30 protein-coding genes are annotated in these 41071 nt (G+C 50.8%); 20 read left to right on the top strand and 10 right to left on the bottom strand.

The window, feature by feature from the left end:
* Positions 1-358: 358 nt before the first annotated feature.
* Positions 359-1759, bottom strand: coding sequence for a DUF819 family protein (locus tag MRY86_RS24210; RefSeq protein ID WP_293564789.1), 1401 nt, complete (start codon positions 1757-1759; stop codon positions 359-361).
* Between the two features lie 81 nt (positions 1760-1840).
* On the opposite strand from MRY86_RS24210, the gene MRY86_RS24205 reads away from it, so the two are divergent.
* Positions 1841-2311, top strand: a complete 471-nt coding sequence (locus MRY86_RS24205) for a nucleoside deaminase (protein WP_293564787.1) — start codon at positions 1841-1843, stop codon at positions 2309-2311.
* Positions 2311-2811 carry a signal peptidase II gene (gene lspA, locus MRY86_RS24200; protein ID WP_293564785.1) on the top strand — a complete coding sequence of 167 codons (501 nt, stop codon included), beginning with the start codon at positions 2311-2313 and terminating at the stop codon, positions 2809-2811. Before MRY86_RS24205 ends, lspA begins: the two co-directional genes overlap by 1 nt.
* Before the next feature lie 13 nt (positions 2812-2824).
* Here lspA and MRY86_RS24195 read toward each other — a convergent pair whose 3' ends face one another.
* Positions 2825-3454 (bottom strand): trimeric intracellular cation channel family protein, encoded by a 630-nt coding sequence (locus tag MRY86_RS24195; RefSeq protein WP_293564783.1) that lies wholly within the window; start codon positions 3452-3454, stop codon positions 2825-2827.
* 147 nt (positions 3455-3601) lie between these two features.
* Here MRY86_RS24195 and MRY86_RS24190 point away from each other — a divergent pair, with 147 nt between their 5' ends.
* From MRY86_RS24190 to MRY86_RS24180, 3 genes are all read left to right on the top strand, one after another.
* On the top strand, positions 3602-4525 hold the full coding sequence (locus MRY86_RS24190) for a universal stress protein (RefSeq protein WP_293564781.1): 924 nt from the start codon (positions 3602-3604) through the stop codon (positions 4523-4525).
* A 153-nt stretch (positions 4526-4678) separates the two neighbouring features.
* On the top strand, positions 4679-5059 hold the full coding sequence (locus tag MRY86_RS24185; RefSeq protein WP_293564779.1) for a hypothetical protein: 381 nt from the start codon (positions 4679-4681) through the stop codon (positions 5057-5059).
* Positions 5056-5472, top strand: a complete 417-nt coding sequence (locus MRY86_RS24180; protein WP_293564777.1) for a CBS domain-containing protein — start codon at positions 5056-5058, stop codon at positions 5470-5472. Before MRY86_RS24185 ends, MRY86_RS24180 begins: the two co-directional genes overlap by 4 nt.
* Positions 5473-5548: 76 nt before the next feature.
* Here MRY86_RS24180 and MRY86_RS24175 read toward each other — a convergent pair whose 3' ends face one another.
* From MRY86_RS24175 to alaS, 5 genes are all read right to left on the bottom strand, one after another.
* Positions 5549-8251 carry an FtsX-like permease family protein gene (locus MRY86_RS24175; protein WP_293564776.1) on the bottom strand — a complete coding sequence of 901 codons (2703 nt, stop codon included), beginning with the start codon at positions 8249-8251 and terminating at the stop codon, positions 5549-5551.
* Positions 8252-8340: 89 nt separating this feature from the next.
* Positions 8341-8688, bottom strand: coding sequence for a helix-turn-helix transcriptional regulator (locus MRY86_RS24170; protein WP_293564774.1), 348 nt, complete (start codon positions 8686-8688; stop codon positions 8341-8343).
* A 5-nt stretch (positions 8689-8693) separates the two neighbouring features.
* The gene (locus MRY86_RS24165) at positions 8694-9416 is read right to left on the bottom strand and encodes an ABC transporter ATP-binding protein (RefSeq protein ID WP_293564772.1); all 723 of its coding nucleotides are present in this window, start codon (positions 9414-9416) and stop codon (positions 8694-8696) included.
* Position 9417: 1 nt separating this feature from the next.
* Positions 9418-10665, bottom strand: a complete 1248-nt coding sequence (locus MRY86_RS24160; protein WP_293564770.1) for an HlyD family efflux transporter periplasmic adaptor subunit — start codon at positions 10663-10665, stop codon at positions 9418-9420.
* Positions 10666-10890: 225 nt separating this feature from the next.
* The gene (alaS, locus tag MRY86_RS24155; RefSeq protein WP_293564768.1) at positions 10891-13515 is read right to left on the bottom strand and encodes an alanine--tRNA ligase; all 2625 of its coding nucleotides are present in this window, start codon (positions 13513-13515) and stop codon (positions 10891-10893) included.
* A gap of 558 nt (positions 13516-14073) precedes the next feature.
* Here alaS and MRY86_RS24150 point away from each other — a divergent pair.
* The 15 genes from MRY86_RS24150 (at position 14074) to MRY86_RS24080 (ending at position 35061) form a co-directional block, all read left to right on the top strand.
* The gene (locus MRY86_RS24150; protein WP_293564766.1) at positions 14074-15051 is read left to right on the top strand and encodes a M23 family metallopeptidase; all 978 of its coding nucleotides are present in this window, start codon (positions 14074-14076) and stop codon (positions 15049-15051) included.
* A gap of 21 nt (positions 15052-15072) precedes the next feature.
* The gene (locus MRY86_RS24145) at positions 15073-16284 is read left to right on the top strand and encodes a CapA family protein (protein WP_293564764.1); all 1212 of its coding nucleotides are present in this window, start codon (positions 15073-15075) and stop codon (positions 16282-16284) included.
* An 8-nt stretch (positions 16285-16292) separates the two neighbouring features.
* Positions 16293-17102 carry an alpha/beta hydrolase gene (locus MRY86_RS24140; RefSeq protein ID WP_293564762.1) on the top strand — a complete coding sequence of 270 codons (810 nt, stop codon included), beginning with the start codon at positions 16293-16295 and terminating at the stop codon, positions 17100-17102.
* Between the two features lie 179 nt (positions 17103-17281).
* Positions 17282-18322, top strand: a complete 1041-nt coding sequence (locus tag MRY86_RS24135) for a Fic family protein (RefSeq protein WP_293564760.1) — start codon at positions 17282-17284, stop codon at positions 18320-18322.
* Between the two features lie 54 nt (positions 18323-18376).
* Positions 18377-19441, top strand: coding sequence for a DUF3667 domain-containing protein (locus tag MRY86_RS24130; protein ID WP_293564758.1), 1065 nt, complete (start codon positions 18377-18379; stop codon positions 19439-19441).
* 40 nt (positions 19442-19481) lie between these two features.
* On the top strand, positions 19482-20927 hold the full coding sequence (gene gatB, locus MRY86_RS24125; RefSeq protein ID WP_293564756.1) for an Asp-tRNA(Asn)/Glu-tRNA(Gln) amidotransferase subunit GatB: 1446 nt from the start codon (positions 19482-19484) through the stop codon (positions 20925-20927).
* A gap of 45 nt (positions 20928-20972) precedes the next feature.
* Complete coding sequence (locus MRY86_RS24120) at positions 20973-21329, top strand: MerR family transcriptional regulator (protein ID WP_293564754.1); 357 nt, start codon at positions 20973-20975, stop codon at positions 21327-21329.
* 26 nt (positions 21330-21355) lie between these two features.
* A complete protein-coding gene (locus MRY86_RS24115) occupies positions 21356-22900 on the top strand; it encodes an MFS transporter (RefSeq protein ID WP_293564752.1) in 1545 nt (514 codons plus the stop codon).
* A gap of 187 nt (positions 22901-23087) precedes the next feature.
* Positions 23088-27284: a hybrid sensor histidine kinase/response regulator transcription factor gene (locus tag MRY86_RS24110; RefSeq protein ID WP_293564750.1), complete on the top strand. Its 4197-nt coding sequence runs from the start codon at positions 23088-23090 to the stop codon at positions 27282-27284.
* A 239-nt stretch (positions 27285-27523) separates the two neighbouring features.
* Positions 27524-28174 carry a hypothetical protein gene (locus tag MRY86_RS24105; protein ID WP_293564748.1) on the top strand — a complete coding sequence of 217 codons (651 nt, stop codon included), beginning with the start codon at positions 27524-27526 and terminating at the stop codon, positions 28172-28174.
* 227 nt (positions 28175-28401) lie between these two features.
* Positions 28402-28893: a T9SS type A sorting domain-containing protein gene (locus MRY86_RS24100; RefSeq protein ID WP_293564746.1), complete on the top strand. Its 492-nt coding sequence runs from the start codon at positions 28402-28404 to the stop codon at positions 28891-28893.
* A 12-nt stretch (positions 28894-28905) separates the two neighbouring features.
* Complete coding sequence (locus MRY86_RS24095) at positions 28906-30333, top strand: tail fiber domain-containing protein (RefSeq protein WP_293564744.1); 1428 nt, start codon at positions 28906-28908, stop codon at positions 30331-30333.
* 396 nt (positions 30334-30729) lie between these two features.
* Complete coding sequence (locus MRY86_RS24090; RefSeq protein WP_293564743.1) at positions 30730-33207, top strand: hypothetical protein; 2478 nt, start codon at positions 30730-30732, stop codon at positions 33205-33207.
* A 21-nt stretch (positions 33208-33228) separates the two neighbouring features.
* Positions 33229-33777 carry a sigma-70 family RNA polymerase sigma factor gene (locus MRY86_RS24085; RefSeq protein ID WP_293564741.1) on the top strand — a complete coding sequence of 183 codons (549 nt, stop codon included), beginning with the start codon at positions 33229-33231 and terminating at the stop codon, positions 33775-33777.
* A 12-nt stretch (positions 33778-33789) separates the two neighbouring features.
* Positions 33790-35061, top strand: a complete 1272-nt coding sequence (locus tag MRY86_RS24080; protein ID WP_293564739.1) for a hypothetical protein — start codon at positions 33790-33792, stop codon at positions 35059-35061.
* A 4-nt stretch (positions 35062-35065) separates the two neighbouring features.
* Here MRY86_RS24080 and MRY86_RS24075 read toward each other — a convergent pair whose 3' ends face one another.
* The 3 genes from MRY86_RS24075 to MRY86_RS24065 all read right to left on the bottom strand — a co-directional run.
* Positions 35066-36019 (bottom strand): YncE family protein, encoded by a 954-nt coding sequence (locus MRY86_RS24075; protein ID WP_293564737.1) that lies wholly within the window; start codon positions 36017-36019, stop codon positions 35066-35068.
* A 349-nt stretch (positions 36020-36368) separates the two neighbouring features.
* On the bottom strand, positions 36369-37688 hold the full coding sequence (locus MRY86_RS24070) for a DEAD/DEAH box helicase (RefSeq protein ID WP_293564735.1): 1320 nt from the start codon (positions 37686-37688) through the stop codon (positions 36369-36371).
* Positions 37689-37841: 153 nt separating this feature from the next.
* Positions 37842-41071: ADP-ribosyltransferase (locus MRY86_RS24065; RefSeq protein ID WP_293564733.1), on the bottom strand; the 3230-nt coding region annotated here is incomplete at its 5' end.

The raw sequence follows: 41071 nt of genomic DNA, 5'->3' as shown, positions 1-41071 counted from the left end.
TTCGAACCTGCACGGAGTGGTTTTGCCCGGAGGCTAATCCCATAATCTCCACCCCCGAGACGGGAGGGCGCGGCTGCCAGTTTCGCCACCTCACAGTGTTTTTGAAAATTTGCAACACTTTTGCTGCTTTCGATAATACAAATTTAAGCCAAGCTCTGTTTTATTGCAAATTTTACAATAAAAAATAAAAATAAATAGAACGGGACTAAAACAAGACAGGCTTTATTAGCAATTTGCCAATAAAGCCTGTGATATGCAGTTGTTTTTTGAAAATTTCAAAAGAAGAGGTCAAGCTTTGGCATTTTATAACATAGAAGTGTCTTTTTGTTGCATAAAATGTAAAGCTGGACGGTTGTGGCTAGCCTACGGCTACGGATTGCATCAAAAAGGCACAGATCAAAGCTCCGTAAGTACCCAACGCATAACCCAGCACCGCCATTAGTACGCCCACAGGGGCAAGAGCCGGGCTGAAGGCAGAAGCTACAATTGGCGCAGAAGCGGCACCGCCCACGTTCGCCTGACTGCCCACCGCTACGAAGAAGAAAGGTGCCCGTATGATTTTAGCCGTAATCAGCAGGGTAGTCACGTGGATGAGCATCCAAACGATACCGATGGCAAACAGCCCCAGGTTTTGAAGTACTTCGCCCAGGTTCATTTTCATACCTATAGTTGCTACCAGGATGTAGATGAACACACTGCCCCAGCGCGAAGCACCCACGCCCTCCAGTTTCCTGGCTTTGGAAAAGGATAACCCCAGGCCCAGTGTGGTAGCGATGACAATCAGCCAGAAGAAACCGGACATGAGGGAGTTCAGCCGGGCAGCTTCCAGCGCCGCTTTAAACTGACTAACCCAGGGGACGATCACATCTGAGCCCCAGTGTGCCAGTGAGACCCCCCCGAAGCTTACTGCGAGCAACACAAAGGTCTCCGTAGTGGAAGGAATTTTAGCCACACTCGCCTGATAGTCAGAAACCCGCTGCTTAAGGTCGGTAATAGCGCTGTTGTCTGCTTTGAGCCGTCGGTCAAGCTTATCTGAAATGCTGGCCCCGTAGAGCAGGAAGCCCATCCATATGTTGGCCACTACCACATCCACCACAATCATGGAGGCAAAGAGGTTGTCCTTTACATCAAAGATCTCTTTCATGGCGGTTTGGTTGGCACCGCCGCCGATCCAGCTGCCGGCTACGGTAGACAGGCCCCTCCAAAGTTCGTCATTGGTAACAGGGATAAGCTCAGGGAAAACATTCACGATGAGCAGCAGGGCAATAGGGCCGCCGAGGATAATACCAAAGGTAGCAGCAACAAACATGATAAGTGCCTTCGGCCCGAGGTTCAGGATGCCCTTAAAGTCAATACCCAGGCACAACAGCACCAAACTGGCAGGTAGCAGGTATCGGGAAGCCACAAAGTAAAGCTGTGATTTAACCACGAACTTTTTCAGGTCTTCCTTCGGAATATTTTGATCGGTAATAACCTGTTTGAGGGTGCTCCAGCTTGCATGGTCTGTGAGGTTGGGGGCAATACCACTATCACGGAAGTGCTCTGCCATAGCCCCAAGATCATACCAGGAAGGGGCAATCAGCCCAAGCGGCCAGTGCAACAGGGCTGGAAGGAAGTAGCACAGCAAAAGTGGCGGCACGTAAGTATAGAATTTCTTCCAGCCTGATTTTTCGCTGGCGGAAGTTACAAAAACCAGGGCCAGCACACTGATGAGCAGCCCGAGAATCACCGCATCGTTGGTAAAGAAAGGTTGAGTCATTTTTAGTTGGATGTTCGTTGGCCTAAATATACCAATTTCCATCTCCCTGCGTAAATTGTATCTTGCAGGCAAAAATCCGGTATGGAGGATCAGGACTTTATGAGCGTCGCCATAGAACTGGCCAAGGCAGGAGTGGAGCAGGGCCTGGGTGGTCCCTTTGGTGCGGTGGTGGTTAAAGACGGCGTTATCATCGGACGGGGGCAAAACCGGGTGCTGGCTGATGCAGACCCCACTGCCCACGCTGAGGTGGTGGCGATCCGTAATGCCTGTGCGCACCTGGGCAGCTTTCAGCTCGACGGCTGTACGCTGTACACCTCCTGCGAGCCCTGCCCCATGTGCCTGGGAGCGATCTATTGGGCCCGCCCGGACCGTATGCTCTATGCCTGTACACGGCACGATGCAAGTGCAGTAGGCTTTGATGACGGAATGATTTACGAAGAGCTTAACCGGCCAATGGAAGAGCGCCGTATTCCCACACAGCAGTGCATGCGCAATGAAAGCCTGGAAGCTATGGAGCTTTGGGCCCGCAAAACTGATAAAACCGAATATTAATGATGAACTTCACTGTAAATGGCAAACGGATAGCGCTCGTGCTGGGCGTAGTGATTGCCAATATCGTGTTCGATCAGGTTACCAAAAGCATGGCTCGGGAGCAACTTATGGGCGCCGGGCAGATTTCCTACCTGGGCGATTTCTTCCGCCTCTCCTTTGTAGAGAACCGCGGGGCTTTTCTCAGCCTTGGCGCTGATATGTCAGAGCAATTGCGCTATTGGGGCCTGAAAGTCCTGCCTGTTCTGCTTCTGATCGGGCTGCTGGGATATACACTGTTCTCGCCAAACCTGAGCAAGCTGCAAATCCTGGCCTTTGCCTTTATCCTGGGCGGCGGCATTAGCAATGTGTACGACCGGCTCCTTTACAATCAGGTTGTCGATTTTATGAATATGGGCTTCCCCAGTCTGCGCACCGGTATTTTTAATTTTGCCGATGTCTCCATTATGGTGGGGCTGGGGCTGATGCTGCCGGAATTGTTCAGGAGGTCGCCGGAAAAGTAGAAAATTTTTCTTTTCAGCGCTCTTCAGAGGGGGTAGACGCCCGCCCCGCTTCCGGCAAGCCCCAGTGATAGCGGACCGCTACGATGCGCAGGGCAATGATGAACAACACCGTGCTCATCACGCTGTAGTCGTAAGGCAGACCGGTTTGCCGGAGGATGAGGAAAAGTACGGCACCCGCCACACAAGCCGTGGCGTAAATCTCACTTCTGAAAATCAGCGGCTCCACATTGCAAAGCGTATCACGGATGACCCCGCCAAATACCGCAGATACCGTGCCCATCATCACGGCGATGACCGGCGATATGCCGAAGTCGAGGGTCTTGGTCAGCCCCAAAATGGTAAACAAGCCAATCCCGATCGTATCGAAGAGAAACATCGTGCGCCGAAGCTTGTAGATATAAGGCTGAAAAAGATAACCGAAGGAAGCCCCGCAACCGATGGCGATGAGGTAGTTGAGGTCCTGCATCCATCCCACCGGCGTTGCCCCGATAAGCATGTCCCGCACACTGCCGCCACCTACCGCAGTGATAAAAGCGATGACAAACCCGCCGAACAAGTCAAATCGCTTATTGGCTGCCGTCAGCATTCCGCTAATGGCAAAGACAAAAGTCCCCACGATATCCAATGCGTAAATCAGGTCCATGCTATATGCCTTTGCGGCAAATGTACAGCCATTTGATAAAAGTCATCCTGTGGCTTTGATTATTATCATCGCAATTGAAGTGGTCAGGCTCTACATTTGGGGTAGAGATAATACCTAACCATTATGATGTCCTTAAGCCAAGCCACAATGAGTACAAGCAAAAGCCAAAAAATAGAACCTTTCCAGATTCGGCAGGGGATGCTTGCCCTGGAGCTGGGAAGTACGGACAATAAAACCCTGGAGTACCTTGACTTTCTGACAGGTCAGGTGCCTACCGGGGCGATTTATTTCCTGCATGTGCTGCCTCGGTTTGATGTGCTGAATTCTATGCTGGGCCGCGAAGCGGAGGGCATGATCAGCAATTACGAGATCAACGATGAGGTAGTCACCAAAATGGACCGGGAGATTCGTGCCCGGATGAGCACGCACGAAGGCATGCATGTGGAATTTGACGTCAAGGAGGGCTCCCCACTAGAGCAACTGCTGGAAGATGCCAAGGATGTGAACGCAGACTTGGTCATCATTGGGCAGAAAAGCGGGGTAAGCCGGCACGGGATTTTGGCCAAGAACCTGGCCCGCCGCGCACCTGGCAACACCCTGATCGTACCTGACCGTTCCAAGGTACAGCTCAAGCGTATCCTGGTACCGATTGACTTCTCGCAGCATTCCATCAACGCTATGCGCAATGCGCTGGCGCTGAACGCAAGCCTGGAAACACCCGCTGAAATTGTTGCGGTCAACATCTACGAGATGCCTAACCTCAGCGTGTACAAAATTCAGCGTACCCGGGCACAGTTCGAAAAAATGCTGCGGAAAGACCACGAAGAAGCCTTCGAAGCTTTTCTGAACACGCATTTCCCGGACCACAAAGACCAAATCCGCATCGAACTTATCATGCAGGAAGCACCGGGCATCGCCCAGTACCTGATGGAGTTTGCTACGGCAGAGGAGGCAGATATGATCGTCATGGGTGCCAAAGGGCACTCCAAGGTCGAACTGCTCCTGCTTGGCAGCGTCACAGAAAAGCTGCTGGCCATCAATGAACACATTCCGACCCTCGTGGTCAAGTAAGATACCATACCCTAACCAGGTATTAAGAATCTATTTAGTGAGGTTAGTTTTTCGGGAGGCCGCCAAAATCTGATTTTGGCGGCCCTTTCCCTCAGCCTCAGCCAAATTTAACCAAATCAGGCACAGCCCGGCTGTGCAGCAAAAGTCAATGCTATGATTATTTCTGATAGCAAAACCATACGGGATATTCAAGCCGAATTCCACCGGACCTTTCCAGGACTGAAGATCGAATTCTATAAACAGGCCCACGAGTCTGGTCAGGGCTCGCCGGTCAAAGAGCGGATTGATGCGGACCTGAAGCTTAAGTTTGTGCGGGAGGTACATAATAAAGAAGATTTGGAAATCGACCCGTCTTTGACCGTGGCTTCCTTTGAGCAGCTCATGGCGGACCGTTTCGGCCTCAACGTACAGGTCTTCCGCAAATCCGGCAACCTGTGGATGCAAACCACCTCTACAGACCACTGGGCACTGCGGGAACAAAACCGTAAAGGTGCCTCCTCTGAAAGCCACTACAACGAAAAGCACAACGTATGATCACATCAACGGTCGCAGTAAGCGATATTATGACGAAGCATGTCCTTTTTGCCAAGCCCGGGCAGGCGTTTGCCGAAGTGGCCCGACTCTTTGCAGAAATGGATATCCACCACCTCCCTGTCACCGATGCGAATGACAAGCTGATTGGTATCATCAGCGCTAATGATGTGATGCGTGGTTTTAGCCGCCGGCTTTTCAACAGCCCCGACGGCTCCATTCCCCTCGATCAGTCTTTAACGGTTGCTGACCTGATGACAAGCAACCCGGTCTATTTAACGCCGGCCAATTCTATTCAAAAAGCCGCAGAACTGTTTGCACGCCACCGCATTCAGTGCCTCCCGGTAGTGGAAGGCACCCGGGTGGTGGGCATCATCACGACACGCGACCTGGTGAAACACTTCGCCGACATCTAAGATTAAATTGGCTTTTGCGACTAGGATGAGGGGCGGCCGCCATTGATTGGTGGCTGCCCTTTTCTATAGCGATTTCCTACTGTTCCTCACGGAGCGCTTTCACCGGAGCGGATTGCAAGACCCGGACCACCATGAAGCTAACGGCTATGACGGAAACCAGCAAGGTAATCAAGCCGGCCAAAAGGAAAACAGCCGGCTGTACGGTGATCCGATAGGCAAAGCCCGACAACCATTCCTGAACGCCCAAATAGGCTAGCGGGGCAGCTACCAGCAACGCTATGCCGATCAGAAGCACATACTCCCGGTTGAAACGCAACAGTATATCCCGGTGGCTGGCACCCAGAATTTTGCGGATGCCAATCTCTTTGCGTTTCAGTGTCGTTAAAAAAGCCGTAAGCGCTATAAGCCCAATAATGGCAACCAGAAATGCAGTCAGGCTGAAGTAAATACTCAGCTTAGCAATTCGTTGTTCCTTTTGGTACAGCTCCTCAATGTTTTGCGATAGAAAACTGTGCACAAAGGCTTTATCCAGGTTGAGCGCTTCGTAACGCGTTTTTACCGCTTCAATAATGGCTGAAGGGGAAAGCCCCTGATACCCGATGGAGGCCCAGCGGACATAGCCCGGATCCTTATATACTGTGAGAAACATCGGGGTTACCCTTTCGCGCAAGGAGAACATATTGATATCCTTAAAAGTGCCTGCAATGGAGAAGGGGAAGCCTACCTCGCCGGTTTCTTCATCGGTATATTCCGGTTCTTCGATGATGGTTTGCCCAATCAGGGCTTCCCGGCTTAGCCCAAACTGATTCATAAGCTTTTGGGCCAGGGTTTCATTGATCAGGACGACCGATTTTGGTGCCTGCTCCGGATCGTTGATGTATTCAGGCACGGAGGTTTCTATATTGAGAATATCGACCGCGCTGTAATCCAGTGATATATCGTAGGCATCGTCAAATACCTGGTCCGTACCCGCCAGTTTGTAAGTCGTTTGGTTGAAGGGGTTGCGGCCCAGCGGGCTGCCGGAGCCTACATCAGTGACTTCAGGAATTTTCAACAGTTCATTTCTGAAAACCTCAAACCGGCTGCTGTCTTCTGATAGATTGACATACAGCACCTGGTTTTTGTCAAAACCGAGGTCTGCCCGTTGAATAAACTGTAGCTGCTGATTGACCAGCAGGGTAAGGCTGCAGAGCCCGATGAGCAGTACGAACTGAAAGGTAATGATGGCTTTGCGCGTAGAAAGGCCAGCGGCGGCAGTCCGGGCGGCATTGCCCCGAAAGAGGTGTATAATTCGCTGCCGGGCCAGAAAAACGGCCGGGTACAAACTGGAAAACAACCCAACGATAAGGCTCAGTCCCACCAGCACAATCAATAGCCAGGGTTGGTCCAGCACAGTAGCTGTTAAGGCTGTTCCCATAAAAGTATCAAAGCGAGGAAGGAGCCACCACAGGCCAAGCAGTACCACAGGAAGCGTCAGGAAACTGAGAAAGATGGCTTCCAGCAGGAACTGATTGGAGACCTGCCCCACGCTGGCTCCAAATAGCTTACGCATCCCGATCTCCCGGGAGCGCCCGGCATTCATCGCAATGGATAAATTGGTGTAATTGCTTACCGTCAGCAACAGTATGATGGCTGAGATGACTCCAATGATGTACAGGTACCGTTTATCCCCCGGTGGCTTTAGCTCGTATAGCATATCCGAGTTGAGGTGAATGGAGGTAAGGGGTTGCAGGATAGTCCCGCCAAATAGCTCGCTATCCGCTAAATTGGTATTGATGTTGCCCATATTGTCGTCAATCCGTTGCCGGACCGCATCAACGGATACTCCGGCTGCGAGTTCGAGGTAGGTACGGGAGCCCCAGTAGGCTATTTTGTCCCGGTGCAGGGCTATGCTGAAGTCAAAATGGGCATTGGGAGGGAGGTCTTCAATGACTCCCACGATGGTGTAATCTTCCTCTGTGGTGCTTAAGGTCTGCCCGAGCAGTTCCTCCTCTTTCCAGTCCTTGCCAAAGAAACGTTCGGCCTGTTTTTCCGTGAGGAGAGCGGTGTTCAAATCCTGGCTGAATGCCTCAGCGCTTCCGAGCACAAAGGGCCACTGGAAAAAATCGAAAAAGGCTTGTGGGGTATTGGTATGGAGGAGGTCTTCCGTAGGCAGTTCTTTGCCATTGATGCGAAGGAGTTCAGGCTGGCCAAAGGTGAAAAAGTGGCAGGCGCTGCGTACCCCCTGAACCTCCCGCAGCCCGTTGATCTGCTTCATCTGCACTTCGGGAGCGGCCCCGTAGTAGCCGTTAAAGCTGATTACACTGTAGTCCTGCGACCGGAAGGTGCGGCCCATGCGGTACTTTTGTGCTACGCCCGGTACAAATTGGTCGTAACTGGTTTCGTAATCCAGGTACAGTAACGCCAGCGCCGTGGTCAGAATACCGATAGACAGGCAAACGTAATTGATAGTGTTGTAGAACCCTTTTCGGCGTAGGTTCCGGCTGGCAATTTTCAGGTAATTGGGCAGTATGAAAGCAAAAGTACTTTTCCAGAAAGCGTACCAGGGACGGCTCTGGGCTGAGGACTCAAAAGCCCGGTAGTCGGGGCCATCCGGTGGAAGCACGCGCTTTTTTGCTGCTTCGAAGGCTGGCTCAGGTGCAAGCCCCCGGATTAAATACTCTTCGTACCGGTCGTGCAGGTTTGCTTCCAGCTCTTCTGCCAGTCCGGGTTCTACACGGCCACTCTGCTGCAGCTGCTTACGCCAGGCCTGCAGTGCCTTTTCAATATCAAATGCCATAAAATATATCGTTATCAGCTGCCAGGTTTACTAATGGATACCAGCAGCTCTTTTGAAACCAATTACCTGTCAATTAAAATTTATGGAAATTAAGCCGGTGTATATCCCTCTGTGCCCATGCCCCAGAGCTTGATAAAAACCTGGTTGACGTTGAGCCACTGCCGGCGCTCTTCTTCCAGCCGTTCTTTGCCTGCCGCTGTGATGCGGTAGTATTTCCGGCGGCGGCCGCTTTCGGTTTTTACCCACTGAGACTGCACCAGCCCTTCCTTTTCCATACGCGACAGTACCGGATAGAGCATCGCATCCGTCCATTCGAGCTCGCCTTCGGATAGGCGCTCTACTTCCTTAATGATTTTGTAGCCATAGTTCTCCCCATAGGATAAAATGGACAGCACGAGAGGTTTTGTGGAGGCGGCTACGAGTACTTTGGTGGCCATAGTATTTATTTTTTATTGTTTTGGAGATATGCTTCCTCTGATAGTAAGGTTTTGCCATCGAAGAGCTCAATAATGCGCTGCGCATGGCTGGCGTCCTCTTTGGAGTGGGTGACCATAACGATGGTAGCCCCCTGCTGATGAAAGTGGGCCAGCTTGTCCATCACCGCCCGGCTGTTTTCGGAGTCCAGGTTGCCCGTTGGCTCATCGGCCAGTATAATGGCAGGCTCGGTAACAATAGCCCGGGCAATGGCAACGCGCTGCTGCTGCCCGCCTGATAGCTGTTGCGGGAAATGGTCGCGGCGGTGCATCATGTCCAGGCTGGCCAAAGCCTGTTCTGTTCGCTCACGCCGTTCTTTAGATGGCACTTTAAGGTAAATCAGCGGGAGCTCGATGTTTTCAAAAGCCGTCAACTCATCAATGAGGTTGAAGCTCTGGAAAATAAAGCCCATGTTGCCTTTTCGGAGGTTGGCTTTTTCCCGGGCGGACTGCCTTGAGGTGTCGTGCCCGTTGAACCAGTATTGCCCTTTGGATGGCGTATCGATCATACCCATTAAGTTGAGCAGGGTAGATTTGCCACTGCCGGAGGGGCCCATTATGGCTACAAACTCGCCGGGGAGTATATCCAGGTCCACCCCATGAACAGCAGCGGTTTCGATTTGATCGGTGTAGTGGTACTTGTGCACCCCGCGCATCCGGACGACGGGCGGGCGTTGGTGATGTTCTGACATGTTAATTCAAATTGAGGGTTTCGTAATCTTCAAAGCGGTCATAGCCCGAACGGATGATTTTATCACCCGCTTCCAGGCCGCTGAGCACTTCAAAGTAATCAGGGTTGCGCCGCCCTAGCTCGATCGTGCGTTTTTGGGCTTTGCCCTCTTTCAGGACATACACCCAACTACCACCGGTACTGGCATAGAAGTTTCCGTTGGGTAATAAGGTCCGTTCGGATGGCGTGCCAAAAAACAGGCGTAGCCGGAGCGACTGACCGCGGATCAGAGCGGCGGTTTTCGCACGAGGGGCATTGATGCCTGCCTCAATGCGAAATCGCCCTTCTGTAACAGTCGGATATATCTTTTCGACCTGGAGTTCCAGCGTGTCACCGTTGAGGATAACTTCGCCTTTCTGGCCGTTTGTGATCTTGTTCAGGTAAAACTCATCTGCCTGGGCAACAACTTTGGGCTGTTCGAGGCTGTAGACCTGCCCAAGCCGTTCCCCACTTTCCACCGCCTGCCCGGTTTGTATTTGGAAATCTGTCAGCTGCCCGCCCGCCGGCGCCTGAACCCAGAGACGGTCGAGTATGCTGCGAACGGCGGTTAAGTTGTCTATGATTCGCTGCTCCGATGCCGCCATTTGCTTCAATTGGGTAAGACGGGCAAGCGAGTCGCTGCGGAACGCACTGGAGAGAATATTTTGTCGCTGCTGCAAATAGTAATAACGATTGGCCACCGGCTCGAAATCCTGTATCGCAATAACACTATCTTTCAGCAATTGCTGGTTGCGCTCAAAAGCTTTTTGCTGGAGCGCCAGCTGATAGCGGACTTCCGCCAGCCGCTCCTGTTGGCTAAGGTTATTTTGATTGAGCAGCAGAGCTGTTTGCTGTTGATTATTGAGCTGTTCAATCAGCTGAGATTCCCGCTGTAGCACTTCAAGCTGCAGGTCAGCATTAGCCAGGCGCATGAGCGTATCTCCCTTTTTCACCGGCGTGCCATTTTCTGCGTATAGGCGTTCTACGCTCCCGGCAACTTTACTGTCGACATAAAACAACTCTCGGGGCTCTACCTGCCCGGTCAGGTTGATATACTCGAAAAACGGTGCACGAACCACTGTTCCAATGCTTAATGCTTCCCGTTCGAGAGAAATCGAGGATTGATAATCCCAGTTTGCAGCCGCATAGACAGCAGCTGCGAAGCCTGCCACACCGGCAGTTAGCCAGATGTACTTGCGGAAGCTTTTATTGTTTGTACGCTGTTTATCCATAACTTGATACCTAATGTTGTTAGGTTTGTATACCTAACGGTGTTAGGGTTTTTATGGTTGCGAGATTCCTCGTTTTTTTTCGTTACGATAAAAAAAGAGAAAATGGTTAGGGGGGGCAATGGATCACAATCCGGCTATACAAGCAAAGGGGGCTGCTTCGTTGGAAGCAGCCCCCTCATTCTTCAAAGTTTGGAATAATACTATTGCTTTAGCTTCTGAATGTCACTAAGCGATTTTGTTTTTGGCCTCGGCCAATGCCTTATCCAGCCCGGAAGCATCTTTACCGCCCGCAGAAGCAAAGAACGGCTGTCCACCGCCGCCGCCTTTGATGGCTTTGGCCAGCTCCCGGATCATATTTCCGGCATGCAGGCCGTGGCTTTCCGTCAATGATTTGCTGATGACGATAGTGAGCTGTGGCTTGCCATTGGCTACTGCTCCAAAGATGATGAAGGCATTGCCCAGCTCCTCCTCCAGTTGGTAGGCAAGGGTTTTTATCGCATTGGCATCATCGAGTGGCAGTTTGGCGCTGAGGAAGTTGACTTCGCCAATGGTTTCCACCTTTTCCTTCAGCCCACCTTTGAGGGCATTGGCTTGTTCCGTGCGCAGGCGTTCCACCTCTTTTTTGAGTGCTTTGTTTTCGTCCTGAAGGGCGGCCACACTTTTGGCGACATCCTTTGGGCTTTTCAGCAGTTGGCGCACGTCCTGCAGGGCGTCGAGTTCCTTTTGGATGTAGGTCGCCGCGTGGTCGGCTGTAACCGCTTCGATACGGCGTACTCCGGCAGCAACGGCGCTTTCAGACAATATTTTGAAGAGGCCGATCTCACCAGTGGCAGCTACATGCGTACCCCCGCACAGCTCGCGGGAGAAGTCGCGGTCGAAGGTGATGATGCGGACGTTCTCTCCATACTTTTCACCGAATAGCATTAACGCACCGGAGGCCTTGGCTTCCTCGATAGGCACCTCGCGTTCTTCTTCCAGCTGAATGTTGCGGCGTATTTGTGCATTAACGCGGTCTTCCACCTGCTGTACTTCCCCGGCTGTCATGCTTTGGAAATGGGAAAAGTCGAAGCGCAGGCGTTTGTCGTCTACGTTCTGCCCTTTCTGCAGTGCATGCTCGCCCAGGATTTCGTGCAGGGCAGCGTGCATAAGGTGTACGGCGGAGTGGTTGCTCGCGGTAGCCTGCCGCCTGACCGTATTCACCTCGGCACGTACCGGCGCTTCTATATTTTCCGGGAAGGCCTTAACGATGTGAATGATCAGCTCGTTTTCCTTTTGGGTATCAATAACCGGCACCTTCTCTTCCCCGAAGAAGAGCAGGCCGGTATCCCCTGCCTGTCCGCCGCTCTCTGCGTAGAAAGGGGTACGGTTCAGGACCACCTGGAATTGTTTTTTCTGCTTGATATCGACAGTTCGGTATTTGAGAACGTGAGCGCCCTCTACTGTCAGGTGGTCGTAGCCTACAAACTCCACTTCTTCGCCATCGCGGACGATATGCCAGTCGCCTACTTTTTTGTGGGCATCAGCGCGGGCGCGGGCTTTTTGGGCTGCGAGTGCGGCTTCAAAGCCAGCTTCATCCACTTTCAGCATCCGCTCTTCGGCCATCAGGCGGGTGAGGTCGATGGGGAAACCATAAGTGTCGTAAAGGCTGAAGGCATCTTCTCCCTGAATGACGCCGTCTTTGGGTTCAATGCTTTCGAAGCGGCTAATGCCTTTTTCGAGGGTATTCAGGAAGGTCTTTTCTTCTGCTTCAATGATCTTGGCGATCTGCCCCTGCTGCGCTTTGAGTTCAGGGAAGAAATTGCCCATTTCGGCCACCATTACCGGCAGCAGCTGATGGATCATTGGGGCATTCACGTCGAGGAAGGAATAGTAATACCGAACTGCCCGGCGGAGGATACGGCGGATGACATAGCCTGCACCGGTATTGCTTGGCAACTGCCCGTCGGCAATGGTGAAGGCCACAGCACGAAGGTGATCGGCTACGACCCGCATCGCCATGTCTGATTTGGCGTCCGGAGAAAAGCTGCCACCATATTTTTTGCCGGTCAGTGCTTCGATTTTGCGGATGATGGGGGTGAAAACATCCGTATCGTAGGTAACTGTTTTACCCTGCAGCACCATGCACAAGCGCTCAAAGCCCATACCGGTATCCACATGCGAGGCTTTCAGTTTTTCCAGTGAGCTATCGGCCTTACGGTTGAACTGAATGAAGACGTTGTTCCAGATTTCGATGACTTCCGGGTGGTCCATGTTTACCAGATCGCGGCCGGGCACTTCTGCCTTGCGGGCATCGCTGCGCAGGTCGATGTGGATTTCAGAGCAAGGTCCGCAGGGGCCGGTATCGCCCATCTCCCAGAAGTTATCCTTTTTATTGCCGTAGAGAATATGGTCTTCCGGCAGGTATTCGAGCCAGAAAGTCTTTGCCTCCTCATCGGCGGGCAGCCCCTCTTCCTCATCGCCGCCAAAGACAGTGGCGTAGAGATTTTCTTTGGGGATACTATAGACTTCGGTTAGCAATTCCCACGACCAGGCGATCGCTTCCTTCTTGAAATAATCGCCAAAGGACCAGTTGCCCAGCATTTCGAACATCGTATGGTGGGTGCCATCGCGGCCCACATCTTCGAGGTCGTTGTGCTTACCGGATACCCGCATGCACTTTTGGGTATCCGCAATCCGCGGCACTTCGGGCGTTTGGTTGCCCAGGAAGTAGTCCTTGAACTGATTCATCCCGGCATTGGTAAACATCAGGGTCGGGTCATCCTTGCTGACGATAGGGGCCGAAGGGACGATTTTATGCCCTTTTGATTCAAAAAAATCCAAAAAAGCCTGTCTGATCTCTTGTGCGGTCATGTATTTCTTGCTTTTGAAGGGGCGAAGATAGCAGTAAGTCTGCAGTTTTGGAAAGCTCCGAACGGCTATTTATTGCAGGAAAAGGAAATGTTAAATATTCTTAAATAGTAAGGATTTCCTAAGTTGTTTGCGCATATTTGTGAATCGGTAATACCGAATCCTACCCATGAACAGGATGAACAATCCTCTGATTACCCAATTTGCTATATACACTCAACCCCATTTACCCTTCGATACATGCTATTGTGCATGCATTGAGTTTCATTATTTCGTAAACACATGGGTCAAGGGTTCGTTTTTTGATTACAAAAAGTGCAAAAAGTAGTTACCTACGCTTTGTAATGCCAAAAGTGGCAGTTACATTTGGCGCTGACCGGTAGAAGCTGAACCGGTAACTGAGAACGAACACAAGCTACGTAAAGCCGCTTTTGGAGGGAACACAAAGTGTGCTTGCGGGGGGAACCTAAATTTCAGTAACTATTTACTCAAAAAAAGTGCCGGCATGGCACTGGAATTGACAACTGACTTTTGGTTTCATTTGGCTAAGACATAACACGCATGGGAAAAGAAAAATTTGTTTACAACACGCAGACGCTCCGATACGAAAAAGTGGAGGAGACGACGACGCAGAAAGTGTTGAGATGGCTTGGGTTTACTTGTGCAGTCGTAGTTGCTGCATTTTTCCTCAAAGTTGCAGCTGATAAGTGGCTGCCTTCCCCACAGGAACGGGCGCTCCGGCAGGAGATTAAGTTCATGGAGGAAAATTACAAGGAACTACAGGAAGAATTGGGACAGCTTCGTACTGTCCTTAATGGTGTACAGGAGCGCGATGCTTACGCGCACCGCATGGTCTTCGGAATGGACCCCATCGATGAAGGGGTTTGGGAAGGCGGTGTTGGTGGCCACGATAAATACGAGAATCTTCGTCAGTTTTCTATCGGAGATCTGATGGCTGAAGTTTCTCAGGATGTGGACATGCTGAAGCGTCAGCTCGACCTGCAGTCCCGCTCCCTCGATACCATCCTTAATATGGCTAAGGAGAAGGAAAAAATGCTTGCCGCTATTCCTTCTATCAAGCCTGTCCGTTCGGATAAGCTGGCACGCAAGGTTGGCTTGCTTTCCGGCTTTGGACGGCGCATTCACCCGATCTACAAAATACCTAAGATGCACTACGGCATCGACTTTACAGCACCAAAGGGTACCCCAATTCAGGCCACAGGTGCAGGTAAGGTAATCAAAGCCGGACGCGGGTCCGGTTATGGTAACCGGGTGATTATTGATCATGGCTACGGATATCAAACCCTCTATGCGCACATGAAACGCATTGATGTCAAGGAGGGCGATACTGTGGTACGCGGTGATCAGATCGGTCTGGTCGGTAACACTGGAGCTTCCACTGCGCCTCACTGCCACTACGAAGTGATGGTGAACGGCGCAAAAGTCAACCCCATCCACTATTGCATGGACGGTTTGAGCCCTGAGGAGTATCAGGAGCTGGTCCGCGCGGCGGAAATGCCCAACCAATCATTTGATTAAACAATCAGGAAAATATACTTAATGGCACGATTATCATCTGGCCGCAAAAAAGGCTTCCGTTCAGGAGGTCTTTTTTGCTTTGCACCACATCAGATTATGACCCTTCTCGCCTTTTTGATGCTGAGCAGCTGTCAGGCAGAAGCGAATGCAAATGTAGAAAGCAGGGCTACCCGGGCGAAGGTGGTCCAGGACACGGTACCGGCAGGCACGATACTGGCAGATACCGCACAGGCTTTGCAGGCACCCGTTGCTCCATCTACGTATACTTTTGTTGGGGTAGGGGATATGATGCTCGGTACCAATTATCCGTCAGCCTCCTATCTGCCTCCACAGGGCGGCACTACGATGCTGGCGCACGTGGAAGATTTGCTCAAGGATGCGGATGTCACTTTTGGGAACCTGGAGGGCACTATCCTGGATGAGGGTGGTACGGCCAAGCGCTGCAATAACCCGAAAGCCTGCTACGTCTTCCGCTCCCCGGAAAGCTACGCGAAGCACTTTCAAAAGGCAGGTTTCGACTTCCTCAGCATTGCCAATAACCACTCCGGCGACTTTGGGCTGACGGGGCGTAAGCGCACCAAGGCGGTATTAGCTGAGGTGGGCATTGCCTATGCTGGCCTGGCTGGCTCAGACGAGTATGCCATCATTGAGCGGAACGGGCTAAAGGTGGGCATGGCGGCCTTTGCGCCCAACTCAGGCACCGTGAGTATTCACAACTACGCCAAAGCCCGGGAAATCGTGGGCAAACTCGAAGCCGAATGCGATGTGGTCATTGTTTCCTTCCACGGGGGAGCGGAAGGCGCCAAGCATCAGCATGTGCCACGCGCCCGCGAGACCTACTACGGTGAGAACCGCGGCAACGTATACGAATTTGCCCACGCTATGGTGGATGCCGGTGCGGATATCATTTTCGGGCACGGACCTCATGTGACCCGTGCGATGGAGCTTTACAATGACCGACTGATTTGCTACAGCCTGGGTAATTTTTGTACCTATGGCCGCTTCAACCTTCGGGGAGAAGCCGGGATTGCCCCTCTGGTGCAAGTCGAGGTGGATGCGGAAGGGAAGTTTGTGGGCGGCCAAGTTACGCCGGTCTACCAAAGCTACAACCACGGCCCTAAAGTGGACGCCCAAAACCGGGCGATCAAGACCCTGCTCCGCCTCAACGCCGCGGACTTCCCCGAGTCGCCTCTGATCCTAGGAGAAGACGGCACCCTGAGCAAAAAACAATAATGCCCGGTATGGAATACCTGCCCCTGTCTGATGGCAGCCGGCTGGCCTATGACTGGCAGCCCGATGGAGACGGTGCCCCGCTGGTCTTCCTCAACGGTATTTTGATGAACCTGCGATCCTGGAAGGGGCAATCGGGCCCGCTTGCTAAAATTTACCCCTGCCTGTTGCATGACTTGCGGGGGCAATTGTACAGCAGCAAAGTATTTCAGGAAAAATGGGCAATGGAAGATCATCTTTCCGATTTAAAAGCTTTGCTGGATGCCCTGGAGATTGAGCGTTGCCACCTGATTGGTACTTCTTACGGAGGCGAAGTAGGGCTGCTTTTCGCGGAAGCCTACCCGGAAAGGGTGCAGTCCCTTTCTGTCATTGCATCCGTGCCCTGGTCGGATGCCCTGCTTAAGCGTCAGGTCCGGCTTTGGCGCGACCTGGCTGAGGTGGACCGCGGATTGCTCTACGATGCTGTGGCAACCTGTTCTTACAGTGGGGTTTTTCTGGAGCGTACCGGCACCTTCTTCGATAGCCGGAAGGCGGAGTTCGCTAAGTTGCCGGACGACTTTTTTACCAGCTTTATGAACTTGTGCGATGCTTTTCTGGGCTTTAACATGTCGCCGGAGACGCTCGCAGGGATTTCCTGCCCGACTTTGCTCATCGGAGCCGGTAGCGATGTGCTTAAGACGCCGGCGTACAGCCGCATCATGGAAGCGCATATCCCCAATGCCACCTACACGGAAATTCCCGGGGCAGGGCATGCCGTTGTCATTGAGCAGCCCAAAACCGTGACCGGATATTTGAAGGCCTTCATCGAAAAGCATGCCTGATTCTGGCAGGGATTGCCTATTTTTATTGTGGGTTAAGCCTCCGGGCGAATATCTATCGTTCCCCGTGCTGGCTGTCAACGCTAGTAGGCGACCACTTTGTTGGGTGCCAGATCGTATCAAAATCGAATATTTTCGTATCAAATCGTATCAGGCATGTGAGGTGATCGTATCTTTATGGCATGAAAGAGAGTGTATATAATTTCCAATTAACTCTAGACTGGAATCTTTTAAGAGTGATCAGCCAAATTGATAGATTTGATGCATCCTGGTCATCCATTGAGAAAAAAGAAGGCCAAAGCTTAAAACAATTAAAATCTATTGCAACCATTAGAAGTGTCGGAGCATCTACAAGAATCGAAGGTTCAAAAATGACGGATGAACAAGTTGAATTCTTGCTGAGCAATATAGACATTTCTAAAATTGAAGATAGAGATTCACAAGAAGTAGTGGGATATTTCAATGTCCTTGACATCATTAGTGACTCATATGAACAGATAGAAATCTCTGAAACAAATATTAAAAATCTACATAATCAACTTCTGAAGTATAGCAAAAAAGATGAATGGCATAAAGGTGATTATAAACAACATACGAATGCTGTTGAGGCAAGATTTCCAGATGGAACTAATCAAATCATTTTTAAGACCACTGAACCTGGATTTCCTACAGAAGATGCGATGAGAAAATTAATGGAATGGTACAAACAGGAAAAGGAAGTCCATCCGATAATCAAAACAGCTGCTTTTGTTTATGATTTTGTGAGTATCCACCCTTTTCAAGATGGTAATGGAAGACTGAGTAGATTGTTGACTACGCTTCTATTACTGCAAACTGGATACAACTGGATTCAATACGTAAGTTTTGAACATAAAATCGAAAATCGGAAGAAAAGTTATTACAAATGTTTGAGAAGCTGTCAAGCTCAGAGGCCGAATGAAGATATTACTGAGTGGATAGACTTTTTCTTGGAATCGTTAATCAATGTTCAAAATAAGCTTGCAAAAAAATTAGAGGTTTCAGGTATCGAAAACAAATTATCACCAAAAGATAAAGCTATTTATATTTACATTTCTGAAAATGCTGGATGTAAATCTGGGGAAATTGCAGATAAATTGAACATTCCCAACCCAACAGTAAAAAGAATTCTATCTGATTTAGTGTCAAAAGAGCTAATTGAAAAATATGGAAAAGGAGCTGGAACAAATTATTCAATAAAATAAAACAAATCCGGCACGTTACGTAGCCGGGGCCGTTAAGTGTATAACCACCTTGCCATGTCTCAACGATACTGCCCCAACTGTTACTACCCGCTACCGGAGCACGGCGAGTACTGTAGCCATTGCAGTCAGAAATATACCGATGGTAAGGTGACCTTTTGGGTGTTGGTTAGTGATTTCTTCGAGTCGGTTCTCAATATTGATTCCAAAATTTTCAAGACCCTGGGGGCGCTTTTTATCCCTGGCAAGCTTACCGAAGCCTACTTCCGGGGGCAGCAGAAACGTTATGTGCCGCCCACCCGCTTGTTTTTTGTAATGGCAGTGATCCACTTTGCAGTGCTGGGCTACCTGGCATTTGGGCAGCTGGAAGAGCAAATGGACGATATGGCCAATGAGACCCGGTACGAAGCTTTTTACAGCGACTTCCGTACAGACCTCGATACCGTGCGGGCAAATGTGGAGGCGCAGTACAATCAAATACCACAGCTCGCTACAGTTTTAGATTCATTGGAGGCTAAGCTGGAAGACCCACGAAAAGACAGCTTTAATTTGGTATATTTTACCGATAGTAATGAATTCGGCACTTTCGAATCTGTAAGCCTGCCCGTTTCCAAGCAGGATTTAATAGAAATGCCGCTCGACAGCCTGCCGGATGCCTACGGGGTGGAAGGTTTCTGGCACCGGTTACAGGTTCGGCAAATTGCCAAGCTCAACCGGGAAGGCGGCGATTTTACCCGTTTTGCACTGGGTAAGCTGATCTGGATGGTGGTGCTGATGATGCCTGCCCTCGCTCTGATCCTGAAGCTGCTCTACATCCGGCGGGGACACTACTATGTGGAGCACCTGGTCTTTAGTTTTCACTACCATGCTTTTGCCTTCCTTCTCGTATCGGTATTATTGATGCTGGCCTATTGGTTTCCGGGCTATTTTGACTCCGGTGAAATGGCTATTCCACTGGGTATGCTGGGGATCGTTTTGTACCTGTACAAAGCCATGCGGCGGTTTTACCGGCAGGGCAGGATCAAGACTTTTATTAAGTTTTGTATTATCAATTTCGCTTACCTGACGTTATTTACTTTCTTCTCGATTCTCACTGCAGTGCTGACCACTTTGACGTTCTGAGCTTACCGTCGTACATTTACGGCAAGTCAATCTTTAGCATATGCCTTATGATCAGTACGAGACCGTCATCGGTCTGGAAGTCCACGTACAACTGGATACCGCAAGCAAAGCTTTCTGCGGGGATGCCACGGCCTTTGGTGCGCCTGCGAATACACACATCAGCCCGATTTCCCTGGGGCACCCCGGTACCCTGCCCCGCCTGAATAAAAAGCAGGTGGAATACGCCATCAAGCTAGGACTGGCGCTGGGCTCCAAGATCAATATGGTCAATGCCTTTGACCGCAAGAATTACTTTTATGCCGATTTGCCGAAAGGCTATCAGATCACGCAGGACCGCAAGCCCATTTGTATAGGTGGGCAATTGAAGATTGCGACGGAAGCCGGAGAGAAGGCCATCCGCATCCACCACATCCACATGGAGGAAGATGCCGGCAAGTCCATACACGAAACCGATGGGCCCTATTCTCAGATTGACCTCAACCGGGCCGGCGTGCCTTTGCTGGAAATTGTCTCGGAGCCTGATCTTCGTTCCGCAGAAGAAGTGGACGCCTACATGACCGCGATGCGTCAGCTGGTGCGCTATCTTGGGGTATCGGATGGAAATATGGAGCAGGGCTCTCTGCGCTGTGATGTGAATGTCTCGGTGCGCCCGAAGGGGCAGCAGGCTTTCGGGGAGCGCTGTGAGATTAAGAACCTCAACTCCATGCGCTACGCCCGCCGTGCCATTCAATACGAAGTGAAGCGGCAGATTGACCTGATCGAAAGCGGAGGCGAAGTGCGGCAGGAAACCCTGAATTTTGATCCGGATACGGGGCGGACCTCCCCCCTGAGGGACAAGGAAAATGCGCACGACTATCGCTACTTCCCGGAGCCTGACCTGCCACCCATCGTCGTGGATGCCGATGACCTGAGGCGCTATCATCACGAGCTGCCTGCTTTGCCCTGGCAGCTGCGGGAACGCCTGTCTGAGAAGTACGGGCTTCCGGCTTACGATGTCAACCTGCTCACGGAGGAACAACAGCCGGCCCTCTTTTTCCTCGAACTGGCGCAGCACACCGATTTGTACAAGGCTGCTGCCAATCTGATGATCAACAAGGTATTGCCTTACTGCAATGAAGCCGGTATTGAACTGTCGGCTTTCCCACCTGGTGTTGATCAACTGGCCCGCCTGCTGGCACTGATTGAAGAAGGGAAGGTGTCGAATACCGCTGCTTATCAGCAATTGTTCCCGGCTTTGGTTGAAGCGCCCGGAAAAGACCCGCTGGAACTGGCCCAAAGCCTAAATCTCATCCAAAACTCAGACTCCGGTGCTCTTGAAGGTATTATCGATCAGGTGATTACTGAGAATCCGGACGAGGCAGCCCGCTATCGAAAAGGCAAAAAGGCATTGATTGGCTTCTTTATGGGAGAGGTGATGAAAGCTTCCCGTGGCAAGGCCGATCCCAAATTGACGAATCAGTTGCTGCGGGAAAAACTGAGCAAGTAAAGCTTTTTTCTTACCTTGAAACGGTGACTTTGTTAAACAACTTTCATGAAAAAGCTGCCCATTTTTGATGATCCGGACAACCTGAAACGCTACTACACCATCGGTGAAGTGGCGGAGCTGTTTGAGGTAACAAAGTCATTGATCCGGTTCTGGGAAGGAGAGTTTGATTTCCTGAAGCCGCACAAGAACAGCAAAGGCGAGCGCCGTTTTACGCCCCAAAACCTGGAGCAGTTGCAGCTGATCTATGAGCTGGTTAAGGAGCGGGGCTTCACCATTGATGGCGCCCGGCAGGAAATCCGCCGCCACCTGAAGTGGGAGGAAGAAAAAGCAGGGATGATCAAGCGGCTAAAACGAGTGCACAAGGGGCTGAAAGGCATACTGGAGTCTCTGCCTGAGTCATAAAACAGCAACCAACGAACAAAAAACATATGGCATCAACGACCACACCCGGCCAGGCGGCCAAGGGCCTTTCCAAACCCCGCCTAACCTTCTGGCAAATCTGGAACATGAGCTTCGGCTTCCTGGGCATCCAATTCGGATTTGCGCTTCAGAATGCGAATACGAGCCGGATTTTTGAAACGCTCGGCGCTGATGTAGAGCAGATTCCCATCCTCTGGATTGCGGCACCGCTTACCGGGCTATTGGTACAGCCTATTGTAGGGTACTTCAGCGACCGCACCTGGCATCCGACCTTGGGCCGCCGCCGGCCTTACTTCCTTGTTGGTGCTATTCTGGCCTCCATTGCCTTATGCTTTATGCCCAATTCGCCAACCCTGTGGGCGGCAGCCGGTATGCTGTGGATCATGGACGCTTCCATCAACATCAGCATGGAGCCTTTCCGGGCGTTTGTGGGGGACAATCTGCCTTCGGAGCAGCGCACCACCGGTTTCGCGATGCAAAGCTTTTTCATCGGGACTGGTGCGGTCATTGCCTCCATGCTGCCCTGGATGCTGACCAATTGGTTCGGAGTGAGTAACATCGCCGCTGAGGGTGAAATTGCCGATTCCGTAAAGTGGTCCTTCTACCTGGGCGCCATGGTCTTCCTGTTATCCGTGCTGTGGACGGTCTTCCGTTCCCATGAATACCCGCCGGAGCAATTGAAACAGTTTGACGATACCGGAGAAGACGAAGTGCCTATCGAAGCGCTTTCGTCGGGCGAACTGCAGCAGCGGGGCGGTATGATGAACCGGGCGGGCGGCATAGCAGCGGGCCTGGGTCTTATTTCGGTTATCGGTTTACTACAGGCGGAGTTGAATAAGGAACTTTATGTCCTTGCGGCCATGCTGGTTGCCGTGGGCTTGCTCTGGCTGGCCGCCGGTGGAATGATGCGCAAGGGCAATTATCAGAACGGCTTCGTGACCATCATGAGCGACCTGCTGCGGATGCCCACCGCTATGAAACAATTGGCGGTCGTGCAGTTTTTCTCCTGGTTTGCCCTGTTCTCCATGTGGATTTACACCACTTCGGCAGTGACCCGCCACATTTACGGTGCTACCGATGCCACCTCCGTCGCTTACAACGAAGGGGCAGACTGGGTGAGTTTGCTGTTTGCGGTCTACAACGGTATTGCTGCGGTAGTGGCTATTGGGCTGCCCTGGCTTGCCAAACGCACTAGCCGGCGCTTCACGCATATGGTCTGCCTGGTGATTGGCGGGCTCAGTCTCATTTCCATCTACTTTCTGGGCAATCCGGACCTGCTCCTGCTGCCGATGATCGGTATTGGTATTGCCTGGGCCAGCATTTTGTCGATGCCCTATGCCATGCTGGCTGGTGCCTTGCCTGCCGACAAGATGGGCTACTACATGGGCGTTTTCAATTTCTTCATTGTCATTCCGCAGATTGTGGCGGCAACCATCCTCGGGTTTATCGTGGGCTTCTTCTTTGATGGGCTGGCGATTTATGCCCTGATTGTCGGTGGGGCGAGTATGATTTTGGCGGGGGTACTGTCGCTGCGGGTGGAGGATGAGGAGTAGGAGGTGTTCATCTGCCTTTGCTTCCTGTGATACAGGTCAGAATGGGTATTTAGAGATGCTAACATAGCATCTCTAAAGCTTCTTGTCCAGATAATAAGACTTTCGGTAAACCAACCTTTCCAATTTAAGTAAAAATAGGGCTAAAGGACTTTGTATCTTTGATGTGGATTGGAGTTAAAACACCTTTATGGATTCCACATCATTCAAAACGAGAAACCCCTGTTTATCCATCAAGCTTTGGGTAGCACTCGTTTTGTTGTTTGTTCAAAAGCAAGCATGGGCTCAGGTACCTTACTCATCAGGAACGAAAGCCCGGGTTTCCATAGAGCACTTTACGCCGGCAAATGGCCTGGCGGCTGATAAAGTCATTTCTATTGCCCAGGATACCACGGGGTATATCTGGATTGGCACTCAGGAGGGGCTCCATCGTTACGATGGCTACGCTTTACGCCTGTATCAGCATGATCCGGAGGACAGTCGTTCGCTCTCCGATAATACCGTAGAAAAAATTTATGTAGATCGCGCCGGTACCCTATGGGTTGGCACCTGGAATGGCCTAAATCGCTACGACCCCCGAACAGATTCCTTTCATCATTATCATCATGATCCTGAAGACACGACGAGCCTTTCTGGCCTTATGGTGATAGATATGCAGGAGGATGCTCAGGGGCGGCTATGGGTAGCGATGGGCATGGGGCTGGGTGGTTTGAGCCGCTATGACCCTGAAACGGATGCTTTTGTAAGGTATCTTCCCCGGGCGAAGGACCCTTACAGCCTGGCTGCCAACAATCCCAGCCGGCTTTATCTTGATAAATCTGGCAACCTCTGGATTGGGATGGGCTCTCCTTTTGACCGTGAACTTAATTATGGAGGGCTGAACCGGTATGACCCGGATCATGATGGCTTTATACGGTATTTGCACGACCCGGATGATCCATACAGCCTGGCGTACAATGAGATCATCAGCTTGTATGAAGATCAGGAAGGCGTATTTTGGGTAGCTACCTGGGGAGGAGGCGTACAATTTCTGGACCGGGAAACAGATCGTTTTTATCCGGTGGAGGATCATCCGAACGGACGTCGCCTTTTTGAACAGTCACTGCGTAATGGACGAAATGGCTCGGATCCCGGTGGGGTGCGCTTTCTTCATGAAGATACCCATGGGAACCTTTGGATCGGAAATTTTCTGGGCGGGCTGGATTGCTATAACCTCAAGACCGGGGCTATGACTCATTTTAAACAGGGTGCAGCAGCAAATGGCGGCCTCACTGACCTCGCTGTCTGGTCTTTGTTCGAAGATGCCCAAAAGGGGCTTTGGGTAAGTACCTGGAATGGCCTAAATCATATCCGTCCCCAGCCTGAGGCTTTTGAGGTTATTGGGCATGGTGATAACGGGCAGCCTAAATTGCATGATCTGCATGTAGAGGCGCTCTTGCTGGATGAACAGGGCCAAGTCTGGGCGGGCACCTGGGCCGGGCTGGAGCGTCTCAACAGTGCTAAGGGGGAGCGCCAACTGTTTGAACTCGGGCAGAAGTTACCGGACAAGGGTGGGCTGTCCTCAATGGGGCTCTCGCTGCATAAGCCAGGCCCTGGTGAGCTCTGGGTGGGTACCAATGAACGCGGTCTTGTTCAGGTAGACCTTGAGAAGGAGCGTTCTCTTATCCTCGCCAGGCCTGACCCCCAGGATGGTTTTCCAGTTAATGTCATCCATGAGGATGAGGCAGGGACGATTTGGGTAGGTACCCCGAAAGGGCTTTTTTACTGGGATGCGCAATCAGACCTCACCACAGATCTTCCCCGGAAATTGTCCGCGCCCTTTCAGGAGGTACTGGACATTGTACCTGACCAGGAGAATAGGGTCTGGCTGGGGACGCCCAGCGGATTATTCCGGCTTAATGTTCAATCCCGTAAGACAGAAGCAGTGCTAACCGGCTATAATATTGAGACTATTTTGAATCTTGGGCCTGATGAGCTATGGCTGGGCTCCAATAGTCTGGGGCTGATAAAGTTCAATCCTGTCACTCAAGACTATACGGTATTCACCAGGGAAGACGGACTGCCGGGGAGCCTGATCCGAAGCCTTATCACCGATCAGGAGGGCCGGTTGTGGATAGCGACGAATAAAGGCATTGCCTGGATGGAGAAAGGGAACACTGTTATCCGGGCGTTTAAGCCTAATCAGGCACCGCCCATCTACACGTTCTATCCACAGGCTACACTTGCTTTGCCCAACGGCAAACTTTTATTTGGAGGGAATGGGGGTATTCTTCAGGTTGATCCCAGCCGGATTTTTGTTGACTCCGTGGCGCCCCGGCCCGTTATCCACAGTTTAGAGATATTTGATCAGATGTTTGAGGTGCGTCCGGGTGCCAATGCCAATCAATACCAGCTCAAAGGCAGGGAGGCTGTCTTTTCTCACGATGAGAATGATCTTACGTTTGAATTTGCCGGGCTGCACTTTGAGCGTCCGGCGGACAATAGCTTTCGGTATAAACTTACGCCCTATGAAGAAGACTGGCGCACGGTGGGCACACAACGCACCGCCATTTATCCCAACCTGCCCCCCGGGCGGTATACCTTCCAGGTACAGGCCGCCAATCCGGATGGGGTATGGAGTACTGAGGCTGCCCGAATGGAGGTTGTCATCCAAGCACCCTGGTGGCGAACTCTCTGGGCCTTCATCGCCTATGGGTTATTGATCGTGGGAACCATTTTTGCGATAGATCGGTTGCAGCGTCGCCGCCTGATCCGCGCAGAACGTGCCCGGGCCCATCTGCGTGAGGTCAACCTGCGGGCTGAGGCCGCCGAGGCTCAGACATTGCAGCTTCAGGAACTGGACGAAGCCAAGGCCCGGCTATATACCAATATTACCCATGAGTTTCGCACCCCGCTGACGGTGATCCTTGGAATGGTTGACCAGATCAGGGGCCACGGTAAGGAGCGTGACCTGATCCGCCGCAACAGCCAGAACCTCCTCCGCCTCATCAACCAACTGTTGGAGCTTTCCAAATTCGAATCAGGTAAACTCCGCTTGAATCTGTTACAGGGCGACGTCATACGCTATCTTCAATACCTGACCGAATCATTTTATTCTCAAGCCCGGGAAAAAGATATCCGTCTCCTGTTTTACCCGGAAATTGAGGAATTGGTTATGGATTATGACGAGGTCAAAGTCCAGCATGTCGTGTATAACCTGGTGTCAAATGCGCTGAAGTTCACACCGGCAAATGGGAAGATAGTGCTACACGCCAGGTGCCAGATCGACGAACAGGGGAGACAACTGGTACTTAAAGTACAGGATACTGGTATAGGGATAAAGGAAGTAGATCTGCCTCATATTTTTGATCGCTTTTACCAGGTTGATGGATCTGCTACCCGGAAGGAGGAAGGTACAGGGATTGGGCTATCTCTTACCCGGGAATTGGTGGAGTTGATGGGCGGAAAGATTACTGTAGCCAGCCAAGCGGGTAAGGGAACTACATTCACAGTTCGGTTGCCTGTTGGTAACGATGCCCCTCTGCTATCCTCCACACCAGAAATAGAAGGCGCAACAGCCCATAGCCCTGTCGAAGAACTTAACCTCGCCCTGGCTTCATCAAATGAAGAAAAGGAAACTGACAAGCCTATACTTCTCCTCATCGAAGACAACGCCGATGTAACCACCTACATCGTAGGGCTATTGGAAAAAGATTACGTGGTACATACAGCACGTAATGGTCAATTGGGTATCAAAAAAGGTTATCAGTTAATACCCGATATCGTTATCAGCGATGTGATGATGCCTGAAAAGGACGGCTACGAAGTGTGCGAAACCCTTAAAATGGACGAGCGCACCAGCCATATTCCTATCATTTTGCTGACTGCTAAAGCAGCAACCTCGGATCGCATTACCGGGCTCCGTAAAGGCGCAGATGCCTATCTGATGAAACCGTTTAATAAAGAGGAGCTGTATGTGCGGTTGGAAAAGCTGCTGGAACTGCGGCTCGCACTGCAGCGGCGGTATGCGGGGGAGCATTTTGAACGACTTTCAAAACCTGTCCAGTCTGATACTGTTGCTGAACCCAGCCTTGACGATTTATTCCTGCAGAAACTCCATCGGGTGGTCCTTGACAACCTGGACGACCCTAACCTCGGGGCGGAGCAACTCAGCCAGGCTGCTCTCCTCAGCCTCTCGCAGCTCTACCGCAAGATGAAGGCCCTGACAGGCGAACCGCCCAATGCATTTATCCGAAAAATACGTCTGCACCAGGCGATGGAGTTGATAAAAACCACCGACCGGAACATCTCTGAAATTGCCTATGAGGTGGGCTTCAACGATCCGAACTATTTCTCGCGGGCGTTCAGCAGGGAGTTTGGCCAAGCGCCAAGCGATTGTCGTAAGTAATTGTTTTTCATTTGTTTGTGTTTTTTATTCTCATCTGTTTGCAAAACCAGTGCTAATCTTTTTTTGCTATTTGTGAATCCTGTCCAGCCTTTGTGGGATTGGGTGCGGGTGTTTTTTGGGGCCTGTCTGCACCTTTACAAAATACCAAAGGGGCTTATTTGAGCCATCTGATGACCACCGTTAATTCCTAATTACATGGTATGGCATAGGCCCTGTCTTCACCTTTAAAACAATCACAAATGAAAGAGCAAACGCAAATGAAAGAGCAAACGCAAGCGAAAGTAGAAGCACATCAGAACGAGAAAGCTCACCTAATCGGTCTTCCTACCCACGAGGGCAAGCACATGGTGTCTGTCCTCTTTATGGTAACGGCTCCGGAGGTTAAGGTTCAGGATAAGCACGTTGAAATCACGAGTGACTCCAATGTAGTCGTATTTTCCGACCGGCCTCACAGAATTGCAAAACCATACCCCGGCGGAGTGAATGCTTTTGCTGCTTTTTTCTCGAAATCTGATTTTACTAAAAATCCACCTAATGTCACTTTTGCCGGCAACCTGAATTCAGATGGGAAAGAGTACTACACCATATTCGAACTAGGCGATCCCATACTGGCATCCAAGAGTGTTTTATTCCCCATCATCCAGACCATTGGGGAGGAAAAAGCAATTCCGGATGGCACTTACTCTAATGTGAGTATGGTAGTCGACGACGTTTGGAGTGCTATTTTTAGTGGGCTCGAGACGGCAGTGGTAGCTATAGGCACAGCTGTAGCCTGTACGGTGGGTGAAGTGGTCACAGTGGGAACAGATACTGCCCTGTGTGTGGCGGGCGTAGCGGGAACAGTTGCTGCGGGAGCTAACACAGGGGTGCAAGCCAGCAAGAAGGATTAAGGCTTTTTTCATTTCTGCTAACCCTGTTTAGCCTTTACGAGAGTTGGGGGTATGGACTGCCCCCAACTTTGACAAATCTGAAAAATCACATCCAGGGCCAAAGCCTGTGCGCAGACATTGATAGTGTTGGCATCACGTCGTTCATCATAGGCCCTAAGTCTGAATTGGCTGCGACTTCAATTGCAAAAGATTGATTTCCATTCCAATATCCATTAAAACCCAAATTTATGGTACTTAAAAATCACTATTCGACAATGGTGTTCCTTCTGCTTTGCTTTGGGACAATCCATTCTCAGGAATCCATACACCATGCTTCTGGCGGTGAAGCGATTGGGAGTGGCGGGACGGTAAGTTACACCGTTGGCCTACCGATCTACACGACATACAGTGGGGCAGAAGGAGAGATCGCCCAGGGGGTTCAGCACGCCTTTGAAATCCTGATGGTTACCGGAACAGAAGAAAACGGCATTATCCTGGAAATGGATGTTTTTCCTAACCCAACCACAAGTGTGCTCCATCTTCGGGTTGCGAATTACGGCCAACAGGATTTGATTTGCCAATTGTATGATACCCATGGCCGCTTGTTGGATCGCAGACCAGTGATCAGCAATATGACCAGCATCCCCACAGAGCAGCTGGCCGCCGCCACTTATTATCTGCAAGTCACGGATGCAGCAGGGCAAGCACTTAAAACCTTTCAAATAATCAAACGCTACTAAACCTCACGGATCATGAAAAAGATTACCATAACCCTATTTTCTCTTCTTTTTTCGCTTTGCCTGATGGCTCAGGCCCCTCAAAAGATAAGCTATCAGGCCGTCGTCCGGGATGCCAATGGGCAGCTAATTACCAATAGTACGGTAGGTATGCGGATCAGCATAATTAAAGATGATCCGGACGGGCCGGCTGAATATGTTGAAACGCACACGCCCACTACAAATGCCAATGGTTTAGCAACCCTTGAAATTGGTGAGGGAACAGCCGTTAGCGGAACGTTTTTCTTCATTGAGTGGAGAAGCGGGAGCCATTATGTGAAAACAGAAACAGACCCCAATGGCGGTACTAACTATACGATTTCAGGTACCAGTCAGCTGCTCAGCGTGCCTTACGCACTGTATTCAAACATCGCAGGCGTGAGTACAGCATGGACGCTGGTCGGGGATAACATTGCTTCTGTTCCAGAGGGGAATGTCGGGATAGGTACCGGAGCCTTCATTCCAGAATCCAAGTTACAGGTTGAGGCCAATGATGCAATAAGAATCTATGGAACCCAGGGCAGCTTTAACCATGGAGGCACTATACACTTTGGGGATGGAAACATTGTGTATTTGCAAGAGTTTGAAGATGACAACCTGAAGTTGAAGGCCAACAAGACATGGGTGGATTCAGACGTCTGGGTGGGCCCTGACCCGTTTACATTAAATACCGGAGTAGATGCCAGTAAATTTGAGGTAAAAGGAAATCAGGTTGCTGTCAGAGGGCAAGTCTCGGTACCCAGTGATAATGTCAATTGGAATAGAGGAGTAGCTGGTTTTGTGGAGGGAGGTTTTGGAACTAACTGGGGGGTATATGGAGCTGCAAACAATGGTATCAACTGTGTTGGCGTTTACGGTTTTGGTAGTACTACCGTAGGGGCTACTGGGGTTCACGGCTTCGGACAGGGAGATTTTAGCCGTGGGGTATACGGTGAAGCGAATGGGGCTTTAGCTTTAGCAGGCTCTTTCAATGGCAATGTAAATTATACTGGAGAACTGATGGGGCCTTCTGATGCCAAACTAAAAAAAGAGGTGATGGCACTGGATGGCGCGTTGGAAAAAGTACTTCAGTTACAACCCAAAACTTACTTCTTTAAAACGGATGAATTTACAGACTTGAACTTACCAACTGGCGCTCAGATGGGCTTCATTGCCCAGGAGGTTCAGGATATTTTTCCTGGGGTAGTCCACGAAACAGCGCACGTTGCGCATTCCAAGCCGGGAGAAGAAACGGAGCTGAGGACAACCGAATACATTAGTATCAATTACCTTAGTTTTATACCCGTGCTTACTAAAGCCATTCAGGAACAGCAGGAAGAGGTGGAATCCCTAAAAAGGGAGAATGAAACCTTAAAAGCGCGGATGGAGCGTTTAGAGGCTATGGTAGAGGGCCTCCGGAAATAGCAGGGATCTGTACGGAACGAAAAGCAAGCAGGCCTTCCCGTAATGAGGAGAGGGCCTGCTCTTTTTGGATAGGGATAGACGTTGAAAGCGTTTGACTGGAGATGACCTCATCGCTTTGAGTGGAGGATGAGGAATAATTTTTCCTAGCTTTGTATCACTTCCAGAGCTTTAGCAGTATAGGGGAGTAGACAATGATCATTGGCTACATTTCCCGAGCCTGTTGGGATTTTGGTCTTCTAGGCGAGAGCTAACAATTTTTCGATTAGACGAGGCACGGAAACCGGAGTTTAGCCATAGCTAAATGAGGATTTCCGGAACGAAGTATAAGCGAAAAAGTGTAGTTCGCAGCCCGATTAATAAAGTCCCAACAGGCTCCAAATGCTAAAATCGAAACCAATGCAAAGTTATAAACTGCTGCTGGGGCTCTTCCTTGCCCTGGCATTCTGGCAGTGTACCAAAGAGGATCAGATCCGCACAGAAACGGAAACCACCATCGTTGAAGGGGCTGATGAGGTCACCTTTTTAGTTCAGGTTACAGACGAAACCGGGGCGGCTTTGCCTGGCGCGACGCTCCTTCACAACCTTACCGGACAGACCTGGACTTCAGACAGCCGGGGGCTGGTGTTTTTGGAAAACCTGACCATACCATCCGGCGGGCTACCGGTGACGGTGGAAAGCCCCGGGAAAATGAAAATGGTTAAGCTGCTGTCCGGACTTGAGGGCAGTCAAACCAGCCTAAAGCTACAGCTCTATCCCTTTGATGCAGAGACCACCATTCAGACCGGCTCCACCGGCACCTTGGATGACGGAGGAGAACTTACCTTGCCTGCCCAACTCACCTACGAGGATGGCACTGCCTATACCGGTGCGGTAAGGGTGCAAAGCCATTATTACAATCCAGCGGAACAAGGTTTTTTAGAAGCCGCCCCCGGCAATATGTCGGCCATAGGGGCAGACGGCAACATCTACACCCTGGAGTCCTACGGTATGTACGCCGTAGAGCTGTCCGACGCTTCCGGTAATGCGCTGCATATTCCGGATGGGGCTACCGCAACGCTACGGTTTCCCCTGCCTGCCAATTACAGCACCGTGCCGCAGGAGATCCCCCTCTGGAGTATGGATGAAGCAAGCGGGAAGTGGATAGAGGAAGGAGTGGCTACGCAGCAGAACGGCTTCGTAGAGGCGGAAGTGGCGCACTTCTCGTGGTGGAATATTGATGTGCCTTTTAATCCGGTGACGGTTTGTATGCGATTGGTGGATCCGGCTGGCACGGCTATATCCGGTTATCCCTATCTGGTAACCTCTCCTGACCAATCTGTGGCCTATGCATTTGGTTGGACAGATGCTGATGGAGCCTTTTGTACGCAGGCACCGGCAGACCTGCCTTTCGCCATTAATTTAATTTGGAATGACGAGCCGGTGCTGGTTGCCAGTTCAGATCCTCTCCCAGAGGATACTGACCTTGGTGATATTGTAGTGGAACTTGATGGGTACTACAGTTTGACCGGTACCGCAGTAAGTTGCGAAGGCACGCCTTTATCCAATGTCCTCGCCACTAATGAAATCAATGGGGAAACCGGTTACGCTGTGACAAATGGAGACGGCGTTTTCCAGGTGTTTGGATCAGGTGAAGGCACAATGGAGGTACAATTATCTAATTATCAAAGCGGCTTACAAAGTACACCCTTGACGGTAGAAGTAACCGCAGCGGAGAGCTTTTACAACCTGGATCAAATACCGCTGTGCGAAGACTTTGCAGGGGGAACGGGTATTGATATCGCCTCTGATATTATTGAAAATACGACTTGGTCAACAGGGAATACCTATATCCTGCGGGAGAAAATCGTAGTACGCGAAGGAGCTACCCTTACCATTGAGCCGGGCGTTGTGATTAAAGGTGATGTGGGGACCGGGGTCCATTCCACAAGCTTGATTGTTGCCCGCGGTGCTGGTATATTGGCTGAAGGCACGCCAGAATTGCCGATTGTTTTTACGTCGGTGGTTGACGAAATCACACCAGAGGATATAGCGGCTGGGAATTATGGCAGCCCTAACCTTAATCCTGACGATACAGCGCTTTGGGGTGGAGTTTTAATTCTTGGCCGAGCGCCCATTTCGGCTTCTGATGATATGGACAATGATACAGATGAGGTAGTTGTAGAAGGGCTCTTAGCTAGTGACCTTGCCCACCTTTATGGAGGTAATGATCCGCTTGATAACTCTGGAGTACTCAATTACGTATCTTTCCGTCATGGTGGTGCAGACATCGGCTTGGGCAACGAGATCAATGCGCTGTCCCTCGGAGGAGTAGGCACCGGTACAACCATTGAGAATATTGAAATCGTAGGTTATCAGGATGACGGTATTGAGGTGTTCGGGGGTACGGTCAATATCCAAAATCTGGTCGTCTGGAATGCCGACGATGATGCCTTTGACACTGATCAGGCGTGGGCTGGTACGCTGAATAATTTTGCCTTAATCACTCCTGGGAGCAGCGCTCTGGAACTCGATGGGCCGGAAGGCTCGCTGATGGCAATCCATACCCTTCAGAATGGTACGATTGTCATGAATGATGAGAACCGGACGGCCGACCGCTTTTTGGTTGATCTTGACCTAAATACCCAATGCGCCCTGAAAAACATCCACTACGTAGGTCCATTCGAAACCTGGCAGACCGTCACCAACGCGGAAGTCAACCCCGAAACGACCTTTGAGAATGTGACTTTCGATATTGCTCCTGGTAATTTCGAATCCCTATTCGACCCAGCAGCGCCAATCCCTACGGGGTGCAGTGCCGGCGGTAGCCCGCAGGCAGATGTATCGGTCTTCAACTGGACCTGGACCGCGCAGGCGGGCAAGCTGGACGGGCTTTAAAAAGCAGTATAACCTCCTCATTTGAGCCATCAATATACATACCCGACCGACCAATCTTTGGCAGATGCCTGCGCCCGCAATGATCAGCGGGCGCAGCGCCTGCTTTATGATGGGTATGTAGAGGTGCTGTATCACACGGCTTACCGCTACTGCTTCCGACGGGAGCAAGTGGAGGATATTTTGCAAATCACCTTCACGAAAGCCTTTGCTGCCATCGGCCGGTACGATGCCGGGAAGGCAAGCCTGAAGACCTGGCTGCGCCGTATTTGCATCAACACCACCATGGACGTGCTCAAGCAGGAAGGTAAGTGGGAAACCCAATGGGAAGAAGAGATAGAAATCGCTGTGCGGCCTCTGCCTTTCGAACAGTTGAGTGTGGAAGAAATCCTGAGGTTGATCGAAGGATTGCCCCGGGAGCAGCGGGCCATTTTCAACCTCTACGAAATTGAAGGGTATACGCACGACGAAATAGCAATCCTGCTCGGCATTAACGTCAATTCCTGCCGGGTGTATTTATCGAGGGCCAAGAAGGAACTGCGCCGGGCGATCCGGTGCAATGAGGGCGTTTAAAACAGTATAGGCATGAATAATTTACAAAACAGACTGGATCAGCAAGGCACACCGGATTTCGACCGGGAAGGCCTCTGGCAGCGCATCGAACGGCCCCGGAAGCGCCGGAGAATGCTCTGGTGGTGGCTCGGAGCGGGTAGCCTGCTACTGCTTTTATGGCTAGGCCTGGGCAAGGACAGCACGCCCCCTGCCTTATCCGGGTTTTACATTGGGAATCCTGAGCAGGAGCAGGGGCAAAGACCGCCGGCTGCTCAGGTTGAAAATCCGGAAGAGGGAGTTTTGCCTCAGGAAAAGTCCTCTGTCATGGGAGCTACCGCACTACAGGATTTGCAATCAAAAAGAGTCCAAAAATTAGTACCCGAAAAAGCCAAAGCCATCGAAAAGGCTAAGGCCGATCGCAGGGTTGAGGTTGTAGCTATTCAACCTAAGCCGGGGGATAAGGAAAGAAAGGGATTACAAAGGACTCCTTCACCAATCAGGACAACCGAATCAAAAAGCGCTTTAGCCACATCCGGATCAAGTACAGCAACTAGTCCGGCAGTTCAACCGAAAAAACAAAAAGCCCTTAAGTTACTGCCCACGCTTCCTGTCGCACTTATACAGGGTCGCTCCTCTCCAGCCTTTCCACCCCATTTTGCTGAGATAGAACAGGCTAAACCCCAGAAAAGCAACTTTGTTCTTTCCGGAGGACTGGCGGCCCAGTTGCACATTAACCGTACGGATTGCGGCTGGGCAGGGGAGGAGCATGCCCTGCCCGGTTTCTATCTGAGAGGGCAATATCAGCGCGGATTGGGCAACGGGTTTTATGCCTTTGGTGCTGCACAGTACACGGCTCACCACAGCCGGTTAAGTGCCCGGCACACCATTTCCACTAAATCCCTGAATGTGCTCAATCAGGAAGTGCGCACCTCAGAAACGACGATTTACGAGTTGTACAATCAGTACGAGCGGATAGAAGTTGGGGTTGGGTTGGGCAAAACCTGGAACATGAAAGCGCTTACCTTCGCCTTAGAGGCAAGTGGCGGCTATTCCCAGTGGCTGAACGTGGACGGCAACTATTTGAATCAGGAAGGTGTACTGCAAACCCTTGCCCCGGCGGGTGAAATGCCCAGAAGCTTCGTGGGACGGGTAGATATAGCCTTACTGAAGCCCCTGTCCGAGCGTTGGACAGTTGGATTGACGATGCAGGCGCAAACGCCGGTTAAGGTATCCCCAAGTTCAATGAGCTGTACGCATCGGCTGTATCCATTAGGTTTTGGAGTGTTGGTGGGGCGGTGTTGGTAGTCTGTTATTTAGGCATGAAAAAAGAACCTGCTGCCGTAGGTCTTCCTCCCAGTGGAATTGTTGCAATAATAGCATAGGTTTGAGCATCAATGACCATGAAGTTTCCATCCCATTGATTAGCCACACCAATTTTTGTTCCATCAGGGGTGATACAGATTCCGGTAGGGTTTTCTCCTACTTTGATGGTGGCCACCATCTTGTAGGTGTGGGCGTTGATCACGTTGACAGTGTCCGCAAAACAATTACTCACATAGATATTCTGCCCATCAGGGGAAACACTAATTACTATAGGTCCTAAATGCACAGGGATCGTGGCTTCTACTGTATTATTGATTGTGTTGATGATGCTGACATCATTCGAAGTTAAATTAGCCACGTATAAGTGGTTCGTCTTGGGGTTTGCGGTGATGAAGTTGGGTTCATCGCCTACAGGTATTGTTCTTTCAACGCGCTTTGTAGACAGGTTAATGACACTCACATCATCGGAAACCGTATTTGCAACGTAACACTTTCTTCCATCTGGCGTGAGGTGAATACTGGCAGGTCTTTTTCCTACGGAGATTACATGCTCGGTCTCGCCCGTTATGGCATGAATAATGGATACAGTGTGGTCATTGGTATTTGGAACGTAGATTTTTTCATTTTGGTAGCAGGGAATAGCGGGGCCGTCACCTGCCTGAATAGTGGCCTCTACGGTGTTGGTTAAGGCATCAATCACGCTGATGTTATCAGAGAAAGCATTTGCGACATACACCTTTCTCTTTTCTGGAACGCACCACACTCCAAAGGGCGCTTTGCCAACGGGTATTTTCGCGATAACCCTGAGGCTATCCAGATCAATAACGGATACATTATTATCTGAAAAATTGGGAATGTAAGCCCATTGCGCAGAAGCCGTTTGATAAGTACATACAAAAGAGAAAACAGCCACCATGAGGTAGCGGGATGTTGTAAACATGGGGTTCGCTGGATTAGGAGTGGAGTTAAAAAGCCAGGTCACAGCTAGCGGCCTGGCTCCGAAAATAGATAAGTAAGTTATTCCCCCTTACTTAACTGTCGTCGTTGTGTTATTTGCCTGATCTTATGGAGTTATACTGATTTACCTTCAAGGTAGGTGTGAAGGCCCTTTCACTCCAAATTTTAGAGGCGGAATGTTCTGAATGGTAGCGCTCGTGTTCTGAATGGTAGCAATGTGAGTGTCCAGGCAAGGACGTTTGTTGAAGGCACCAACCTTTTACGTAAGCTAAGCTAGCTGATTCTATTCCAGGTAGTAGGAGCTTTGCTGCCGCAAAGTGGAAAATAGGCGCTTACTTCTTCTGCTCCAGCAAATGCAGCCGGATCTTTTTCTTCTTCAGTTTTTTGTTGTCCAGCACCTTGAGCATCTTATCCACCTCACTACGGTGTACGGCGATGTAAGCGCAGTCCCGCTTGAGCTCAATGACACCCAGTTGGTCCGGTTTCAACCCGCCCTCTTTGAGGAACAATCCGGCGATATCCCCCTTGGAAATTTTATCTTTCCGGCCGCCCAGCATATAGAGGGTTGACCATTCGCTGGGCGTAAGCTTACCGTCGCCAGTGAGCGTAATCATTTTGGCTTCGCGGGCGTAGTGGGGCAAATCCCGGTTTTGGGGCTTGATAAGGTAGGCTGCGCCCTCGCTGTGCATCCGTGCCGTGCGTCCATTGCGGTGAATGAAGGACGCCTCGTCAAAGGGAAATTCAAAGTGGATGATGTAATCCAGCTCCGGGATATCGATACCGCGTGACGCCAGGTCGGTAGACAAGAGGATGCGGTGCGTACCGTTTCGGAACTGAATCAGGGCCTGCTCACGGTCCAGTTGGTCCATGCCACCGTAGAAGCAGGCGTGGGCTATCTTTTTCCGGTCCAGAAATACGCTCACCTGTTGCAGGATATCCTTCAGGCTGCAAAATACGATGCCTCTGCCGGCCCCAACTTCAGCCAACAGCAGTGCCAGGGTACCGTACTCATCCACTTCTCCTGCGGCAACCGCCTTGAGTGCCAGCTGCGAGGTGTCTTCCGCTTCAAACTGTAGCCGGGTCGGCGCTTTTAGCCCAACAAAATCCGGGATACTTACGCTCTGCGTAGCCGAAGTAAGAATTTTCCGGTCCAGTGAGGGTATGCTTTCAATAATAGCCCGCATCTGCTTTTCAAAGCCGGTCTCCAGCGACTTGTCAAATTCATCCAGCACCAGGGTTTTAATGTGCGCCGTCGCCAGGTTTTCCCGTTCAATATGATCGACAATCCGCCCCGGAGTGCCCACCAGAATGGCCGGCGGGTGCTTCAGGTCCTGCTTGTCCTTGTAGCCCGCCCGTCCTCCGTACACGGCATTGATCTTAAACCCGCTCCCCATATCCCGGGCAATTTGCTCAATCTGTATGGCCAGTTCCCGCGAGGGCACCAGGATAAGCGCCTGTACTTCCTCCAGTTCCGGGTCCAGTTGCTCAATGACGGGCAGCAGGAAGGCCAGGGTCTTACCGGTTCCGGTTGGGGCGATCAGAATCAGTTCCAGCCCTTCTGCGAAGGCTTTATGGGCGGCCACCTGCATGGGGTTGAGCTGGTGGATCCCCAGCTTTTCCAGCATGGCTTGTTGGTCTTTTTCTTTGGACATGGGGCGAAGGTAGGGAAAAAGTGGGTGGGTTAGCGTCTTCCTGCAGATGCTGATGGGAGTGGCTTTTGCTTGGGCAAGCCCCTTGCCTTCAATGGTGGGCAATTACTGCATGGTGTAGAGCTTATACTGTGATGAATGGTGTTTTTTGGAAAACTATGGCTGGTTTGTACCTACTGACCAGATAATAGTTTCCATTTGCCTAAGCTGATCCAGAAGCTTCTTTCTTTTTTCAGGATCTTGCTCCTGTTCGGCGCCCTGTAGAGATTTAGCATATCCGGCTTTGACATTTATGATGTGCTGTTTAAATCGCATCCGATCGTCTTTAGTGAGCCCGTTCATTACATCCTCAAGGCCCTTACTAGGCTCCCCCTGAGCATTTACAAGCCCGTTAATCCAATCTTTAGCCTCTACACCTTCCGGTCTCTTCAGGCTCGCCTTAATTTTGAATTCGGACCCTGGTATCAATAGCTTTTCCTTTTCCTGTGGGCCATAGTGTGAGAAGTTCGCAATATCCGCGCCAACTGAATCATCAATAATATTGAGGGTGAACATTTTATCTGCACCCTGTAGCGCACCATCTACCTCTCTTGCGGTACTGATGGCTGCTTTATCACTCCATGCTTGGTCATTGATGCGTTTGTCAATGTAATCCCCCTTACCGTCAAACCGAAAAACCGTAGCTTTAGGATCATAGCCCTCCGTTTTGAATTGAGGGTTTTTATTAAGTTTATTAATAGCATCGACGAGTACTCCCCGCCATTTGTTGACATTAGATTCCAGTTGCTGAGCATCAGACAGGCGTTCGGCGTTGGCTGCTTTTTGGTCGTCTGTCAAAGCATTGATTTCATCGTCTTTTTGTTTGATTTTTACTTCGTCCGGCATTTTCCATTTCGCCTTGTCCATAGGATTGGCGTTGAGTGCCGATACCCCACTGAACCGGCTGGTATCATTCAGCACCTGGAAATAGCGTGAGGAATACATGACAATGGCTGCCACCTCGTCATCGGTAAGCTGATCTTCAAGTGGGACTTTCTGCCGTTGCATCTCATCCCGGTAAGATTGCCTTCGTTTATTTATAGAAATCATTAGCGGCTCTTCATCCGCCGTTTTGTAGCCTACTAATTCTGAGCGTTCTGCTTCCGGGCGTTGTTTTCGGGCATCCTCGGCAGCACGGGCAAAGAGGTCTGCTACTTTAAACATCTTCATTACCTGTGCTGGAGATGGCTCGTTTCCTAATGGGCTGTCTTTCTTTGGGGCAACGGTCTGCCCGCTGCTTTGGAGGCCCTGGTTCCATAGATTGAACCTGTTGTAAGCAATTTCTTTATTGGTCTCTTTTAACCGTTGCCGCAGTTCCTGCTTTTCTGCATCTGCCATATTGGGGTTCTTGCGCAGCTTCCGCTGAATTACTGCGCTGCGGAGAGTTAGTTTAGCCATTTCCTGCTGCTGCTGGCTTATCTTATCCGCAATAAACGGAGCGAGGCTCTTCTGGCCTACTTCTTTGTACGTTTCCCGGATGATATCAGCCGGTGGGGTTTCAGGGAAAGCATCGTTCCATCTGCGCAGCGCTTCCTGTTCCTTCTCAGAGGGGGAAGGGAAGTTGACATCATCTTTTTTGACTTCGGAAATGATTTCCCTTGCGAGCTGTAAAGTTTTAGTGCTTCGATCAGATAGCACGATGCCATTGGCTGGGTTCATGGCTAAGTCTGCTATGCGTTGCCCGTACTTAGCAGTATTGAGTATTGCTCTCCCTTCATTTCCTTCTGCTGCGAGTTTATTGAAATGGTCAATTTGGTAGCCTACGTTCATCAGTATGGACTGCATACGCTGCTGTCGGCCTAGTTTTACTTCCTGTCCGCCCTGCATACCTTTCACAACATGAATCGCTGCGCCACCACTGAAATAGCTCTCGTTGGCATAAATGAGTGCTTTGCCCTGAGTCTCCTCGAAGCGGGTGATCAAAGCTGCGCGGTCTGCCAGCAAACGTACTCTTTCTTGTGGTGTGGTAGCAGCGCTCTGGAGTTTAGCTGAATTGGCCCGCAATTTTTCAATTTGCTGACTAGCTTCGTCCAATGCTTCCATGTAAAGCTCATCTTTACTGTTTGCCTCAAGGTGATCGGAAGCCTGGTCTGGGTTTATTTTTGCATTAAGTTCTTTCTTCTCACGGACGGCAGCCTCAGTTTCAAGGTGGATCCGTTCTGCTTTTTGAAAGATGGCCATTAAATCCCGAACCTTTTCCTCTGCCACCGCTGGTCTTACGCCCTGGTCAGTTAAGGATTGGGAGACGTTTTCGAGGGTATCCTTCATGTAAGTATCCCAGTCATCAGAGGATAACGCCTGGGCCACAGATACCAAAGAAAGTGCCATCTGAGTTTGGCGTTTACGTTCTTTACCTTCTGCAACCAATGCCCTTTCACCAACTGGAAGGTCGGCTGTTTTCCCTCCAGGATTAAATTTATCGATGTAGGCTTCATCTTGCTCAGTGCCCGGGGTCATGAAACCATTGGTATAGACATTAGTGTCAAACAGAACCCCGGAGGAAAGCCCCGGGAACGCTTCTCCGAATTTTTGGTGGAACGCCTTGACAACCTCCGCCTCTAATTCCGGTCTGGAGGGTATAGCGAACGTTATATCGTAGTCAGAAGTAGGCGATACGCTGCCCGGTGCGAGTGCCTGTATAGCATCTGTGTCAAGCCCATTTTTCCAGGCAACTTCCTCTATTGCTGAATCAACAATACCGTCTACTGTGTCTTTTCGATAATTGACCATTTTTTCCATCACGGCCAGGTTCATCTGGTAATCATCAGAAGGTTGTCCTTCCTGATTGTAGGCGAGGGACTTTTTAAGGTCGAACCAATTATTGCTAAACTCGGGCAACACTTCCCCGGGACCAATATCTTCTTTACCATTTTCGCTTTTCCATTTGTTGAATAGCTGGTCGACAAGTTCTTGGCGTTCTTTTCCTAACTGAGCTTCGGTTGCTGCTGCCTTTTCTCTATCCATCCGAAGTTGAGCCTGCTGCTTTTTAATATCCGTCAGGCGTTCTGGAGTGGGAGGGTTTGTGTTGGCTGTATCAGTTGGGGGATCGGGATCGTCCGTATCATCATCACTGGCGGGTGTGTTTGAATCATCATCACCCTTCTTTTGATCATTTGAAATAGCAGCATCAGGTGAAGATGTTGTGACCGCGTCAAGGCGGGGCGTTGCTCCCAGACGGGAAAGGATACCATCCCTTACGGCTTGCATAAAGCCTTTTCGTGTAGTGTCTGCGGTGGCGAAATCCGGTTTAGGGAACTGGCTCAGGTCGATCAGTTGTTCGGCATTAGCCTGTGCGAGGGTGCTGTCGAGCTGGTTGAGCCAGCTGCCCAGGGACGCTTCCAGTGCCT

Source organism: Phaeodactylibacter sp. (genome assembly GCF_022763345.1).
In the GTDB taxonomy this organism is placed as follows: Bacteria; Bacteroidota; Bacteroidia; order Chitinophagales; family Saprospiraceae; genus Phaeodactylibacter.
Note: the sequence above shows the minus strand (reverse complement) of the source record. Positions and strands in the feature narration are given on the sequence as shown.

What these genes read in the sequence shown, in the direction of transcription:
- MRY86_RS24210 (WP_293564789.1), bottom strand. Translation starts at nt 1,759, where the DNA reads ATGACTCAACCTTTCTTTACCAACGATGCGGTGATTCTCGGGCTGCTC.
- MRY86_RS24205 (WP_293564787.1), top strand. Translation starts at nt 1,841, where the DNA reads ATGGAGGATCAGGACTTTATGAGCGTCGCCATAGAACTGGCCAAGGCA.
- lspA (WP_293564785.1), top strand. Translation starts at nt 2,311, where the DNA reads ATGATGAACTTCACTGTAAATGGCAAACGGATAGCGCTCGTGCTGGGC.
- MRY86_RS24195 (WP_293564783.1), bottom strand. Translation starts at nt 3,454, where the DNA reads ATGGACCTGATTTACGCATTGGATATCGTGGGGACTTTTGTCTTTGCC.
- MRY86_RS24190 (WP_293564781.1), top strand. Translation starts at nt 3,602, where the DNA reads ATGAGTACAAGCAAAAGCCAAAAAATAGAACCTTTCCAGATTCGGCAG.
- MRY86_RS24185 (WP_293564779.1), top strand. Translation starts at nt 4,679, where the DNA reads ATGATTATTTCTGATAGCAAAACCATACGGGATATTCAAGCCGAATTC.
- MRY86_RS24180 (WP_293564777.1), top strand. Translation starts at nt 5,056, where the DNA reads ATGATCACATCAACGGTCGCAGTAAGCGATATTATGACGAAGCATGTC.
- MRY86_RS24175 (WP_293564776.1), bottom strand. Translation starts at nt 8,251, where the DNA reads ATGGCATTTGATATTGAAAAGGCACTGCAGGCCTGGCGTAAGCAGCTG.
- MRY86_RS24170 (WP_293564774.1), bottom strand. Translation starts at nt 8,688, where the DNA reads ATGGCCACCAAAGTACTCGTAGCCGCCTCCACAAAACCTCTCGTGCTG.
- MRY86_RS24165 (WP_293564772.1), bottom strand. Translation starts at nt 9,416, where the DNA reads ATGTCAGAACATCACCAACGCCCGCCCGTCGTCCGGATGCGCGGGGTG.
- MRY86_RS24160 (WP_293564770.1), bottom strand. Translation starts at nt 10,665, where the DNA reads ATGGATAAACAGCGTACAAACAATAAAAGCTTCCGCAAGTACATCTGG.
- alaS (WP_293564768.1), bottom strand. Translation starts at nt 13,515, where the DNA reads ATGACCGCACAAGAGATCAGACAGGCTTTTTTGGATTTTTTTGAATCA.
- MRY86_RS24150 (WP_293564766.1), top strand. Translation starts at nt 14,074, where the DNA reads ATGGGAAAAGAAAAATTTGTTTACAACACGCAGACGCTCCGATACGAA.
- MRY86_RS24145 (WP_293564764.1), top strand. Translation starts at nt 15,073, where the DNA reads ATGGCACGATTATCATCTGGCCGCAAAAAAGGCTTCCGTTCAGGAGGT.
- MRY86_RS24140 (WP_293564762.1), top strand. Translation starts at nt 16,293, where the DNA reads ATGGAATACCTGCCCCTGTCTGATGGCAGCCGGCTGGCCTATGACTGG.
- MRY86_RS24135 (WP_293564760.1), top strand. Translation starts at nt 17,282, where the DNA reads ATGAAAGAGAGTGTATATAATTTCCAATTAACTCTAGACTGGAATCTT.
- MRY86_RS24130 (WP_293564758.1), top strand. Translation starts at nt 18,377, where the DNA reads ATGTCTCAACGATACTGCCCCAACTGTTACTACCCGCTACCGGAGCAC.
- gatB (WP_293564756.1), top strand. Translation starts at nt 19,482, where the DNA reads ATGCCTTATGATCAGTACGAGACCGTCATCGGTCTGGAAGTCCACGTA.
- MRY86_RS24120 (WP_293564754.1), top strand. Translation starts at nt 20,973, where the DNA reads ATGAAAAAGCTGCCCATTTTTGATGATCCGGACAACCTGAAACGCTAC.
- MRY86_RS24115 (WP_293564752.1), top strand. Translation starts at nt 21,356, where the DNA reads ATGGCATCAACGACCACACCCGGCCAGGCGGCCAAGGGCCTTTCCAAA.
- MRY86_RS24110 (WP_293564750.1), top strand. Translation starts at nt 23,088, where the DNA reads ATGGATTCCACATCATTCAAAACGAGAAACCCCTGTTTATCCATCAAG.
- MRY86_RS24105 (WP_293564748.1), top strand. Translation starts at nt 27,524, where the DNA reads ATGAAAGAGCAAACGCAAATGAAAGAGCAAACGCAAGCGAAAGTAGAA.
- MRY86_RS24100 (WP_293564746.1), top strand. Translation starts at nt 28,402, where the DNA reads ATGGTACTTAAAAATCACTATTCGACAATGGTGTTCCTTCTGCTTTGC.
- MRY86_RS24095 (WP_293564744.1), top strand. Translation starts at nt 28,906, where the DNA reads ATGAAAAAGATTACCATAACCCTATTTTCTCTTCTTTTTTCGCTTTGC.
- MRY86_RS24090 (WP_293564743.1), top strand. Translation starts at nt 30,730, where the DNA reads ATGCAAAGTTATAAACTGCTGCTGGGGCTCTTCCTTGCCCTGGCATTC.
- MRY86_RS24080 (WP_293564739.1), top strand. Translation starts at nt 33,790, where the DNA reads ATGAATAATTTACAAAACAGACTGGATCAGCAAGGCACACCGGATTTC.
- MRY86_RS24075 (WP_293564737.1), bottom strand. Translation starts at nt 36,019, where the DNA reads ATGTTTACAACATCCCGCTACCTCATGGTGGCTGTTTTCTCTTTTGTA.
- MRY86_RS24070 (WP_293564735.1), bottom strand. Translation starts at nt 37,688, where the DNA reads ATGTCCAAAGAAAAAGACCAACAAGCCATGCTGGAAAAGCTGGGGATC.